The sequence below is a fragment of the Thiohalobacter thiocyanaticus genome (genome assembly GCF_003932505.1).
Classification (GTDB): domain Bacteria; phylum Pseudomonadota; class Gammaproteobacteria; order Thiohalobacterales; family Thiohalobacteraceae; genus Thiohalobacter; species Thiohalobacter thiocyanaticus.
The window spans coordinates 168,833-225,963 of the sequence record NZ_QZMU01000002.1 but is presented as its reverse complement, the minus strand read 5'-3'; the positions used below and the strand labels follow the sequence as shown (position 1 = coordinate 225,963).

Annotated in this window: 55 protein-coding genes, 1 tRNA gene and 1 pseudogene (2 of these 57 running past the window's edge); 37 read left to right on the top strand and 20 right to left on the bottom strand. The window is 64.3% G+C overall.

Translation table 11 applies throughout. The features are described from left to right. The 9 genes from pheT to D6C00_RS15230 all read left to right on the top strand — a co-directional run. Positions 1-1,556, top strand: the 3' portion of a protein-coding gene (gene pheT / locus D6C00_RS15275) for a phenylalanine--tRNA ligase subunit beta (RefSeq protein ID WP_125182674.1). 826 nt of this gene lie to the left of the window's left edge; 1,556 of the gene's 2,382 nt are visible here — the last part of the coding sequence; its start codon lies off the left edge, out of view; it ends in the stop codon at positions 1,554-1,556. Between the two features lie 4 nt (positions 1,557-1,560). Continuing rightward, the gene (ihfA, locus tag D6C00_RS15270; RefSeq protein ID WP_096366606.1) at positions 1,561-1,860 is read left to right on the top strand and encodes an integration host factor subunit alpha; all 300 of its coding nucleotides are present in this window, start codon (positions 1,561-1,563) and stop codon (positions 1,858-1,860) included. Then, the gene (locus D6C00_RS15265; protein ID WP_125182673.1) at positions 1,841-2,197 is read left to right on the top strand and encodes a MerR family transcriptional regulator; all 357 of its coding nucleotides are present in this window, start codon (positions 1,841-1,843) and stop codon (positions 2,195-2,197) included. The genes ihfA and D6C00_RS15265 overlap by 20 nt, the downstream gene beginning before the upstream one ends. A gap of 180 nt (positions 2,198-2,377) precedes the next feature. Further along, positions 2,378-2,454, top strand: a tRNA-Pro gene (locus tag D6C00_RS15260). Positions 2,455-2,989: 535 nt separating this feature from the next. Further along, entirely contained in the window at positions 2,990-3,661 is a 672-nt protein-coding gene (locus D6C00_RS15255) for an MlaA family lipoprotein (protein ID WP_206609624.1), read from the top strand. A 243-nt stretch (positions 3,662-3,904) separates the two neighbouring features. Then, positions 3,905-4,987: a 3-deoxy-7-phosphoheptulonate synthase AroG gene (aroG, locus tag D6C00_RS15250; protein ID WP_125182671.1), complete on the top strand. Its 1,083-nt coding sequence runs from the start codon at positions 3,905-3,907 to the stop codon at positions 4,985-4,987. A 36-nt stretch (positions 4,988-5,023) separates the two neighbouring features. Then, positions 5,024-6,122, top strand: a protein-coding gene (gene prfB / locus D6C00_RS15245) for a peptide chain release factor 2 (RefSeq protein WP_125182670.1) whose coding sequence is annotated in 2 segments (ribosomal slippage) — positions 5,024-5,098 and positions 5,100-6,122 — 1,098 coding nt in all. Because the reading frame shifts where the segments join, the coding sequence is not laid out codon by codon here. 139 nt (positions 6,123-6,261) lie between these two features. Further along, on the top strand, positions 6,262-7,788 hold the full coding sequence (gene lysS / locus D6C00_RS15240; RefSeq protein WP_125182669.1) for a lysine--tRNA ligase: 1,527 nt from the start codon (positions 6,262-6,264) through the stop codon (positions 7,786-7,788). 270 nt (positions 7,789-8,058) lie between these two features. Beyond that, a complete protein-coding gene (locus tag D6C00_RS15230) occupies positions 8,059-10,005 on the top strand; it encodes a putative bifunctional diguanylate cyclase/phosphodiesterase (RefSeq protein WP_125182668.1) in 1,947 nt (648 codons plus the stop codon). Between the two features lie 101 nt (positions 10,006-10,106). Here D6C00_RS15230 and ygfZ read toward each other — a convergent pair whose 3' ends face one another. Together ygfZ and D6C00_RS15220 are read right to left on the bottom strand one after the other, a co-directional pair. Next, positions 10,107-10,991, bottom strand: a complete 885-nt coding sequence (gene ygfZ, locus D6C00_RS15225; RefSeq protein WP_241546963.1) for a CAF17-like 4Fe-4S cluster assembly/insertion protein YgfZ — start codon at positions 10,989-10,991, stop codon at positions 10,107-10,109. Beyond that, positions 10,969-11,172, bottom strand: a complete 204-nt coding sequence (locus D6C00_RS15220) for a hypothetical protein (RefSeq protein WP_125182666.1) — start codon at positions 11,170-11,172, stop codon at positions 10,969-10,971. Before D6C00_RS15220 ends, ygfZ begins: the two co-directional genes overlap by 23 nt. A 193-nt stretch (positions 11,173-11,365) precedes the next feature. Between D6C00_RS15220 and sdhC the strand changes: the two genes are divergently transcribed. The 21 genes and pseudogenes from sdhC to D6C00_RS15125 all read left to right on the top strand — a co-directional run bounded on the left by sdhC (position 11,366) and on the right by D6C00_RS15125 (position 30,877). Continuing rightward, entirely contained in the window at positions 11,366-11,743 is a 378-nt protein-coding gene (gene sdhC, locus D6C00_RS15215) for a succinate dehydrogenase, cytochrome b556 subunit (RefSeq protein WP_125182665.1), read from the top strand. Further along, positions 11,740-12,081, top strand: a complete 342-nt coding sequence (gene sdhD, locus D6C00_RS15210; RefSeq protein ID WP_158675461.1) for a succinate dehydrogenase, hydrophobic membrane anchor protein — start codon at positions 11,740-11,742, stop codon at positions 12,079-12,081. Before sdhC ends, sdhD begins: the two co-directional genes overlap by 4 nt. Then, positions 12,033-12,776: pseudogene (locus D6C00_RS16240) on the top strand (FAD-binding protein); the annotation flags it as partial. The gene sdhD and the pseudogene D6C00_RS16240, both read left to right, overlap by 49 nt. Next, positions 12,751-13,071, top strand: coding sequence for an FAD-binding protein (locus D6C00_RS16235; RefSeq protein ID WP_317623024.1), 321 nt, complete (start codon positions 12,751-12,753; stop codon positions 13,069-13,071). The pseudogene D6C00_RS16240 and the gene D6C00_RS16235, both read left to right, overlap by 26 nt. Positions 13,072-13,593: 522 nt before the next feature. Next, the gene (locus D6C00_RS16230; protein ID WP_241546954.1) at positions 13,594-13,965 is read left to right on the top strand and encodes a hypothetical protein; all 372 of its coding nucleotides are present in this window, start codon (positions 13,594-13,596) and stop codon (positions 13,963-13,965) included. A 1,100-nt stretch (positions 13,966-15,065) separates the two neighbouring features. Beyond that, complete coding sequence (locus tag D6C00_RS15200) at positions 15,066-15,551, top strand: CYTH domain-containing protein (RefSeq protein WP_125182663.1); 486 nt, start codon at positions 15,066-15,068, stop codon at positions 15,549-15,551. Between the two features lie 1,514 nt (positions 15,552-17,065). Continuing rightward, positions 17,066-17,560, top strand: a complete 495-nt coding sequence (locus tag D6C00_RS15195; protein ID WP_177433233.1) for a L,D-transpeptidase — start codon at positions 17,066-17,068, stop codon at positions 17,558-17,560. 158 nt (positions 17,561-17,718) lie between these two features. Further along, positions 17,719-18,654, top strand: coding sequence for a nickel ABC transporter permease (nikB, locus tag D6C00_RS15190; protein ID WP_125182662.1), 936 nt, complete (start codon positions 17,719-17,721; stop codon positions 18,652-18,654). Beyond that, positions 18,644-19,435, top strand: a complete 792-nt coding sequence (locus tag D6C00_RS15185) for an ABC transporter permease (RefSeq protein ID WP_125182661.1) — start codon at positions 18,644-18,646, stop codon at positions 19,433-19,435. The genes nikB and D6C00_RS15185 overlap by 11 nt, the downstream gene beginning before the upstream one ends. Before the next feature lie 238 nt (positions 19,436-19,673). After that, positions 19,674-20,723, top strand: a complete 1,050-nt coding sequence (nagZ, locus tag D6C00_RS15180) for a beta-N-acetylhexosaminidase (RefSeq protein WP_125182660.1) — start codon at positions 19,674-19,676, stop codon at positions 20,721-20,723. A 136-nt stretch (positions 20,724-20,859) separates the two neighbouring features. Then, a complete protein-coding gene (locus D6C00_RS15175; protein ID WP_177433232.1) occupies positions 20,860-22,005 on the top strand; it encodes a mechanosensitive ion channel family protein in 1,146 nt (381 codons plus the stop codon). Continuing rightward, on the top strand, positions 22,002-22,946 hold the full coding sequence (rssA, locus tag D6C00_RS15170; protein WP_125182659.1) for a patatin-like phospholipase RssA: 945 nt from the start codon (positions 22,002-22,004) through the stop codon (positions 22,944-22,946). Before D6C00_RS15175 ends, rssA begins: the two co-directional genes overlap by 4 nt. Positions 22,947-23,071: 125 nt before the next feature. Continuing rightward, positions 23,072-23,626 (top strand): hypoxanthine-guanine phosphoribosyltransferase, encoded by a 555-nt coding sequence (locus D6C00_RS15165; protein ID WP_125182658.1) that lies wholly within the window; start codon positions 23,072-23,074, stop codon positions 23,624-23,626. 10 nt (positions 23,627-23,636) lie between these two features. Next, the gene (locus D6C00_RS15160) at positions 23,637-24,383 is read left to right on the top strand and encodes an S-methyl-5'-thioinosine phosphorylase (RefSeq protein ID WP_125182657.1); all 747 of its coding nucleotides are present in this window, start codon (positions 23,637-23,639) and stop codon (positions 24,381-24,383) included. A gap of 200 nt (positions 24,384-24,583) precedes the next feature. Then, a complete protein-coding gene (locus D6C00_RS15155) occupies positions 24,584-25,048 on the top strand; it encodes a peroxiredoxin (protein ID WP_125182656.1) in 465 nt (154 codons plus the stop codon). Positions 25,049-25,055: 7 nt separating this feature from the next. Next, positions 25,056-26,624, top strand: coding sequence for a bifunctional GNAT family N-acetyltransferase/carbon-nitrogen hydrolase family protein (locus D6C00_RS15150; RefSeq protein WP_125182655.1), 1,569 nt, complete (start codon positions 25,056-25,058; stop codon positions 26,622-26,624). 352 nt (positions 26,625-26,976) lie between these two features. Continuing rightward, complete coding sequence (locus tag D6C00_RS15145) at positions 26,977-27,411, top strand: hypothetical protein (protein ID WP_125182654.1); 435 nt, start codon at positions 26,977-26,979, stop codon at positions 27,409-27,411. Between the two features lie 658 nt (positions 27,412-28,069). After that, positions 28,070-28,321 carry a hypothetical protein gene (locus D6C00_RS15140; protein ID WP_125182653.1) on the top strand — a complete coding sequence of 84 codons (252 nt, stop codon included), beginning with the start codon at positions 28,070-28,072 and terminating at the stop codon, positions 28,319-28,321. Positions 28,322-28,759: 438 nt separating this feature from the next. After that, a complete protein-coding gene (locus tag D6C00_RS15135) occupies positions 28,760-29,359 on the top strand; it encodes a VPLPA-CTERM sorting domain-containing protein (protein ID WP_125182652.1) in 600 nt (199 codons plus the stop codon). A gap of 37 nt (positions 29,360-29,396) precedes the next feature. Then, positions 29,397-30,581 (top strand): WD40/YVTN/BNR-like repeat-containing protein, encoded by a 1,185-nt coding sequence (locus D6C00_RS15130; protein WP_125182651.1) that lies wholly within the window; start codon positions 29,397-29,399, stop codon positions 30,579-30,581. A gap of 17 nt (positions 30,582-30,598) precedes the next feature. After that, on the top strand, positions 30,599-30,877 hold the full coding sequence (locus tag D6C00_RS15125; protein ID WP_125182650.1) for a ubiquitin family protein: 279 nt from the start codon (positions 30,599-30,601) through the stop codon (positions 30,875-30,877). A gap of 25 nt (positions 30,878-30,902) precedes the next feature. Here the strand turns inward: D6C00_RS15125 and D6C00_RS15120 are convergent, their stop codons facing one another. From D6C00_RS15120 to D6C00_RS15100, 5 genes are all read right to left on the bottom strand, one after another. Next, the gene (locus D6C00_RS15120; RefSeq protein WP_125182649.1) at positions 30,903-31,646 is read right to left on the bottom strand and encodes a CsiV family protein; all 744 of its coding nucleotides are present in this window, start codon (positions 31,644-31,646) and stop codon (positions 30,903-30,905) included. An 8-nt stretch (positions 31,647-31,654) separates the two neighbouring features. Continuing rightward, complete coding sequence (mfd, locus tag D6C00_RS15115; protein WP_125182648.1) at positions 31,655-35,137, bottom strand: transcription-repair coupling factor; 3,483 nt, start codon at positions 35,135-35,137, stop codon at positions 31,655-31,657. A 243-nt stretch (positions 35,138-35,380) separates the two neighbouring features. After that, entirely contained in the window at positions 35,381-36,373 is a 993-nt protein-coding gene (cmoB, locus tag D6C00_RS15110; protein WP_125182647.1) for a tRNA 5-methoxyuridine(34)/uridine 5-oxyacetic acid(34) synthase CmoB, read from the bottom strand. 193 nt (positions 36,374-36,566) lie between these two features. Further along, positions 36,567-37,319 (bottom strand): carboxy-S-adenosyl-L-methionine synthase CmoA, encoded by a 753-nt coding sequence (gene cmoA, locus D6C00_RS15105; RefSeq protein WP_125182646.1) that lies wholly within the window; start codon positions 37,317-37,319, stop codon positions 36,567-36,569. Next, on the bottom strand, positions 37,316-37,813 hold the full coding sequence (locus D6C00_RS15100; RefSeq protein ID WP_125182645.1) for a YcgN family cysteine cluster protein: 498 nt from the start codon (positions 37,811-37,813) through the stop codon (positions 37,316-37,318). Before D6C00_RS15100 ends, cmoA begins: the two co-directional genes overlap by 4 nt. A gap of 164 nt (positions 37,814-37,977) precedes the next feature. Between D6C00_RS15100 and D6C00_RS15095 the strand changes: the two genes are divergently transcribed. Continuing rightward, positions 37,978-38,772, top strand: coding sequence for a DUF4197 domain-containing protein (locus D6C00_RS15095; RefSeq protein WP_125182644.1), 795 nt, complete (start codon positions 37,978-37,980; stop codon positions 38,770-38,772). 198 nt (positions 38,773-38,970) lie between these two features. On the opposite strand, the gene D6C00_RS15090 is transcribed toward D6C00_RS15095, so the two are convergent. The 7 genes from D6C00_RS15090 to D6C00_RS15060 all read right to left on the bottom strand — a co-directional run bounded on the left by D6C00_RS15090 (position 38,971) and on the right by D6C00_RS15060 (position 44,932). Then, positions 38,971-39,330 (bottom strand): sirohydrochlorin chelatase, encoded by a 360-nt coding sequence (locus D6C00_RS15090; RefSeq protein ID WP_125182643.1) that lies wholly within the window; start codon positions 39,328-39,330, stop codon positions 38,971-38,973. 234 nt (positions 39,331-39,564) lie between these two features. Beyond that, positions 39,565-40,830 carry a TRAP transporter large permease gene (locus D6C00_RS15085; RefSeq protein ID WP_125182642.1) on the bottom strand — a complete coding sequence of 422 codons (1,266 nt, stop codon included), beginning with the start codon at positions 40,828-40,830 and terminating at the stop codon, positions 39,565-39,567. Continuing rightward, positions 40,827-41,312: a TRAP transporter small permease gene (locus tag D6C00_RS15080; protein ID WP_125182641.1), complete on the bottom strand. Its 486-nt coding sequence runs from the start codon at positions 41,310-41,312 to the stop codon at positions 40,827-40,829. The genes D6C00_RS15085 and D6C00_RS15080 overlap by 4 nt, the downstream gene beginning before the upstream one ends. Continuing rightward, positions 41,305-42,468, bottom strand: coding sequence for a TRAP transporter substrate-binding protein (locus D6C00_RS15075; protein ID WP_158675460.1), 1,164 nt, complete (start codon positions 42,466-42,468; stop codon positions 41,305-41,307). Before D6C00_RS15075 ends, D6C00_RS15080 begins: the two co-directional genes overlap by 8 nt. A 59-nt stretch (positions 42,469-42,527) precedes the next feature. Continuing rightward, positions 42,528-43,436 (bottom strand): TRAP transporter TatT component family protein, encoded by a 909-nt coding sequence (locus D6C00_RS15070; protein ID WP_158675459.1) that lies wholly within the window; start codon positions 43,434-43,436, stop codon positions 42,528-42,530. Positions 43,437-43,454: 18 nt separating this feature from the next. After that, the gene (dapE, locus tag D6C00_RS15065) at positions 43,455-44,585 is read right to left on the bottom strand and encodes a succinyl-diaminopimelate desuccinylase (RefSeq protein ID WP_125182638.1); all 1,131 of its coding nucleotides are present in this window, start codon (positions 44,583-44,585) and stop codon (positions 43,455-43,457) included. Then, positions 44,582-44,932 carry an ArsC family reductase gene (locus D6C00_RS15060; protein ID WP_125182637.1) on the bottom strand — a complete coding sequence of 117 codons (351 nt, stop codon included), beginning with the start codon at positions 44,930-44,932 and terminating at the stop codon, positions 44,582-44,584. Before D6C00_RS15060 ends, dapE begins: the two co-directional genes overlap by 4 nt. 298 nt (positions 44,933-45,230) lie before the next feature. Here D6C00_RS15060 and D6C00_RS15055 point away from each other — a divergent pair, with 298 nt between their 5' ends. From D6C00_RS15055 to D6C00_RS15040, 4 genes are all read left to right on the top strand, one after another. After that, positions 45,231-47,345 (top strand): putative bifunctional diguanylate cyclase/phosphodiesterase, encoded by a 2,115-nt coding sequence (locus D6C00_RS15055; RefSeq protein ID WP_158675458.1) that lies wholly within the window; start codon positions 45,231-45,233, stop codon positions 47,343-47,345. A gap of 118 nt (positions 47,346-47,463) precedes the next feature. Next, the gene (locus D6C00_RS15050; RefSeq protein ID WP_125182635.1) at positions 47,464-47,976 is read left to right on the top strand and encodes a DsrE family protein; all 513 of its coding nucleotides are present in this window, start codon (positions 47,464-47,466) and stop codon (positions 47,974-47,976) included. A gap of 120 nt (positions 47,977-48,096) precedes the next feature. Further along, entirely contained in the window at positions 48,097-48,885 is a 789-nt protein-coding gene (locus D6C00_RS15045; RefSeq protein WP_158675457.1) for an alpha/beta hydrolase, read from the top strand. Positions 48,886-48,996: 111 nt separating this feature from the next. Beyond that, on the top strand, positions 48,997-49,977 hold the full coding sequence (locus D6C00_RS15040; protein ID WP_125182633.1) for a Vgb family protein: 981 nt from the start codon (positions 48,997-48,999) through the stop codon (positions 49,975-49,977). Positions 49,978-50,138: 161 nt separating this feature from the next. Here the strand turns inward: D6C00_RS15040 and D6C00_RS15035 are convergent, their stop codons facing one another. Both D6C00_RS15035 and chrA read right to left on the bottom strand, forming a co-directional pair. After that, the gene (locus D6C00_RS15035; protein ID WP_125182632.1) at positions 50,139-51,095 is read right to left on the bottom strand and encodes an MBL fold metallo-hydrolase; all 957 of its coding nucleotides are present in this window, start codon (positions 51,093-51,095) and stop codon (positions 50,139-50,141) included. Positions 51,096-51,129: 34 nt separating this feature from the next. Further along, complete coding sequence (gene chrA / locus D6C00_RS15030) at positions 51,130-52,476, bottom strand: chromate efflux transporter (RefSeq protein WP_125182631.1); 1,347 nt, start codon at positions 52,474-52,476, stop codon at positions 51,130-51,132. Positions 52,477-52,835: 359 nt separating this feature from the next. On the opposite strand from chrA, the gene D6C00_RS15025 reads away from it, so the two are divergent. Further along, positions 52,836-53,954: a PQQ-dependent sugar dehydrogenase gene (locus D6C00_RS15025; protein ID WP_125182630.1), complete on the top strand. Its 1,119-nt coding sequence runs from the start codon at positions 52,836-52,838 to the stop codon at positions 53,952-53,954. 110 nt (positions 53,955-54,064) lie between these two features. Next, entirely contained in the window at positions 54,065-54,499 is a 435-nt protein-coding gene (locus D6C00_RS15020) for a Crp/Fnr family transcriptional regulator (RefSeq protein WP_158675456.1), read from the top strand. Between the two features lie 127 nt (positions 54,500-54,626). Here D6C00_RS15020 and D6C00_RS15015 read toward each other — a convergent pair whose 3' ends face one another. The 4 genes in view from D6C00_RS15015 to D6C00_RS15000 are tightly spaced (at most 5 nt apart) and all read right to left on the bottom strand, a layout consistent with a single transcriptional unit that may run on beyond the window. Beyond that, positions 54,627-54,947, bottom strand: a complete 321-nt coding sequence (locus tag D6C00_RS15015; RefSeq protein ID WP_125182628.1) for a Na+/H+ antiporter subunit G — start codon at positions 54,945-54,947, stop codon at positions 54,627-54,629. 5 nt (positions 54,948-54,952) lie between these two features. Beyond that, positions 54,953-55,222, bottom strand: coding sequence for a K+/H+ antiporter subunit F (locus D6C00_RS15010; RefSeq protein ID WP_125182627.1), 270 nt, complete (start codon positions 55,220-55,222; stop codon positions 54,953-54,955). Then, on the bottom strand, positions 55,219-55,707 hold the full coding sequence (locus D6C00_RS15005) for a Na+/H+ antiporter subunit E (protein WP_399361420.1): 489 nt from the start codon (positions 55,705-55,707) through the stop codon (positions 55,219-55,221). The genes D6C00_RS15010 and D6C00_RS15005 overlap by 4 nt, the downstream gene beginning before the upstream one ends. Then, on the bottom strand, positions 55,707-57,131 hold the 3' portion of the coding sequence (locus D6C00_RS15000) for a monovalent cation/H+ antiporter subunit D (RefSeq protein WP_125182625.1). The gene runs 87 nt beyond the window's last position; the window shows 1,425 of its 1,512 coding nt (coding positions 88-1,512); its start codon lies beyond the right edge, outside the window — the gene reads right to left on this strand; it ends in the stop codon at positions 55,707-55,709. The genes D6C00_RS15005 and D6C00_RS15000 overlap by 1 nt, the downstream gene beginning before the upstream one ends.

Sequence of the window (57,131 nt, the reverse complement as noted above, 5' to 3'; positions counted from 1 at the left end):
GTATCCGGGTGCGCTTCGCCGCGCCGGGTGAGAAGCTCACCCTGCTGGACGGGCGCGAGGTGGCGCTGGCTGCCGACAGCCTGGTGATTGCCGATGCCCGCCAGCCTCTGGCCCTGGCCGGGGTGATGGGCGGGGAGGGCTCCGGCGTGAGTGACAGCACTCGCGACGTCTTTCTGGAATGTGCCTTTTTCGACCCCCTGCATATTGCCGGGCGGGCGCGGGCCTACGGTCTGCAGACCGATTCCTCCTACCGTTTCGAGCGCGGGGTGGACCCCGAACTCCAGATCCGGGCCCTGGACCGGGCCACACGGCTGCTGCTGGATATCTGCGGCGGCCGCCCCGGCCCGGTGATCGAGGTGAGCAGCGAGGCACACCTGCCCCGCCGGCCGGCCATCCGGTTGCGCTCCGCCCGCATCCGCCGTCTGCTCGGCTTCGAGCTGAAACCCGCCGAGGTGGTCGGGATTCTGGAGGGCCTGGGCTGCGCCGTGGACGCCGAACGGGAAGACTGGTCGGTCACCCCGCCCAGCCACCGCTTCGATCTCGCCATCGAGGCCGACCTGATCGAGGAACTGGGCCGGGTCCATGGCTACAACCGCCTGCCCAGCCGCGCCCCGGCAGGACGGCTGCAGATGACCCCGCAGCGTGAGGAGCAGATAGACGGCCGGCGGCTGCGCCTGGCCCTGGTCGAGCGGGGTTACCAGGAGGCCATCACCTACAGCTTTGTCGATGCCGGGCTGCAGGAACGGCTCGATCCCGAGCATCGGGCCATCCCCCTGGCCAATCCCATTTCGGCTGACCTGGCGGTGATGCGCAGCACGCTCTGGCCGGGGCTGCTGGGCGCGTTGGGCCACAATCTGCGCCGCCAGCAGGAGCGGGTACGCTTATTCGAGCAAGGCCTTAACTTTATATCTCAAGACAATGAAATAAAACAGGAATCTTACATCGCTGGCGTGCTCTGCGGCCGCCCGCTGCCGGAGCAGTGGGGCGTGGCCGGGGCCGGTGTGGATTTCTACGATGCCAAGGCGGATGTGGAGGCCCTGCTGCGCCTGGGCGGCTGCTTCGAGGCCTTCATGTTCGAGGCCGGCCAGCATCCGGCCCTGCATCCGGGGCGCTCGGCCCGTATCCTGCGCGACGGCCGGGCGGTGGGCTGGCTCGGCACCCTGCATCCGCGGCATGCCGAAGAACTCGAGCTTCCGGCCGATACCCAGTTGTTCGAGCTGGAAATTGCCGCCGTTGCGGCAGGCCGCAAGGCCGCCTTCGAGGCCATTTCCCGCTATCCCGCCATCCGCCGCGACCTGGCGCTGCTGGTCGATGAGGCGGTTCCGGCGGGTGCAATTGCGGCCCGGGTGCGCCAGGCCGGGGGTGCGCGGCTAAAGGAATTGCGTATTTTTGACGTTTACCAGGGCAAAGGCGTAGAAACGGGTCGAAAAAGCATCGCTTTAGGCTTGATTCTACAGGATTCTTCACGCACACTTACCGATCAGGATGTGCAGACCGTCGTGGATGAGGTAACAACGGCCCTGCAACAGGATCTGGGAGCTAGCTTGAGAGAGTAGACCGATGGCGTTGACGAAAGCGGATCTGGCAGAACGACTTTTCGAAGAACTGGGCCTGAACAAGCGCGAGGCCAAGGAACTGGTGGAGATGTTTTTCGAGGAGGTGCGCCTCGCGCTCGAGAGCGGCCATCAGGTCAAACTTTCGGGGTTCGGCAATTTCGACCTGCGTGACAAGAACCAGCGTCCCGGCCGTAACCCCAAGACAGGCGAAGAGATTCCCATCACCGCGCGACGCGTGGTGACCTTCCGGCCCGGCCAGAAACTCAAGTCGAGGGTGGAGGCCTATGCTGGAAGCGAGCAATAACGACGAGCTGCCCCCGATCCCCGGGAAGCGCTATTTCACCATCGGTGAGGTCAGCGAGCTGTGCGGTGTGAAGCCCCACGTGCTGCGTTACTGGGAGCAGGAATTCCCCCAGCTCAAGCCGGTCAAGCGCCGCGGCAACCGGCGCTATTACCAGCGCCATGACGTGATCATGATCCGTCAGATCCGCAGCCTGTTGTATGAACAGGGCTTTACCATCGGCGGCGCCCGTCAGCGGCTGTCCGGCGACGAGGCCAGGGACGACATCAACCAGAGCCAGCAGATCATCCGCCAGATGCGCATGGAGCTCGAGGATCTGCTGCATATCCTCAAGCGCTGAGGGTATTGCTGATCCCCGTCATTGCGAGGCGCGTAGCGCCGCGGCAATCTCCAACTGATTGATTCTTCATTACGGGATTGCCGCGCTGCGCTCGCAATGACAGAGAACCCAAAGAACGTTTCCTCCGGACCTGGAAATCGGTATCATGTGCCGCCTGCCCGCGGGCAGGCCGTTCTTTTTCGGGGCGTAGCGCAGTCTGGTAGCGCACCGCAATGGGGTTGCGGTGGTCGGAGGTTCGAATCCTCTCGCCCCGACCAAATCAAGGTATAGCAGCCTGTCGGCTGCGATTTTTTCTATGGGGCGTTCGGATTTCCGGCCCTGTCGGGCGTTCAGCCTGCTGCGTTCGTCCGCTGGACGAACGGTCAGGCTTCACCCTCTCGCCCCGACCAATCAAGGGTATAGCAGCCTTCGGCTGCCAACTGTTTTATCGGGGCGTTCGGATTTCCGGCCCTGCGGGCGTTCGCCGCGCTGCGTGCGTCCACCGGACGCACGGTCGCGTCTCACCCTCTCGCCCCGACCAATTCTCAGGGTCACCAATCTAAGCGAATCAAACGCAGAGCACGCTAAGGCGCAGAGACGCAAAGAGATAACAATAATATTGATTTTTGCACTTTGCGCCTTCGCGTCCTCTGCGTCATTACCAGCCTGCCCCAACTGTCTCCCGATCAAGAATTCTGCTAGTCTGCCGTTCAGTTGTGCGACGCAGGAACGTGGTACACCGGGGAGACAACAACAATGCAGGGAGCTTGCAGCTCTTTCCTCTTACGCCTTTTCCTTCCTCTGCTGGCGGCCGTGCTGGGCGCCGGCTGCGCCGTGGTGGCGCCGGAGGATGAGGTCAGCGACCCGCTGGAGCCCGTCAACCGGGCGGTCTACCAGTTCAACGAGCACTTCGATCGCTATCTGCTGAAACCGGTCGCGGAAGGCTACCAGGATTATGTCCCGGCGCCGGCCCGCAGGCATGTCAGCAACTTCTACTCCAATCTGGGCGAACCCCTGACCGCCACCAACGCGGTTCTGCAGGGCAAGTTCGAACAGGGCGCCGGTGACTCCACCCGCTTCATCTTCAACAGCACCTTCGGTGTGCTGGGGTTGTTCGATGTGGCCACGCCGATGGGCCTGCAGCGTCACGACGAGGACTTCGGGCAGACCTTCGCCAGATGGGGCTTCGGTGAAGGCTGGTATCTGGTCCTGCCTTTCCTGGGGCCGAGCACGGTGCGCGACACCGTCGGCATGGTGCCGGACGGCTATCTCAGTCCGCTGTACTATGTCGACGACGAAAGCTGGCAGTACGGCCTGGTCGCCCTGCGGGTGGTGGATACCCGGGCACGATTGCTCGGCGCCAGCCGCATGCGCGACACGGCGGCCCTGGACGGCTATCTGTTCACCCGCGAGGCCTATCGCCAGCACCGCTGGAACCGCATCCACGACGGCAGCCCGCCGCCGCCCGATTTCGACCTGGACTGATTTCCTCCACGTTCATCGCCCGGGTTGCTGGCGCACGGACCAACGGATTCCGCTACCTGCCACACCGTCATCCCGGCCTCTGCCGGGGTGACGGGAAAACAGTTAAGTTCAGGTTGGTTCCCAGAACGACAGCTATGGCACCACGGCTTGCTGCTTATGGCCTGACAGAACGCCGGATTTCTGGAATAATGCGAGGTTTACCGCAACCACTGCAGGCCCGTGCCAACGCCGGAAAGCACCCCGATGAACCAGCATTACCACACCGACGATCTGCGAATCCGCGAGATCCGGGAGGTCAGTCCGCCCGCCCAGGTCCACGAGGAGTATCCTCTCAGTGATGATGCCTCGCGGACGGTCTTTTCCACGCGCGAGGCGATCCACCGTATCCTGCAGGGCGAGGACGACAGGCTGCTGGTCATCGTCGGGCCCTGTTCGATCCACGACCCGGCGGCGGCGACCGAATACGCCCGCCGGCTCAAGGTCATGCGCGACACCCTCTCAAGTGATCTGCTGATCGTCATGCGGGTGTATTTCGAAAAGCCGCGCACCACGGTCGGCTGGAAGGGGCTGATCAACGATCCCGACCTGGACGGCAGCTTCCACATCAACAAGGGGCTGCGGGTGGCGCGCAAGCTGCTGTGCGATCTCAACGAGATGGGCGTGCCGGCGGCGACCGAGTTCCTCGACCTGGTCAGTCCCCAGTACGTGGCCGACCTGGTCAGCTGGGGTGCGATCGGCGCGCGGACCACCGAGAGTCAGGTCCACCGCGAGCTGGCCTCGGGTCTGTCCTGCCCGGTCGGATTCAAGAACGGCACCGACGGCACCCTGCGGGTGGCGGTCGATGCCATCCGCTCGGCCTCGCAGCCGCACAACTTCCTGTCCATGACCAAGCAGGGGCACTCGGCCATCTTCTCCACTCGCGGCAATGATGACTGCCACATCATCCTGCGCGGCGGCAAACAGCCCAATTACGACGCCGTGAGCATCGATCAGGCCAGCCAGGAGCTGGAAGCGGCCGGTCTGCCGCCGCGGTTGATGGTCGATTTCAGTCACGCCAACAGCCTCAAGCAGCACAAGCGTCAGTTGATCGTGGGCGGGGACGTGGCCGGCCAGATCGCCGCCGGTGACAACCGCATCGTGGGAGTCATGGCCGAGAGCCATCTCAAGGGCGGCCGCCAGGACGTGGTTCCCGACCGCGAGCTGGTGTTCGGCCAGAGCATCACCGATGCCTGCATCGGCTGGGACGAAACCGTGGGTCTGCTGGAACAGCTGGCCGCGGCCGTGCGCCAGCGGCGCGAGAATCCCAACAGCATCGCCGCCTCCTGAGTCGGGGCGACAGCGTATTCAAGGAATCGTCACACCATGCTGGAAGTCAATCCTGTTCTGAACCGCATCAAGGATCTGCAAGGGCGCTGTGAGTCCCTGAGGGGGTATCTTTGACTATGCCGGCAGGAAGGACCGGCTGGAAGAGGTTGAACGCGAACTCGAGGACCCGAACGTCTGGAACGATCCCGGGAAGGCCCAGCAGCTGGGCCAGGAGCGCGCCCGCCTGAGCGAGGTGGTGCATGCGCTGGACGAACTCGGCGAGCGTTTCGCCGATGCCGAGGAACTGATCACGCTGGCCGCCGAGGAGGATGACGCCGAGACCTTCGAGTCGGTGCAGGCCGATGTGGCCGAGCTGGAACAGCGGGTCGAGGCGATGGAATTCCGGCGCATGTTCTCGGGCGAGATGGACGAAAGCAACGCCTTCGTCGACATCCAGGCCGGGTCCGGCGGTACCGAGGCCCAGGACTGGGCCGAGATGCTGCTGCGCATGTACCTGCGCTGGGCCGAGCGGCACGGTTTCACCACCGAGATCATCGAGGCCTCCGAGGGCGAGGTCGCCGGCATCAAGAGCGCGACCGTGAAGGTCGAGGGGTCCTATGCCTTCGGCTGGCTGCGTACCGAGACCGGCGTGCACCGGCTGGTGCGCAAGTCGCCCTATGATTCGGGCAACCGCCGGCATACCTCATTCGCCTCGGTGTTCGTCTCGCCCGAGGTGGACGAGGATTTCGACATCGATATCAATCCGGCGGACCTCAGGGTCGACACCTACCGCGCCAGCGGCGCCGGCGGCCAGCATGTGAACCGAACCGAGTCCGCCATCCGCATCACCCACGAGCCCAGCGGCATCGTGGTGGCGTGCCAGAGCGACCGCTCCCAGCACAAGAACCGTGCCTCGGCCATGAAGCAGCTCAAGGCCAAGCTGTACGAAATGGAGATGCAGAAGCGCCGTGCCGAGCAGCAGAGCGTGGAGGAGAGCAAATCGGACATCGGCTGGGGCAGCCAGATCCGCTCCTACGTGCTGGACCAGTCGCGCATCAAGGACCTGCGTACCGGCGTTGAGGTGGGCAACACCCAGGGTGTGCTCGACGGCGACCTGGACCCCTTCATCGAGGCCAGCCTCAAATCCGGCTTGTAACCCGACTTGGGATCCTCCCCCTCTCCCCCACTGGGGGAGAGGGCCAGGGTGAGGGGGCAGGCAGCACAACATACCCTCACCCCAACCCCTCTCCCTGGGAGGGAGAGGGGCTTTTAACTAACCAGATACGACATTGACCATGACCGACGCCAACGACACCAACAACGCCACCGACACCCGCGAAGAGGAGCACCGTCTGATCGCCGAGCGCCGGCGCAAGCTGCAGACGCTGCGCGAGCAGGGTAATGCCTTCCCCAACGATTACCGCCGCAACGTGGTGGCCGGCGAGCTGCACGCCGAGTACGGCGACAAGGCGCCGGAGTTCTTCGACGACAACCCCATCCGGGTCAGCGTGGCCGGCCGCATGATGGCCAAGCGTGTCATGGGCAAGGCCAGCTTTGCCCAACTGCTGGACATGTCGGGCCGCATCCAGTTGTTCGTGCAGCGTGATGCCCTGCCGGAAGGCCGCTACCAGGAATTCAAGGGCTGGGACGTGGGCGACATCCTCGGCGCCGAGGGTATCCTGTTCAAGACGAAGACCGGCGAACTGAGCGTGAAGGTCGACAGCCTGCGGCTGCTGACCAAGTCGCTGCGCCCGCTGCCGGAGAAATATCACGGCCTGACCGACACCGAGGCGCGTTACCGCCAGCGTTATCTCGATCTCATCATGAACGAGGTGGCGCGCGAGGTGTTCCGAACGCGCACCCGCATCGTCCAGTACATCCGCGATTTCCTCAACGCGCGGGATTTTCTGGAGGTGGAGACCCCCATGATGCAGGCCATTCCCGGCGGGGCAGCGGCGCGGCCCTTCGTGACCCACCACAATGCCCTGGAGATGCAGCTGTTCCTGCGCATCGCCCCGGAGCTGTATCTCAAGCGTCTGGTGGTGGGCGGTTTCGAGAAGGTCTACGAGATCAACCGCAACTTCCGCAACGAGGGCCTCTCCACCCGGCACAATCCGGAATTCACCATGCTGGAGTTCTACCAGGCCTACGCCGACTATCATGACCTGATGGACCTGACCGAGACCCTGCTGCGCGACATGGCGCGCGATATCCTGGGCACCCAGCAGATCGAATACCAGGGCGAGACCTACGATTTCTCCAGGCCCTTCGCCCGCATGACGGTGAAGGAGTCCATCCTGCACTTCAACCCGGACATCGGCGAGGCCCGGATCACCAACCTGGAGGAGGCGAGAAAGGTCGCCGCGGGGCTGGGGATTCCCCTGAGGGACAGCTATGGCCTGGGCAAGGTGCAGATCGAGATCTTCGAGAAGACGGTCGAGCACCGCCTGAAGGATCCGACCTTCATTACCGCCTATCCCACCGAGGTCTCGCCCCTGGCCCGGCGCAGCGACGCCGACCCCTTTGTCACCGATCGGTTCGAGTTCTTCGTCGGTGGGCGCGAGATCGCCAACGGTTTCTCCGAGCTCAACGACGCCGAGGACCAGGCCGAGCGCTTCCGGCAGCAGGTCCAGGAAAAGGAGGCCGGCGACGAGGAGGCCATGCACTTCGACGCCGATTATGTCGCCGCTCTGGAGCACGGCATGCCGCCCACGGCCGGTGAGGGCATCGGCATCGACCGGCTGGTGATGCTGTTCACCGATTCCCCCTCCATCCGCGACGTGCTGCTGTTTCCGCATATGCGGAAAGTGGGGGAGACGTGAGACGTTAAGCGTGAAGCGTGAGCGAAACAGGCTTGACGGCCGTGGTCCGGGCCGCACACTTGCTCACGCCTCACGCCTCACGCCTCACGCCTCACGCCTCACGCCTCACGCCTCACGCCTCACGCCAAAACTTGACAGCTTTTGTCCGATCTGGCCTTATACGGGACAGGAGGGGTATTTTTAAAGGAATAATAAATAGATAGTATGCATTCGCTATAAAGCGGTTAAAGTCTTTCAGCCGATACAATTACAACGACAGGTGTCGCCTCCATGGGAAGCCCGACCCAGCGCCCGGATCCGGAAACCGAGGCGCTTCGCAACACCCTGCGGCAGCGTGAATACGAGCTTGAGCTGCTGAAAGAGACCGCCCTGGCCGTCGGCCGCGAGCGGGATCCGGCCGTGGTCCTGCAGCTGATCGCTGACCGCGCGCGCGAAATCATCCAGGCCGAGACCGTGCTGGTCCCGGTACTCAACCCTGAACGCACCCATTACACCTACGAGGCCGCATCCGGTGAATATGCCCAGGACACGGTCGGCGAGAGCCTGCCCATCGACCAGGGCATCTGCGGCTGGGTCTGGCGCAACAAGAAGCCCTGGTGGCGCGGCGTGCTCGACGAACTGGACACGAACGAACGTACCCGTTGGGAGGACCAGGCCGGCACCGTGCTGATGGTGCCGCTGGTGGGCAAGGGGGCCTTCCTCGGCGGCCTGGCCGGACTGCGCAAGCTCGACGGGGCGGACTTCACCCGGGCCGACCTCAACCTGCTCAGCCTGTTCGCCTCCCAGGTGGTGGTGGCGCTGGAAAACGCCCTGGCCTTCGAGAAGCTGGAACAGGCCCGCCAGGACGCCGAGCGCTACCAGCAGCAGCTGCAGCAGCTCAACGAGGCACTGGTCACGGCCAACCGCGAGCTGGAATACCTGTCCCTGTATGATGAGCTGACCGGTCTGCCCAACCGTACCCTGTTCCGCGACCGCATTCAGCAGGGGCTGACCGTGGCCGGTGTCATCGCCCAGCCGCTGGCCATCCTGCTGCTGGACCTGGACCAGTTCAAGGAGGTCAACGACACCTTCGGCCACGAGTTCGGCGATCGCCTGCTCAAGCTGGTCAGCGAGCGCTTCGGCGAGATCACCCGCTACTCCGACACGGTCGGGCGGCTGGGCGGCGATGAGTTCGGACTGCTGCTGCCCAATGCCGACGAAGCCAAGGCGGCGGAGCTGGCCGGCAACCTGCTGCGAACGCTCGATTCCAGCTTCGAACTGGACGGTCACAGCCTGTCCATGACCGCCAGCATCGGCATCGCCGTCTATCCCGACCACGGCACAGACCTCACCACCCTGCTTCGCCATGCCGACATGGCCATGTACCAGGCCAAGTCGAGCAAACAGAGTCTGGCCGTGTACGATGCCAGCGACGACACCTACAGCCCGCAGCAGCTGATCCTGCTCGGCGACCTGCGCCGGGCACTCAACGAGCAGCAGTTCCAGCTGCACTATCAGCCCAAGCTGGATATCCGCAGCGGCCGTCTGGTCGGGGTGGAGGCCCTGGCACGCTGGCCGCAGCCGGAGCGCGGCCTGATCCCCCCCACCGCCTTCGTGCATTCCCTGGAACAGTCACGGCTGATATCCAGTTTCAACCAATGGGTGCTCAATACCGCCGTGGAGCAGGCCGCGCGCTGGAGCGATCAGGGTTATGACTTCACGGTCTCGGCCAACCTGTCGGTGCACAGCCTGCTCAACCCGGCCTTCCCGGACGAGCTGGAGGCACTGTTGGATAAATGGGAACTGCGCGGACGGTTGATGCTGGAGATCACGGAGAATCTGTTCCTGAGCGACTATGGCCGGCTCAGCCAGACCCTGCTGCGGCTGCAGCGGCGGGGTGTGTATTTCTCCATCGACGATTTCGGCACCGGCCATTCCTCACTGAGCCGGCTCAAGCGACTGCCGGTGAGTGAACTCAAGATCGACCGCTCTTTCGTCATCGAGATGGAACACAACCCCGACGATCTGGTCATCGTCCACTCCACCATCGATCTGGCGCACAACCTGGGGCTGTCGGTGGTGGCCGAGGGGGTGGAGAACGCCCGGGTACTGAACCGGCTCAAGGCGCTGGGCTGCGACATCGCCCAGGGCTATTATTTCGGCCACGCCATGCCGGCGGACGAGCTGGAGACGAAGATCCGGGAATGCGGCTGGCTGCAGGAGGGCGGTGCCGGCTGAGCGGCGCTGCTTGCGCGGCACTCATGTAGGTCGGATTGGCCCGCAGGGCGTAATCCGACATCGTGGCCGCACCTTGTCGGGTTACGCTGCGCTAACCCGACCTACTTACTCACTTCTTCCGCCGCCTCAGGCAGTTCGTAGGGCAGTTCGGCCGGCTCGAACACCGGCCCATCGGCCGCGCCCAGATGGACCGTTCCGGCATTCATACTGCCGATCTGCACCACTGCCAGCGCCATGCAGCCGCCATCGGAGTGGGGGTAGGCCTCGACGATCCGGCCCACGGCCTGCTCGCCGCCGTCTGCAGCGTACAGCTCGGCACCGGGCTCGGGCGGTGGCTCGGCCGCGATCCGGCCCAGGTACATGCGTCGCTTGAGTTTGCCGAGATACTGCATGCGGGCGACCACCTCCTGACCCGGATAGCAGCCCTTCTTGAAGTTGACCCCGTTGATCAGCTCCATGTTGGCCATCTGCGGCACGAAGGCCTCGCTGGTACCGGGCTGGATCATGGGAACCCCGGCCATCACCCGCAGCAGGCCCCAGGCCGGCTGCCCCACCGGGGCGCCGCGTACATTGAGTACCTCCCAGAGTTTCTTCATGCACTCCAGCGTGCCATAGACCTCGAAGCGGGGATGGATACCGGGCGTGCGGATCAGGGTGCACTCGCCCAGGGTCAGCGCGTCGTCGACCGACCGCGGTACCTCGCCCAGTGCGGCCTCCAGCTCGGCCGGGACATCCGGGCCGGAGACGCCCAGATGAATGAAGTTCTCGCTCACGTCCTCGAGCGTGACATCGGACATGAGCACGAACATGCGCAGCCGCTGCAGGAAGGTCTCGCTGAGCGCGGCGGGCAGGGCGATGTAGATGCCGTCATCACGCGCGAACAGGCGGAAGTTGGCCAGCATACGGCCCTTGGGCGTACAGTAGGAGGACAGCTGGCTGCGCGAGGCGCTGACATTGGTGACATCATTGCTGAACTGGCCCTGCAGGAAGGACCTGACAATCCCTGCCGTGGGCGGCGATGACGGTGATGTCCGACAGGTCGGCGAAGACGTTGCCGGTCAGGGCCACGCTGAGTTCGCGCCGGGGGCTGCCGAAGCTGGTCACCACGCCGGTGGCGTCGAATTCGGCGCCGTTGTCCTCGAGAAAGGCCTTCCACTGCTGTTTCATGATTGCATCCGCTCCGCGGGTTGGTGTTCGAACTGCTGAGTATCACTTCCGGTGTGCCGCAGTCAATCTCAGGCAGGGATTGCAGGGAAATCCGGCATGAAACCTGCGGTCTGCCGCGCTGTGACGGATTAATGATACTCTTGTGGCAATTTCCAGGTTGCAATGCTATAAAATCCCCAAAAAGCCGCAATCCATGCCCCACGACTCACGCCCCAAATTTCTCAACCTGCTGGCGATCCGTCAGCCCATCGGCGCGGTGACCTCCATCCTGCACCGCCTGACCGGCGTTCTGCTGTTCCTGCTGCTGCCCGTGGCCGCCTGGCTGCTGGAGCTGTCGCTGCGCGACCCGGCCGGCTATGCGCGCGCCGCTGCCTGGCTCGAGGGCACGGCAGGGCGGGCGGCACTGCTGCTGCTGGCCTGGATCGTCTTTCACCACCTGTTCGCCGGCATCCGCTTTCTGTTGCTGGATCTGGACCTGGGCATGGAACTGACTGCGGCCCGGCGCATGGCCTGGGTGGCGACCCTGGCCGCCCCGCTGGCCGCGCTGCTGTTCGTCGGGGGGGTGCTGTGAGCCGCCAGGCGCACGGCCTGCGGGCCTGGCTGCTGCAGCGTTTCACAGCGGCCTATATCGCCCTCTATATCCTGGTGACCGGGGTCTGGTTCCTGTGGCAGCCGCTGCACAGCCACGCCCAGTGGCAGGCCTGGCTGGCTGCGCCGCTGCCCAACCTGGCCACGGCCCTGTTCATCGTCACCCTGCTGATCCACGCCTGGGTCGGGGTGCGCGACGTGATCATGGACTATGCGCGCCACACCGGCCTGCGGGTGAGCCTGATGGCGCTGGTGGCGGTGGTGCTGGGCGGATGCGGGCTGTGGTCGCTACGGGTGGTGTTTGCGGTGGTGGGACAATGAATCTTCCGGTGCGCAAATTCGATGCCCTGATCATCGGTGCCGGCGGCGGCGGGCTGCGGGCCGCGCTGCAGCTGTCGCGCGCCGAGGCCCGCGTGGCGGTGGTGTCCAAGGTGTTTCCCACCCGCTCGCACACGGTGGCCGCCCAGGGCGGGGTCAATGCCGCCCTGGCCAATGTGCTGCCGGACAACTGGCACTGGCACATGTTCGACACCGTCAAGGGCAGCGACTATCTGGGTGACCAGGATGCCATCGAGTACATGTGCCGCGCCGCGCCGCGGGTGGTCTACGAGCTGGATCACATGGGTGTGCCCTTCTCGCGCCTGGACAACGGCCGCATCTACCAGCGCGCCTTCGGCGGCCAGAGCCGCAATTTCGGCGGCGAGCAGGCCGCGCGCACCTGTGCCGCGGCCGACCGTACCGGGCACGCCATTCTGCACTCGCTGTACCAGCAGAACATCCGCGCCCGTACCCACTTCTTCGATGAGTACTTCGCCCTCGACCTGATCCAGGATGCGGAGGAGGGCGCCGTGCTGGGCGCGGCTTGGCGTGGATCTCGCCCCGGCGAGCCCTTCGTCATCGAGGCCAAGGGACCCAGCTGCTGGCCACCGGCGGGGCGGGGACAGCGGTTCCGCACCAGCCACACTGCCCTGATTTCACTACCGGCGCGGCATGGGCATGGCCCTGCGCGCCGGCATCACGCGCCGGCATTGGAGTTCTTCCAGTACCATCCCCACCGGCATCGCCGGCAAGGGCATGCTGATCACCGAGGGGGCGCGCGGCGAGGGTGGCTATCTGCTCAACGGCGACGGCGAGCGCTTCATGGAACGCTATGCGCCCCGGGCCAAGGATCTGGCCAGCCGCGACGTGGTCAGTCGCGCCATTGCCACCGAGGTGCGCGAGGGCCGCGGCTGTGGCCCGGATCGGGACCATGTGCTGCTCAAGCTGGATCCTATGGGTGAGGAGGTGGTGGCAAGCGCCTGCCCGGCATAGCGACACGGTGAAGAACCCTTCCTCACATCGACCGGCCGAGCGAGCCCATCCCCGTCTACTCCATGCCACTCACACCATGGGAGGATTCCGCCAACCGCACCGGCCAGGTGGTCGCCCCGAGCACAACGGGCCGGAGGAGCCGGTGGCCCAGGGGGGCTGTATGCGGCTGGCGGAATTGCGCCTGGTCTCAGTAAAGGCGCCCAACCGCTCGGCGGCCAAACTCGCTGCTGGACATCCTGGTGTTCGGGCCGCGCCGCGGCCAATTCTACATATCGATTCCTGGCCAGCCACCGTATCCACCGCCGTCAACTAGGAAAGCGGGACCCGGCGCTGGTGAAACGCCTGGCCCGCTGGGACAGTCCGGGCCGGGGCGAGCGGGTGGCGCGATCCGTGCGAGCCTGCAGACGGTGATGGGGATTACTTCGGTGTCTCCGCACCGAGGAGTTGCTGCGCGCGGGTGTGGACCGGGCGCTGGCTCCTGCAGGGCGGGCTGGCCTATGACGGCCCGAGGATCACAGCAAGGTGTTCAACACCGCCCGCATCGAGGCCCTGGAACTGGAGAATCTGATGGACGTGGCGCTGGCCACCGTCTGCTCGGCACTGGAGCGCCGCGAGAGCCGGGGTGCGCATTCGCGCATCGATTATCCCGAGCGGGACGACACTCAGTGGCTCAGGCATTCGCTGTTCTACAAGCAGGACCAGCGGGTGGATTTCAAGGGCCGGTGCGTCATCAAGCCGCGAGCGTGGACACCTTCACCGCCCACAGGAGCGAGTTATGATGAGATATTCCATTATCGACTACAATCAGGACATCGACCGCCGGCCTACATGCAGGACTTCGAGTGCAGGCCGGGACCTCGCCCGGATGTGCTGCTCGATGCGCTGCTGGCTTGAAGGCGCAGTACGAGACCTGAGCTTTGCGCTCTTGTCAGGAGGGGTGTGCGGCTCGGACGGCCATGACATCAAACGGTCGCAACGGTTGGCCTGCGTACCCCGCTCAAGGAATTGCAAGGACGCGGTCTACCCTGCGCCCGCTGCCTGGGCAGCCGGTGATACGCGACCTGATCGTGGACTGGAACTTATAACAGCAGTACCGCGAGGACAGGCCCTGTGTTGATCAACCGCGGACCCCGAGCCCGAGGTCGAGCGCCTGCCGAGCCGAGGAGCGCGAAAAAACGCCTGGACGGCCTGTACGGTGCATCCTGTGTGCCTGCACTCGACCTCCTGTCGTCCTTCTGTGGAACCCGGACAAGTCCTGGCCGGCCGCACTGCTGCCGTCCTGGCGATTCTGGCGACAGCCGCGACCGGCAACAGAGGACGCGCCTGGATGCCTATGTGAAGGTCCATTCAAGCTGTTCCGCTGCCACACCCATCACTGAACTGCTTCGAGGCCTGTCCAAGGGATTGAACCCCACCCGTGCCATCGGTCATATCAGGACCTCAGCTCAAACTGTGTTGTAGTCCTTTCGGGGACCGAATATTTGCACGCGCGCCCGGCTGCTGTGGCAGTGGCCGGGCCGCGGCATGCGTGAGCTTGGGCCTGATGCTTGCTGGCCTACGTCGAGGCGCACTATGCGGCTGGACCAAAAAAGCCGGCGGCCCGGCCCGGCTGGAACAGCTGCTGTGCAGTATCGGACCAGGTTCCTGCTGGACAATCCTCATGGTCCGTGAAGCCGCCGGCCGATTTCCGGCGCTGGCGAGACGAGCGTCGATCCGGCTCGGCGGCCGGTGAGTCATGGGTCATTGATAGCTGGGGACACAGGGCGCAGCGGACGCAGAATCAAATTATTACTCAGGTGTGAGGAGGCATATAGGCTAAGCCCCCGAAGCGCCGTCATCCCGCGCAAGGCGGGGATCCACTACCGCGGCGGTGTATGGATTCCCGCCCTGGCGGGAATGACGATGGTGAGTGTAAGCCTGCCCCCTGAGTAATAATAGATCGGTCTCTGCTTATGTCTCCTGGTAAGAAGCATATCGCTGAAAGCTGACTCACATTGCCAATCGAAATCGAACGCAAATTCCTGGTCACCTCCGACGCCTGGCGTGAACAGGCCGATGCCGGCGTGCGTTACCGCCAGGGCTATCTGACCCGGGTGATCGGCGAGACCGACGTCAAGGCCTCGGTGCGGGTGCGTACCGCGGGTGATAAGGCCTGGCTCAACATCAAGAGTGCCGAGCTGGGCATCCGGCGGCTGGAATACGAATACGCCATCCCGCTGACCGAGGCGGAGGAGATGCTGGACAGTCTCAGCCTGGGCCGGCTGGTGGAGAAGACCCGTTATCATGTCCCGGTGGCCGGGCATGTGTGGGAGGTGGACGTGTTCGAGGGCGACAACCGCGGGCTGGTGGTGGCCGAGATCGAGCTGCAGTCCGAGGACGAGGCCTTCACGCTGCCAGACTGGGCCGGGGCCGATGTCTCCGACGATCGCGTACTACCACGTTCTATCTGTAGGAGCACCCTGGCCCAACGCTGGAAGTGACGTACGGATGAGTCTCTGGAGGTACTGTTGTGGTGGCGGTGGCGTTGCTGTCCACGGCCTGTCAGTCGGCCGCTGAGGATGTCCTCCGGTAGCATTGCCGGGCGTCCCGCCAACCGGACTCCGCGCACGCCACCGGCCGCGGCGTCCGCGCGCGTTCCAACGGTGCGTACCGCTCCTGGTCGACCTTCGATGACCGCCCCGCAGCCGGTGCAGGAACTGGCGCGGCTGGGAGCGCCTGACAACGAACCCCATTGCCGCTTTATCTCGACCCTGCGCGCCACGTCCTTCCATGAAGTCGAGCCGCTGAGCCGCCGCCGACGTGGTGGCCACCTACCGGCAGGCTCGACCCGGCGGACGGCTGCCCAAACGCGGGCCTGCTCGCCGCTGAATCTGACGTGTCAGTGCCGGGATACCGATATGTCGCTTTTCATCTCAACCGTCCCGACCGCCTTGTTTTTTTTTTTTTCCGCGGCTACCTGGTCATCGGCATCGTGCCGGACCGCCTGCTGGCGACAGGATGGCATGACTTTCAGCGCGCCGCCCGTCGGCAGCGGGCCGCTGGAACGGTGCAGCGGGTCGCCCGACGGCCGTCTGGGCTGCGACGGCGTCGACGGAACAGCAGCTCAGCATCAGCCGGTGGAAGGATCCGACGGTGCGGGTGCTCACGCTGCAGCGCTGCGCGCTGGACCTCATCCAGACGACTGGCCGGCCGAGCTGATCGCACTGGAAGGCGCGCGGGGGCATCGGGTCGAACGTCCTCGCGGATCGAATTTCATTATATCGGAATTCATCTCGAGGATTCACTCACCGGCGAGCCGCGCCTGCGGCCGGGCCATCGCCCACGCAATCGACCGCCGGGCCATCCATCGACCACCTGCTGGCCTCGCGCGCGGCCCGGCCGGGAGCGCTGCTTGCCGCCGGACACGGGGCGGGTCAAATCCGAACTGGCCCGGGTATCGCACATGATCCGAGGCGGCCCGGCGGCTGCTGGCCGAGCTGGGCTACGGTCCGGAACGGCCGCTGGAACTTTCCTACAAGACCTCCAGCGACCCGCTGCGGCTGCGCATCGCCACCGTGTTCCAGATCAGCCTGGCCCGCGTCGGCAAAAATATCCGGCTGCGCCTGCTTGAGCGTACGACTGGGCCCTTCTACGAGTACGGAGCTACATCAAGGCCGGACGCTTCCGCTCTACAGGCCTGATGTGGGTCGTGGCATCAGGACACCCGACATCTTTCCGCCCGGTGTTCCACAAGCGCCTCGTCCGCCCGGCGGCGCCAACCGCGGCCGCTATACCGGGACGCGCAGACCGATGCCTGGATCGAGGCCGCCGAGGCGGCGCAGACACAGGCCGCACAGGTCACGTATTATCGGCGCATCCAGGCGCGGCTGCTGGACACACTTCCCTATGTGCCCCTGTGGTACGAGGATCACGTCTATGTCGCGCGCGAGGATATCCGGGGCTACCGCCTGAACCTGCACGGTAATTACGACGGCCTGCTCGAGGTGCAGCGCAGATGACAGAGACGATACCGCAGCGCTACCTGCTGATCAGACTGGCCGACCAGCGCCTGCAGCTGATCGAACAGGACGAGGTCCGGCTGGAATATCCGGTGTCGACCGGCGTGGCCGGACCCGGCGAGCGCGACGGCAGCGGCTGCACCCCGCGCGGCTGGCACCGTATCCGCATCCGCATCGGCGCCAGCTGCCCGCTCAACACCGTCTTCGTGGGCCGGCGGCCGACCGGCGAGATCTACAGCGCGGCACTGGCGGCGGGCGCACCGGGGCGGGACTGGATCCTGACCCGCATCCTGTGGCTGACCGGCCTGGAGTCCGGCCGCAACCGCGGCGGCGCGGTCGACACCCTGCGCCGCTACATCTACATCCACGGCTGTCCGGACAGCGAGCCCATGGGGGTGCCGGCCTCGCACGGCTGCATCCGCATGCGCAATGCCGATCTGATGGAACTGTTCGATCGGGTGGAGGCGGGCTTGCCGGTACTGATCCGGTAGGATGGGTGGAGCGAAGCGCAACCCATCTTCAGTGAGAGATTGCCGCGGCGCTGCGCCCCATAGAACCCCTTCGGGTTTCATTATGGGTACCCCACCCTTCGGGTCTGGGCATCGCAATGACGGATTATTCGGAAGTGCTATGAGGCACATGAACATACATGCTCGCTGAACTGACCCGCCGCCTGCTCAGCACCGCCATCGTGGTGCTGGGCGTGGTGGTGCTGGTATTCCTGCTGATCCATCTCATTCCCCGTGATCCGGTGGACGTGATGCTGGGCGAGTCGGCCTCGGCGGCCGACCGCGAGGCGCTGCGCCAGAACCTGGGGCTGGACCGGCCGCTGGGCGTGCAGCTGGGCGAGTACCTGGGCGGGCTGGCCAGGGGGGAACTGGGGCATTCGCTGCATCACCGGCGGCCGATCGTCGAGCTGCTGGCCGAACGCATCCCCGCCACCCTGGAACTGGCGCTGGCCGCGCTGGCCTTCACCCTGGTGCTGGCGCTGCCGCTCGGGCTGCTGGCGGCGGTGCGCCGCAATACCGGCTGGGACCGGGGTGCGATGGCCTTTTCGCTGCTGGGCGTGTCCATCCCGAATTTCTGGCTGGGGCCGCTGCTCATCCTGCTGTTCTCGGTCTGGCTGGGCTGGCTGCCGGTGAGCGGCCGCGAATCGCCCGGCGCGCTGATCCTGCCGGCGCTGACCCTGGGCATGTCACTGGCGGCGGTGCTCTCGCGCATGGTGCGCAGCAGTGTGCTGGAAGTGCTGGGCGAGGACTTCATCCGCAGCGCCTATGCCCGCGGCCTGTCCACACGCCAGGTGCTGACCCGCCACGCCCTGCCCAACGCGCTGCTGCCGGTGATCACGGTGCTGGGGCTGCAGCTCGGCACCCTGCTGGCCGGGGCGGTGATCACCGAGGTGGTGTTCGGCTGGCCCGGCCTGGGTTCATTGACCATCGAGGCCATCCAGAGCCGCGACTATCCGCTGGTGCAGGTCTGCGTCCTGCTCATCAGCCTGAGCTATGTGCTGGTCAACATGCTGACCGATCTGCTCTACGCCTGGATCGACCCACGCATCCGGCTGGGAGAGAGCGATGCGGGTTAAGCTGCCGGCGGCCATCCTGCTGCTGTGGGCGGCCGCGGCCGTGCTGGCCGGCGCGCTCGGGCTGGACCCCGACCGCATCCGGCTCGAGCTCATCCTGGCGCCGCCCTGGGAGGCCGGCTGGCTGGGTTACGATGACCTGGGACGACCGCTGCTGGACCGGGTGATTGCCGGGGCCCGGACCTCCTTCTGGGTGGCGCTGTGGGTGGTGAGCCTGTCGGCCGTGGCCGGCACCCTGATCGGCAGTATCAGCGGCTACCTGGGCGGCAAGGTCGACCGGGTGGTCGTCCATGTGATAGACATCTTCCTGGCCTTTCCCGGTATCCTGCTGGCCATCGCGCTTGCCGGTATACTGGGGCCCGGCATCGGCAATGTCGTCATCGCCCTGAGCCTGGTGGGATGGGTGGGCTTTGCCCGTCTGGCCCGGGCCCAGGTGCTGTCGCTCAAGCAGCGCGAGCATGTGGCCGCGGCCATCGCCCTGGGCAGCCGGCGGCGGCGGATCATTCTGCGGCACCTGATCCCCCTGCTCAGCGCACCCCTGATCGTGGAGGCGACCTTCGGTGTGGCCTCCATCGTCATCGCCGAGGCCGGGCTGTCGTTCCTGGGCCTGGGGGTGCAGCCGCCGGCGGCCTCCTGGGGCAGCATGATCCGCGACGGCACCCGCTACCTGCTGGTTGCCCCGCACATGGTGCTGGTGCCCGGCCTGGCCATGCTGCTGGTGGTCCTGGCGGTGAACCTGCTGGGGGACAGGCTGCGCGACCGCATGGATGTGCGGCTGCGTTGATATAATGGTCACGGAAATACACGGAATGACGCAGATTCAGCCAAGTGTTTGTGTAAGCATTAAGGAAACTCTGATTAAGCCAGCTATTCCTGTCATTGCGAGCGTAGCGTGGCAATCTCCTGATGCCAGATCAGTCTTGTAGGTCGGGTTAGCACAGCGTAACCCGACACTCACGGCGGGCACGTCGGGTTACGCCCTTCGGGCTAACCCGACCTGCGATGTTTAGAAGGAAAGCACCATGTCACTGGGACCGGTCATGCTGGACATCGAGGGCACGCAGCCGAGCGCGGCCGAGCGCGAGCTGCTGTGCCGGCCCGAGGTCGGCGGGGTGATCCTGTTCAGCCGCAATTACACCTCTCCGGCACAGTTGCATGCGCTGATCGACGAGCTGCACGGCCTGCGCGATCCGCGCCTGCTGATCGCCGTGGACCAGGAGGGCGGCCGGGTGCAGCGTTTCCGCGACGGCTTCACCCGCCTGCCGCCGGTAGCGGAACTGGGGCGAGTCTATGACGAGGAGCGCAATCGTGCCCTGGCTCTGGCCGAGACCACCGGCTGGCTGATGGCCAGCGAGCTGCGTGCCATGGGCGTGGATCTGAGCTTCGCGCCGGTGCTGGACATCGACCGCCGCCGCAGCTCGGTGATCGGCGACCGTGCCTTCCATCGCCGGCCGGAGGCGGTGGCCGAACTGGCCCATGCCTACCAGAAGGGCATGCAGAGTGCCGGCATGGCGGCGGTGGGCAAGCACTATCCCGGTCACGGCGGGGTGGAGGCCGATTCGCATCTGGCCCTGCCGGTGGACGAGCGCGAGCTGGCCGACCTGGAACTGGAGGATCTGCTGCCGTTCGAACGCTTGATTCATCAGGGCCTGGCCGGGATCATGGTCGCCCATGTGCTCTACCCCCGGATCGACGCCGACCTGGCCGGCTTCTCGGCCTTCTGGCTGCAGGACTACCTGCGTCGGCAGCTGCGCTTCGAGGGTGTGATCTTCAGCGACGACCTGAGCATGGCCGCAGCCGAACGCGCCGGCGATCCGGTGGCGCGCGCACAGAGCGCGCTCAATGCCGGCTGCGACATGATCCTGGTGTGCAACCGGCCGCAGGAGGCACGTGCCGTGGTCGAGGCACTGGAGGGCTACGAGAATCCGGCCTCGCAGGCCCGGCTGATCCGGCTGCACGGCCGCCAGGCGGTCACGCCTGAACAATTGAGGCAATCGCCGCGCTGGCGCGAGGCGGTGGCCGCGGTGCAGGGCTATGACAGCGAGCCACTGCTGGATATGGATCTGGAATAACGCAATTAATTTCTCGTCATTGCGAGCGAAGCGTGGCAATCTCCGGCCGCATGATCCTCTGTTCCGAGATTGCCGCGGCGCATTGCGCCTCGCAATGACGGGGTCATCTGAAACGCTGTGAGATAACATAATCCGCATGGATAACTTCATCGAATACATACGGCCGCTGTACGCCTGGAGCACCAAAAACACCTGGGTCTACCAGGTGTTCATCATCGTCTTCGTTTCGCTGCTGCTGAGCTACATCGCCGGTAAGCTGCTCGACCGCCTGTATGCGCGCTTTCAGAAGACCCGCAACACCTGGGACGACGCCCTGGCCGAGTCGGCACGCAAGCCGGTCCGGCTCCTGATCTGGGTGGTGGGCATCGCCTTCGCCGCCGAGATCATCCACGCCAAGACGGATTCGCCCATCTTCACTGCCGTGGATCCCATCCGCGACGTGGGCGTGATCGCGGTCATGGCCTGGTTCCTGCTGCGCCTGATCAACAATGTGCAGAATAACGTCCTGCAACAGCGCGCGATCGAAGACAAGCCCTATGATCGCACCACCCTGGATGCCATCGGCAAGCTGCTGCGTGCCACAGTTGTCATTACCTCCTTCCTGGTGGTGTTGCAGACACTGGGCTTCAGCATCTCCGGCGTGCTGGCCTTCGGCGGCATCGGTGGCATCGCGGTTGGTTTCGCCGCCCAGGGCATGCTGGCCAATTTCTTCGGCGCCATGATGGTCTATCTGGACCGGCCCTTCAATGTCGGGGACTGGATCCGCTCGCCGGACCGCGAGATCGAGGGCGTGGTGGAGGACATCGGCTGGCGCATCACCACCATCCGCACCTTCGACAAGCGGCCGCTGTACGTGCCCAACTCGGTCTTCACCAGCATCATCGTGGAGAATCCGCGGCGCATGAGCCACCGGCGTATCTTTGAAACCATCGGCATCCGCTATGACGACATGGACAAGATGCATGCCATTACCGACGAGGTGCGTGAGCTGCTGCAGTCCCACGAGGAGATAGATGAGACCCAGACCCTGATGGTGTACTTCAACGCCTTCAATGCCTCCTCGATCGACTTCATGGTCTACACCTTCACCCACACCACGGTCTGGACCGAGTTCCACCGCATCAAGCACGATATCCTGCTGAAGATCGCCGACATCATTGCCAATCACGGCGCCGAGATCGCCTACCCGACCCGCACCCTGCATGTGCCCGAACGGCTGCTGCTCGAGCGTGATGCACCCGGCGACGATGACCCGGCCCCGGTCCCGGCGGGCGGGCAGTGAGCGGACACCGGCCCCGCATCGGTCTGGCGCTGGGCGGCGGCGCGGCGCGCGGCTGGGCGCACATCGGCGTCATCCAGTATCTGAAGGACGAGGGCATCGATGTGGATGTCATCTGTGGTACCTCCATTGGCGCCATCGTCGGCGGCGCCGAGGCGGCCGGCCAGCTCGATACCCTGCGTGAATGGCTGGAGCAGCTTACCTGGCAGGATATCATCCGTTATCTGGACGTGACCTTCACCGGTGGTCTGCTCCAGGGTACCAAGCTGATGGATTTCTTCCGCGACCGGCTGCGGGACGCCGAGATCGACAGGCTTGACCGTCCCTTTGCTGCGGTGGCGACCGAGCTGGCCAACGGCCAGGAGGTATGGCTGAAGTCCGGCTCGCTGATGGACGCCATGCGCGCTTCCATCGCACTGCCGGGCCTGTTCACACCGGTGGAACGGGAAGGGCGCTGGCTGGTCGACGGTGGTCTGGTCAACCCGGTGCCGGTGTCCCTGTGCCGGGCGCTGGGCGCGGAGCGCATCATTGCGGTCGATCTCAACTCGGATATTCTGAGCCGACGCACATACCATCCCCCCGAGGTCCTGCCCACAGAGGATGACGAATCGGCGCAGAAGGCCTGGGCGCAACTGTTCAAACAGGGCGACTGGCAGGGTATGTTTCAGACCCTGTTTCATAAGCCCATGGAGCAGTGGAAGGGCTATTTCCAGCAGGCGGAAAACGCGCCGCCGTCGCTGGTCGACGTGCTGGCGCAAAGCGTTTACATTATGCAGGTGCGCATCACCCGTGCGCGTATGGCCGGTGACCCGCCGGACGTGCTGCTGACCCCGCGCCTGTCCCAGATCCGGCTGCTGGAGTTTCATCGCGCCACCGAGGCGATCGAGGAAGGGTATGATGTTGCAAAACGGGCCGGCGACCAGATCAAACGGCTCGTGGAATAAACAACCCGCAGGATGGGTGAAGCGAAGCGCAACCCATCGTGGTTCGATACTCGGTGGGTTACAGCGCCCGGCGCCTCTCCCATCCTTTCCGGCTTACAACCTGGAACCCAGAAAAAACCTTATCAATGACCGATATCACCCCCACCGAAGCCCGCCGCGTCCTGGAACAGGCTGAATGCGTACACAGTGCAGAGACCGTACAGCACAGCCTGGATGTCATGGCCACCGCCATCACCGAGCGGCTGGAGCATGCCAATCCGCTGGTAATCAGCGTCATGACCGGGGCCATCGTACTGGCCGGGCAGCTGTTGCCCCGGCTGCACTTTCCCCTGCAGCTGGATTATGTCCACGCCACCCGCTACCGTGGCCGCACCAAGGGCGGTGAGCTGTACTGGATCAACCGCCCCAACTTCCCGCTCAGGGATCGCACCGTGCTGATCCTGGACGATATCCTGGACGAGGGGCTGACTCTGGAAGCGATCAAGGACTTCTGCCTTCAGGAAGGGGCCGAGGCGGTCTACAGCGCGGTGCTGGTGCAGAAGCGCCATGACCGCTGTGTAGACGGGGTCGAGGCGGATTTCACCGGGCTGGAAGTCGAGGACCGCTACGTCTTCGGCTGTGGCATGGACTATCACGGCTATCACCGCAATCTGCCGGCGATCTACGCCGTGGACGAATAAAGGAACACTAATGGCAAAACTGGCGATCATCGGCGGCAGCGGGCTGGACAAGCTCAAGAACCTGGAGATCGAGCGCCGCGAGGTACTGCAGACGCCCTACGGCGAGCCGTCAGGGCCGTTGACCCACGGCCGCATCAGCGGCACCCAGGTGGTGTTCCTGCCGCGTCACGGCTCCGGCCACACCATTCCGCCGCACAAGGTCAATTACCGCGCCAACATCTGGGCCCTGCATCACATCGGCATCGAGGACATCATCGCGGTGGCCGCCGTGGGTGGAATCACCCGTGGTATGGTGCCGGCGACCCTGGCCTTCCCCGACCAGATCATTGACTACACCTGGGGCCGCGAGAACACCTTCTTCGACGACGATGACAGCGCCGTCACCCATATCGACTTCACCTATCCCTACTGTGTCGAGCTTCGGCGCAAGCTGATCGAGACCGCGCGCCGCGAAGGCATCACCGCCATCGAGCGCGGCATCTATGGTGCCACCCAGGGCCCGCGGCTGGAGACCGCCGCCGAGATCGACCGGCTTGAGCGCGACGGCTGCGACATGGTCGGCATGACCGGCATGCCCGAGGCTGCCCTGGCGGCGGAGAAGGGCATGTGCTATGCCTCCTGTGCCGTGGTGGCCAACTGGGCCGCCGGCCGCGGCGAGGGCGACGGTCACATCACCATGGAGGAGATCGAGGTGCATCTGAAAAACGCCATGACCAAGGTGCGCGGTCTGCTGGAGGCGGTGATTCCATCGCTGTAAGCGGATGTCTATCATGTAGGTCGGGTCAGCCGCGCCGTAACCCAACAGCCGGCGGCTACCGTCATCCCGGCGCAGGCCGGGAGCCAGAAACCGCAACGGGTAACGGCATGCCGCAGGAATATTTCACGGGCGGCCTGGAGTCGAGCTGACAGCCGTCACCAGTGTCCAATCCCGACCCGTTCACTGAAAGGAGATTATTCATGCTCAACCCCGGCGACACCGCCCCTGATTTCAGCCTGGAGGAAACCGACGGCGAACGGGTCCAGCTGTCCGGATACAAGGGAGAGAAGAATGTCGTGGTCTACTTCTATCCCAAGGACGACACCCCCGGCTGCACTGTCGAGGCGCAGGATTTTACCGAACTGCAGGATCAGTTCGACGCCGCCGACACCGTGGTGCTCGGCATCAGTCGCGATGACTGCGGCAGCCACGCGGCCTTCCGTGACAAGTACGGCCTGACCGTGAAGCTGCTGTCCGATCCCGACGCCAGCGTGTGCGAAAAATACGGCGTCTGGCAGGAAAAGGACAAGGGCGGCGAGAAGAAGATGGGCATCGTGCGCTCGACCTTCATCATCGACCAGGCCGGCACCGTGCGTCAGGCCCTGTACGGGGTCAGTGCCGAGGGCCATGCCCGGGACGTTCTGGAACAGGTGAGGGCGCTTTAGCATACCCATGACTCGCGAGCTTTCCGATCCCGCCAGTAAACTGGTGGTACGCAACGCCCGGCTCGGCGACGTGCCGGCCATCGCCGAGCTGTCCGAACGCGTCTATGCCGGCACCGGCCTGCACGGCTATGCCGAGGGCGCGGTACGCGGCCAGATCAACCATTTCCCCGAGGGCCAGTTCGTCATCCTGGTCGACGACCGGGTGGTCGGCTACTGCGCCACCTTCCGGGTCAAGGAGGCGGTCGGGCTCAAGCGCCACACCTGGGGCGAGATCACCGGCAACGGCCATGCCTCGCGCCACGACCCGCAGGGCGACTGGCTCTACGGCATGGAGGTCTGCGTCGATCCCGACTACCGTGGTTACCGGCTCGGCCAGCGCCTGTACAACGAGCGCAAGAAGCTGTGCCAGCGGCTGGGCCTGAAGGGCATCGTCTTCGCCGGCCGGCTGCCCACCCTGTCCAAACGCATCAAGAAGTTCGGCTCTGTCGAGGCCTATGTCGAGGCGATCCGGGAGCGCCAGGCACGTGACCCGGTGCTGTCCTTCCAGCTCCGGAACGGCTTCGAGGTCGTCGACATCATTTCGGGCTATCTGACCGCCGATCATCAGTCCATGGGCTACGGCATCCACCTCCGCTGGCAGAATCCGAAGGTGGCCACCAACGAGGAGGTCACCACCAGCAAGGACTACGGCGGCCGTCTGCCCGACAGCATCCGCGTGGGCACGGTGCAGTACATGCAGCGCCGGGTGCTGTCCTTCGACGAGTTCCTGAAGATGGTGGCCTATTTCGTTGACGTGGTAGCCGACTACTCCGGCGACTTCGTGGTTTTCCCCGAGATGTTCACCCTGCAGCTGCTGTCCATCGAGGACCAGCAGCTCTCGCCGGCCGAGTCCATCGAGGCGCTCACCAAGTACACGCCGCGCCTGATCGAGGCCCTGCGCGACATGGCGCTGCGCTACAACATCAATATCATCGGCGGTTCGCATCCCACCCGGGTCGAGTCCGGCCGGGTGGAGAACATCTCCTACGTGTTCCTGCGCGATGGCACCGTGCATGAGCAGCCCAAGATCCATCCCACCCCCAACGAGGTCTACTGGTGGAACATCGAGGGCGGCAGCACCCTGCACGCCATCGACACCGACTGCGGGCCCATCGGCGTGCTGATCTGCTACGACGCCGAGTTCCCGGAACTGGCGCGCTACCTCACCGACCAGGGCATCCGCATCCTGTTCGTGCCCTTCTGCACCGACGAGCGCCAGAGCTACCTGCGGGTGCGCTATTGCTGTCAGGCCCGCGCGGTGGAGAACCAACTCTACGTGGTCATGTCCGGCAATGTCGGCAACCTACCCAACGTCGCCAACATGGACATCCAGTACGCCCAGAGCTGCATCCTCACCCCCTGCGACTTCCCCTTCGCCCGCGACGGCATCGCCGCTGACACCACCCCCAACGTGGAAACAGTGGCGATCGCCGACATCCGCCCCGAGACTCTGACCATGGCCCGCAACAACGGCACGGTGAAGAACCTGCGTGACCGCCGGCACGACCTGTACCGGCTGCAGTGGCTGGGCAAATAGTGGTGGAAGTCAGGCGCGTAATACGACGTGCGACGGGTGCCGGGGGAGTGAGGCGAGAGGTCTGGAAACGGCACAAAGCGGAACTTTAGCGATATATAAATTAGTAAATACTGAATAACTATTGTCGGCCCACACTTACCATTTCTTTTGCCCGCGCGAATATCCGCCATTGCGGTGCAAACCGGTCGTTGTGCGGCCACGGTATGAGCGGGCGTTGGCGGCTTATCGTGCACAAAAAAACAGGGATAGCCGTAAAGGCTATCGACAAGGAAGAGAAGGGTCAGGTCTTGCAATACGACAAACGAATTTTTGATTGCTCTGGAAGAGAAGGGTCAAAGAGAAGGGTCAGGTCTTGCAATACGACAAACGAATTTTTGATTGCTCTGGAAGAGAAGGGTCAAAGAGAAGGGTCAGGTCTTGCAATACGACAAACGAATGTTTGATTGCAAGACCTGACCCCGTTTATGGGCAAGACGAGAAAGAAGGGCTTTACTATATGGAGCCTGACGATCGCGACGGTAAAGAAAGGCTTAGATATTTACTGCATATAGGCGGGATGCTTGATTGTGGTGAATATGGTAGTTCTGAGAAAGAGGCGCGTGTTCAAGTATTGAAAAGGCTTTACGAAGAAGCGAAGGGGTTGGTCGATGGAAGGGAATCTGAACGATTGCTGGAAACTTTCGTTTACGAAGCATCCGAGGTTCTGTCTCGTCCTATAGGTCCAGAACTATCGTTCGATGAACGGAATGAAACCATTGAGCGCGCAGCAGATAGGTATTTACCATGAAATATATCGTGCAGCTACTGCTGATCCCGCTCTTACGTCAGACATCGCAAGCCTACAGTGGCGGAAGGGCCAGGTCTTGCAATACGATAAACGAATGTTTGATTGCAAGAGTTGACCCTATTCACATGTAACGGACATGCAAGCCGACGTTGGACGAAATCGAGTCGATTGAAGCCGGCTCCGTCCTGGATGGGCTTGCGCAGTATTATTTAGTGAAAGAGATTAACAATGAAAGAATCGGGTGCTCGATCTACTTGATAAGAGGCGATAACGGAATCTGGTATATCGGTGAAATGTGATGAATTTAAACTGGATTAGATCAAGACTGAATTCAAGACGTGTCATTGTCATGATGCTGTTGATTGTCTTGATAGTTTTGGTTTGGCATTTTGCCTTGTCAAAAGTGACGGGTGGCCCAATTCATGGTGTCGTTATAGACGAGACCTCGGGTAAGCCGATAGCGGGCGCAATTGTGAGGGCCGCATGGCGAGGTTATAGCGGATATGTAATGGGTACGCCATACAGTTGCTACCACGTGGAAGTGGCGGTTACGGATAAGAATGGCCGATTCCTTATTCCTAGATGGAAGGGGGATAGTAGAAAATTTCAGATATTAGACAGATCCGTTACCACAATGGCATACAGGCCAGGCTATAGGATGGCAGATCGATGGGAAATAGACAAAATATTAATGACCCCATTCTCTGGTAAAAAAGAAGAACGGTTAGAATATTTTAGGCGTGTTCTGCTAGCGATTGGGTGCCATTCATCAGACGGCTCAGAAAAAAATATGGAAATAATTTATGAGGCGATGCTGGAAGAGACAATTAAACTAACGCAGCCTGATCATGGGCGAACTCTAGCGAATACATTAAAAAGAATATTGTCTCGCATGAATTCTAAAAAATAGGTAAGGCAATGAAAAGTTATATATTTAGGGTTACTGGGGTCAGGTCTTGCAGTACGATAAACGAATGTTCGATTGCAAGACCAGGGTTACTGGGGTCAGGTCTTGCAGTACGATAAACGAATGTTTGATTGCAAGACCTGGCCCTATTAACGCCCGTAAATATCTATTTAACGTGAGTAGCTAGGCCAGGTGAACCTACCCCGATATAATTGCTGGTGGAAAACATCTTTCGAACGGCCGCTTCTGGTCGTGACGTGACCTTGCGTGGGAAGGGGCAGTGTTTCCCAAGGCGCAGCCGAGTAGACGTAAGTGACAGGAGCCACTTACCGGAGTGTAGCTGGCATCCTGTTGATAAAAATCTACAATAGCCTGGTGTAAGTCCTGTGCTGAAAAGCGGTTTGTTGATTACGAAATAATAATATTCGGAGGAGCTGAATTATGGATTCCAAAAGGATTCTTTTGATTTCTATACTTTCGATGCTGCCCGGAATTTCTGCGGCATCAGTGTTTTCTCAGGTATACGTGCTTACCGATAATTCCTACTATTCATATAACTATGCAGACTGGGTTGATGGCGTCGGCGATGTCATGGTTACTGATAGAAGCACGCTTACAGGTTCTCTGTTTGTCGAAATCGATGCCAGCTATACAGTAACCATCGATTACAGCAATGTGCTTCTGGACGGAAGCCCGTTTCGTGCCAATGATACGCTGATTACTGATGCAGACGGGGTAAGCAGTATGACGCTTACATCCGGATTCACTGGCGAAGAGGACTATATAAGCTACGGTAATGCCTCTTTAACCCCGTTTCCCTCTATCTGTGTTGAATGCGGATATGAGATGACGCTGAACCTCGCGGCAAACCCGTCAACAGGAAACCCTCTGGTGCTCTCGTACCACGAGTCAAATCCGTATGATACCGGCGAAGCGCATTTTGAGCTTTATGTATCACAGGTACCACTACCAGCAGGTGTATGGTTGTTCGGCTCCGGGCTGCTCGGGTTGTTTAGTATGGCCAGGCGCGGAAAATCATAATCCAATCTGAGGCAGGATAAGCGATAGGGACGAATCAATGTCCGGCATGATCATGCTCGGTACTCGCAAGGGTGCTGTAATCTTTGATCGGATAAATTCCCGCTGGCGCCCGCGTTCCATCAGCCACGCTGGCATCCCGGTCTGTTATGCGGTACGTGATCCGCACAATGGTACCTTATGGGCATCTCTGGACCATGGCCACTGGGGTCCCAAGCTGTCACGTTCGCGTGACCGGGGCGCGACCTGGGAGGATGTGGGAGCCGTAAAATATCCTGAGGGCGCACGCTACATCGTCAAATACCTGCCCACCCCGGATTTCGATCCGGACTCACCCAGCGCTCAGCCTGAGTATGCCGCCGCATCCGTGTACAAGATCTGGAACATTGCCTTCGGCAATGCAGACCAGCCCGGCCGGCTGTACGCCGGTACGATCCCCGGGGGCCTGTTTGTCAGCGATGATGGCGGTGACAGTTGGGAGCTGAACCGGCCGTTGTGGAACCACGAAAGTCGTGGCGGCGATCTGTTTGCAGGGGATGCGAGGAGTGAGAACCGCTGGCATGGTACGCCGGCGAGCATTGATTATGGCGTGTTCGAGCCCGGCATCCATTCCATCATTGTCGATCCGCGCGATCAGGATCATATCCACGTTGCGGTTTCGACGGCCGGCGTACTCGAGACCACCGATGGCGGTCAGACCTGGGTGGGCCGTAATCGCGGCATGACGAACGATTATTCCCCGGACCCGGAGTCCGACTGGGTCCACGATCCGCACTTCGTGACCGGATGTCCCGGACAGCCGGAGCATCTCTGGCAGCAGAACCACTGCGGTGTTTTTTACAGTGACGATGGTGCGCGGAACTGGAAAAAGGTCAGCATGCCGGAAGTCGGCGTGCACTTTGGTTTCCCTGTCGCGGTTGATGCCAATGACGGGCGCACCGCATGGGTGGTGCCGGCACGCGCGGATTCAGAGCGTATGGCGATCGAGGGTGGCCTGTGCGTTGCGCGGACCACCGATGGCGGTCAGTCCTGGCAGGCTTTTCACGATGGCCTGCCGCAGAGTAACGCTTACGACATTGTCCTCCGGCATGGCCTGGATATAGCGGGTGACTGCCTGTGTTTCGGTAGTACGACCGGAAATGTCTACCTGTCGGAAGACCGCGGTGAAACATGGCAATGCCTCGGTAACAATCTGCCGCCGGTTTATTCGGTGCGTTTTGGCTGACAAGTTGGTTTTGCGGCATGCCTACCGTTGAAATGACACGACATCTTTACCGGTTCTTCCCGCAGTTGGAGAACCGGACGATCACGGTTCCCGCCGGCTCGGTTGCCGAGATATTGAATGCGGTCAACGAGATTGCCCCGGGCTTCACCGATTATGTGCTCGATGAACATGGGGCGCTGCGACGACACGTGAATCTCTGTATCAATGACACCATAGTGATTGACAGAAGAACGCTCACGGACCGTGTCCGGGAGGATGAAATCGTTTACATTTTTCAGGCCCTGAGCGGGGGATAGCGCAACAGGGTCTGGCTGCGGTCCCTCACTCCGTCGCCGGGGCGTCCACCTGGTCGGTTGCCTCAGCCTCTGCTTCGGGTTCCGCCTCAACCGGCGTGATCCGGGCAATAACACCCAGCCGGGGATGATCCAGGTAATGCAACTCCTCGCTGCGCATGCGGCGCGACTGCTGCATGCGAATCGGCTGGTAGACGATGCCGGCGTCCTCCCCATACGGGCTGCTGTCCGCTGACGGTCCCAGGCGCTCCTGGTAGATCAGGTCCACCATCAGGTGCAGGTAGCGCGAGCGGTGGACCGTGAGCGTTCCTTCCAGCAACTGCATCTCCCTCCTGAAGCCGGTTTCGGAAGCCGGGCCGGAAGGTGACATGACGGTTACGGATGAGCGCAGTGGATGGCTTTCCGGATAGACCGGCAGATCGGCGCCGAGGGGGATGTTGACGCGCACCGGCAGGGCGGCATCGCGTTCCCAGCCGGGCTGGCGCCAGGCGAAGTGCAGCAGAGGGCGATACTGGGCGGAACGTGCCATGGCGCCGGCGATGGCGTCGAGCCGGTAGGCCTTGCGCGGCAGCGGTTGCAGCGCCGGGGTATGGTCGAAGTACCAGGCCGAGGCGAGGTCGGGGCCGGATTCCAGCGCCGGCCAGTATTCCTCGCCCGTGTCCGGGTCCAGATGGGCATAGACGATGATTTCGACATCGTACTGGTCGGCGGCCGGTGCGACGGTGGTAATCAGCAGGATAAGGGTGGCCAGAAACAGGCGGTGCAGTGTCATGGTTTTCCTCAGGCGGCCTCGGGACTGATCTCGTCCAGCAGCCGGGCGACGGTCTCCAGCCGGGTCTCGGCATCGGGCATGTCCAGATTGAATCGCAGTTTCTCCACCCCGTCCAGGCGGTAGTTCTGCGGCGCGGCCTGCACCAGTTGCACGATGCGGGCGGCATCGACCTGCGGCTGTTCGGTGAACTCGAACCGGCCGGCGGTCTCGCCGGCGTCGATCTTGCGGATGCCAAGCGGCAGGGCCCTGAGCTTGAGCCGGGTGATGGCGAACAGGTTCTTCACCTGCGGCGGCAGCAGGCCGAATCGGTCGATCAGCTCCACTTGCAGCTCGCGCAGATCGTCTTCGGTACGGCAGTTGGCGATGCGCTTGTACAGGATCAGGCGGCCGTGTACGTCCGGGACATAGTCGTCCGGGATCAGGGCGGGGATGCGGAGGTCGATCTCCGCCCCATGCTCCAGCGGCCGTTCCAGCTGCGGTTCCTTGCCGGCCTTGAGGCTTTCCACGGCGCGTTCCAGCAGCTCGGTGTAGAGGCTGAAGCCGATCTCTTGGATCTGGCCGCTCTGCTCATCGCCCAGCAGCTCGCCGGCGCCGCGGATCTCCAGGTCGTGGGTGGAGAGCGAGAAGCCCGCGCCCAGTTCCTCCAGTGCCGAAATGGCCTCCAGGCGCTTGACCGCGTCGGCGGTCATGGATCGCGTCGGCGGCGTGACCAGGTAGGCATAGGCCCTGTGGTGCGAGCGGCCGACGCGCCCGCGCAGCTGGTGCAGCTGCGCCAGGCCCAGCTTGTCGGCCCGGTTGATGATGATGGTATTGGCGGTGGGCACGTCGATGCCGCTTTCGATGATGGTGGTGCACACCAGCAGGTTGAAGCGCCGGTGATAGAAATCCAGCATCACCTGCTCCAGGTCGCGTTCGCGCATCTGGCCGTGGCCGATGGCGATGCTGGCCTCGGGCACCAGTTCACTCAGTTCACGGGCAAGCTTGTCGATGGTATCCACCTGGTTGTGCAGAAAATACACCTGGCCGCCGCGCTTGATTTCGCGCAGGCAGGCCTCGCGCAGGGTCTGGTCGTTCCACTCGCCGACGAAGGTCTTCACCGCCAGTCGCTGGGCCGGCGGGGTGGCGATGATGGACAGATCGCGCAGCCCCGCCAGGGACATGTTCAGGGTGCGTGGAATCGGCGTGGCGGTCAGGGTGAGCATGTCCACCTCGGCGCGCAGCGCCTTGAGGCGTTCCTTCTGGCGCACGCCGAAGCGGTGTTCCTCGTCGACGATCACCAGCCCCAGCTGCTTGAACTTGACGTTCTCCTGCAGCAGCTTGTGGGTGCCGATGACGATATCGACCTTGCCGCTGTTGAGTTCCTTCAGGATGGTGTCCTGCTGTTTGCCGGAGCGGAAGCGCGACAGCGCCTCGATGCGGATGGGCCAGTCGGCCATGCGGTCGCGGAAGTTCTCGTAGTGCTGCTGGGCCAGCAGAGTGGTGGGTACCAGCAGAGCGACCTGCTTGCCACTGGTGGCGGCGACGAAGGCGGCGCGCATGGCGACCTCGGTCTTGCCGAAGCCGACGTCGCCGCACACCACCCGGTCCATCGGCTGCGGTGCGGCCATGTCGGCCAGCACCGCCTCGATGGCCTGCTCCTGATCGGGCGTTTCCTCGAACGGAAAGGCAGCGGCGAACTGGCGGTACTCGTCGCTGTGGATGTCGAAGCTGTGGCCCTGGCGGGCGGCGCGGCGGGCATAGATGTCGAGCAATTCGGCAGCCACGTCACGGGCCTTCTCGGCGGCCTTGCGCCTGGCCTTCGCCCACTGGTCGGTGCCCAGCTTGTGCAGGGGGGCGGCCTCGGGCGAGCTGCCGGTGTAGCGGCTGATCAGGTGCAGCGAGTTGACCGGCACATAGAGCTTGTCGCCGCCGGCGTATTCCAGGGTCAGGAACTCGTTCTCCAGGCCGCCGGCGGTGAGCTTCTGCAGACCCAGGTAGCGGCCCACGCCCAGATCCTCATGTACCACCGGCGCGCCGATGGCCAGATCGGTGAGGTCGCGGATGATGGCCTCGGGATCGCGCGCCGGCTTGCGCCGGCTGACCTGGCTGGCACGCCGGCCCAGCAGCTGGGTCTCGGTGAGCAGGGCGAGCGTACCGTCTTCCAGCCGCAGGCCCTGTTCCAGCGGAGCCACGCCGATGCCCAGTTCGATGTCGCTGTCGAGAAAGGCCTGCCAGCCCTCGACCGCCTGCGGGCGCAGGCCGTTGTCGCGCAGCATGTCGCTGAGGTTTTCACGCCGGCCGGCGGACTCGGCGGTGATCAGCACCCGGCCGGGATGCTGATCGAGAAAACGCGTGAGTTGTTCGGCCGGTTGCGCCGCGCGTGGTTTGAGCGAGACGTCCGGCAGGCCACAGGTGGCGAAGTTGACCGCCTCCGCCCCGCCTTCATCGAACCGCAGGACCTCCACCCGGCGACTGTCCGCCAAGTGCCGCTGCAGCTCATCCAGGCCGAGATAGAGCTGCTCCGGTTCCAGCACCGGGCGCTCGACGTCGTGGCGGTACTGCTCGTGGCGGGTCTGGAGCTGGTCCCAGAAGTCCTGTGCCGCCGCCTCGCAGCCGGGCAGCTGCAGGAACAGGCAGTCGTCGGGCAGGTAGTCCGGCAGGCTGGCGGTCTGTTCGAAGAACAGCGGCAGGTAGTACTCGATGCCGCTGGGGCTGATGCCCTGGCTGACATCGCGGTAGACGGCGCTACGCTGCGGGTCGCCCTCGAAGCGCGCGCGCCAGGCCTGGCGGAAGCGGCTGATGGCGTCGGGATCGAAGGGGAACTCGCGCGCCGGCAGCAGGTGGATGGCCTCGACCTTCTCGATCGAGCGCTGGCTGTCCGGGTCGAAGGTGCGGATGCTCTCGACCTCGTCGTCGAACAGGTCCAGCCGGAAGGGCAGTTCGCTGCCCATGGGATAGATGTCCAGCAGCGAACCGCGCACCGCGAACTCGCCGTGCTCCATGACCTGGGCGACACAGGTGTAGCCGGCCTGCTCGAAGCGCCCACGCATGGCCTCCACGTCCAGCCGTTCGCCGACCTTCACCGACAGGCCGCGGCCCTGGATGTAGCTCAACGGGGCGACCCGCTGCATCAGGGTGGAGACCGGCAGGATCAGTACCCCCTGGCGGAAAGCCGGCAGGCGGTACAGGGTCTCGATGCGCTGGGAGATGATGTCCTGGTGCGGGGAAAAGGCGTCGTAGGGCAGGGTCTCCCAGTCCGGGAAACTGAGCAGGTCCAGCGCACCGTCACTGAACCAGCCGAGCTGCGCCTGCAGCTGTTCCAGCAGCGGCATGTCGGGGGTGACCAGCACCACCGGACCGGCGTAGTCGCGCGCCGCGGCGGTAACCGCCAGCGCCAGGCTGTCGCCGAACAGCCGGCTCCAGCGCAGGCACGCGCCGGCCTCCGGCAGGGGCGGATGACGGGGGTCGTGCAGCTTGTCCGGCGTCGGGGCCGGGGCGGTGTTCCGATTCATGCGGGGCGAATTGTCCCATAAATGGGCGGGCGGGTCATGGTCGTTGAGATCAGGATCAAGAGCGCCACGGAATACACGGAAATCACGGAAAATATGATTGCGAAAGCCTTATATAGGCTTCGCCTGACTTATTGTCCGTCATTCCGGCGCAGGCCGGAATGACGGGAAAGTCTTTATGGGTTCTCAGGCTTACCCTCAATAACGTCCGTGCTTTCCGTGTATTCCGTGGCGCTCTTGATCTATTCAAGGCCGCCGGGCGATCAGCACCGCCCGGCGCGGTGCGGGATAGCCTTCGACGGTGCGGGTCGGGTCGGCCGGGTCCAGCGACCGGGCCAGGGACTCGAATTGCATCCAGTCGGTGCTGCGTTGCTCCTCCAGCGTGGTGGGGCTCTCGTCCACGCAGCGAATGTCGCGCAGGCCGCAGCGCGCCAGCCAGCGTTCCAGCTCCGCCACGGTGGGGATGAACCAGACATTGCGCATGCGCGCATAGCGGCCCTCCGGCACCAGGACCTGGCCGGTACCGCCGGGGATGACCAGGGTTTCCAGCACCAGCTCGCCGCCGGGGCGCAGGGCTTCGCGCAGCTGATAGAGGTGATCCAGCGGCGAGCGGCGGTGGTAGAGCACGCCCATGGAAAAGACGGTGTCGAAGGTTTCGCTGCGCTCGGGGAAGTCCTCGATACCCAGCGGCAGGACGCAGGCCCGGCCCGTGTCGTGGAAGCGGCGCAGGGCCTCGAACTGCATCAGGAACAGCCGCATGGGATCGATGGCCACCACCAGCGCTGCGCCGGCTCCGATCATGCGCAGGGCGAAGTAGCCGTTGCCGCTGCCCACGTCCAGCACCCGGCGTCCGGCCAGCGGCGCGAGGTGCCGGACGATGCGGTCCCACTTCCAGTCCGAGCGCCATTCGGTGTCGATGTGGATGCCGAAGACATCGAACGGCCCCTTGCGCCAGGGATGCAGTTGCCGCAATGCGGCTTCGATCTGCTCACGCGTGTCGGCGTTGATTTCGTCCGGCGCGCCGATGCGGATGCAGGGGGCGTTCAGATCGATCTGCCGGGCGCGGATGTGGGGGAGGGCATCGATGGCCGCCAGCCAGGCGGGCAGGTCACCGTGGCTGTCCGGTGCCAGGCGCAGGGCGAGCGTTTGCGGCAGGGCTTCGGCCCAGGCGGCCAGTGGGGTGTCCTGCAGGGCGCTGGTCAGAGGGGCGAGGTCGAGGTTGAATGTTGTCTGATTCATGGCCACGGAAAACACGGAAAGCACGGACATATTAAAGAACAAGATTTGTAGGTCGGGTTAGCCCGAAGGGCGTAACCCGACTTTGTTGCCTGTCATATCAAACGATGTTTAGTCTATCGCCTCCCGTCGGGTTACGCTGCGCTAACCCGACCTACATATTTCCGTGCTTTCCGTGTTTTCCGTGGCCATTGATTCACACAGGCAGATCCGGCCGCTGCCTGAAGGCCACCAGCGAAACGAAATTGAAACACTGAAACCAGGGCTCGACCCACTCGAACCCGGCCCAGCTCAGCCGTTCGCGGTGCTGTTCCAGGGTGTCGGGCACCAGCACCTGTTCCAGTGCGCTGCGCTTGCGGCTGATCTCCAGATCGGAATAGCCGTTGGCGCGCTTGAAGTCGAGATGCAGATCGGTATGGAAGGCCTGGCTGAGATCATTGGCGAAATCGAGCTTTTCCGACAGCACCAGCACGCCGTCATCGCGCAGGCCGGCATGGATGCGCTCCAGCAGCGGCAGGCGTTCCTCCGGCGGCAGGAACTGCAGGGTGAAGTTGAGCACCACCAGCGAGGCGTTGTCGATTGCCACTTCGCGGATGTCGGCGCAGCGTACCTCCACCGGGATCGTGCCGGGATCGGCCTCGACATGGGCGCGGCACTGGCCGGCCATGGCCTCGGCGTTGTCCACGCTGATGATACGGCAGTCGGCGTGCGGGATCTGCCGGCGCAGCGCCAGGGTGGTCGCGCCCAGCGAACAGCCGAGATCATAGATGTTGGAGCCGGGGGCGGTATAGCGCCGGCCCAGCAGACCGGTGAGAGTGACAATCTCGCTGTAGCCGGGGACCGAGCGGCGGATCATGTCGGGGAAGACGGCGGCGACCCGCTCATCGAAGGCGAAGTCGACGATCATGGACGCTTCGCCGGCGAACAGGCTGTCCTTGCCCTGGCTCATGCGCGGCCGGTCGAGGTGTCCGGCTGGTCCGGTGCGTCTTCCTCTTCCTCGGCGGTCATTTCGTCGAAGAAGGTCTGCCAGTCGTCGACGTGTACGTGCTCTTCGCTGATGCAGTTGTGACGGATGCCGATACCGGCCTCGTGCACAGTGTTCTGATCGCCCGAGACCAGCGGGTGCCACCAGGCCAGGTTCTCGCCGTCGCGCAGCAGGCGGTAGGCGCAGGTCTCGGGCAGCCAGGTCAGTTCGTGGATATTCTCCGGCGTCAGTGTCCAGCAGTCGGGCACCTTCCGTGAGCGCTCGTCATAGCACTGGCACAATGAGGTCTGGTCGTCGAAGTGGCGGCAGACGATGTTGGAATAGATCAACTCGCCGGTGTCGATATCCTCGAACTTGATCAGGCAGCACAGCCCGCAGCCGTCGCAGAGGGATTCCCATTCCGCGCGGGTCATCTCGTCCAGGGGCTTGCGTTGCCAGAAGGGGGTGTCGTCGGTCATGGGTCAGGTGCAGGCCTCGCCGTGAATATCCGGCGCGACCATTATACGCCAAAGTCCCTCTGCCCGCAGTCCGCCGGGGCGTCCTCCGGATACGCGCGACAGGGGCTATACTTGCGCCTGGCGCCAGGGAATTTCCAGGCTGTTCCGGCCGGGAGGGAAGAGAGATGAATCGATCGTTACTGTCCCACTGTCTCGCCGTTGTCATGGCCGCGGGCCTGCTCAGCGCACCGGCCCGGGCCGGCTGGCAGGACATGTTGAAGGGGGTGCTGGGCGGCGATGAAGACCAGGGGCAGGATGCTGCCCGGGACGCGCCGGCAGCCACGGCCACGGAGACGGCGGCCATGCCGGACGCTCAGACCATGACCCGGGGCGTGCTGGAGGCGCTGCAGGTCGGGGTGCAGCGGGCCATCGCCACGCTCGGGCAGGAGGGCGGCTATCTCCGGGACGAACAGGTGCGGATCCCGATGCCGCAGGAACTGCGCACGGCCGAGTCGGTGCTGCGGCGGCTGGGACAGGACCGCTATGCCGACGAGTTCATCCAGTCCATGAACCGTGCCGCCGAACAGGCAGTACCGCAGACCCGTGAGATCTTCATCGATACCATCAAGGGCCTGTCGGTCAGCGATGCCCGTGACATCGTCCAGGGGGAACCGGACGCCGCGACGCAGTATTTCCGTGAGCATTCCTCCGATCGGCTGAGCAGCGTCATCCGGCCGATCGTGGCCGAGAACATGGACCGGGTCGGTGTCACCTCCCGCTACAAGCAACTGGTTTCCCGGGCCGGGATCATGGATTCCTTCATGAACCGGGACAGCCTGGACCTGGACGCCTATGTCACCGACCGGACCCTGGATGGCCTGTTCCTGAAGCTGGCGGAGGAGGAACAGAAGATCCGGGAGCAGCCCGCGGCCCGGACCACGGAGCTGCTCAAGGGCGTGTTCGGCTATTTCGACCGGTAGGTTACTCGAGCCTGGACGGTATTGATCCGATCATTACATGAATTGCGACAGCCTACCCACTACCGTCATCCCCGCGAAGGCGGGGATCCAGATACCGCTGTGGTCACTGGATCCCGGCCTTCGCCGGGATGACGGCTCTGTTACGGAGGGTGATGGCGTCTCTACGTCCTCTGCGTCTACAGCTCCGGACCTGAGTATTCAGGACGCCAGCTGCAGCATCAGCTCGGGGATGGTCTCGGCCGAACCCAGATAGGGGACGATGTGGATGTTCACGTCGGGATATTCCTGCTGCTTGCCCTCCACCTCGCCGGGGATGTCGCTGATGACATGCCGGCCGGCGGACAGGAAATAGGGCAGCACCACCACCTCGTCGGCGCCGTTGCGCACACAGCACTCGATGCCGTCCGGGATGGAGGGTTCGGCCAGTTCCAGGAAGGCGCAGTCGACCTGCCCGAAGCGCTCACCCGCCAGGTTCCGTATGCGGGCGGTCAGTTCCCGGACTTCGTCATTGGAGGCGGCGCGGCGGCTGCCGTGGGCCACGATCAGCAGGGCTTTCATAGGCTCGATTCCCGATGGATTCCAGTCCTGAAGATACCTGAAGCCGGGGCGGGAAAAAACGGTCTGCGGCTGGGGATATCGGGGGGCGGGGTAAAATTACCGTGACATTCCATTGATGCCGCCTATTCGTGAAAATCGTAGGTCGGGTTAGCCCGGTAGGGCGTAACCCGGCGCGGTTCGCCGCCGTGTTGTCGGGTTACGCTGCCGCTAACCCGACCTACGCAGTGGTATTGATCACCCTTTCTGCCACCACAGCGACAGCACCGGGTTGTAGGTGATGATCAGCAGCCACACCAGCATGATGGCGAGAAAAGGCAGGGCCGCCCGGAACAGCAGCAAAATCGGCTTGCCGAAGCGCTGGCTGGCGATGAACAGGTTGATGCCCACCGGCGGCGTGCTGTAGCCGATCTCCAGGTTGGCCAGCATGATGATGCCCAGGTGCACCGGGTTGACGCCGAACTGGGCCGCCAGCGGCAGGATCAGAGGCGTGATCACGACGATGGCGGAGAAGATGTCCATCATCGCGCCCACGATCAGCAGGAACAGGTTCAGCAGCAGCAGGAACTCCAGCTGCGAATCCACGTGCGTTTTCACCCAGGCCAGCAGCTGCATCGGCACCTGGGCGTCGACCAGCAGGTTGGTCAGGCCCATGGCCGCGGCCAGGATGATCAGGATGCTGCCCACCAGCAGGCTGGTGTCGCGCAGCAGCGGCAGCAGCTGACGCGCCGGGTTGATGTTGCGGAAGATGAGTGACTCCAGGGCGAGCACATAGGCGGCGGTGCAGGCGGCGGCTTCGTTGACGGTGACATAGCCGCCGAAGATGCCGACCACGATGCCCACCGGCAGCAGGATGTCCCAGATGCCGGCGCGCACGGCGCGTAGCAGTTCGGGGATGGAAAAGCTCTGGCGCGGCACGCTGCACTTGCAGCCCATGAAGACGCTGTAGAGCAGCAGCATGACCAGCAGCAGGGTGCCGGGCACAATCCCGGCCAGGAACAGCTCGTCGATGTTCACGCCGGCGACGATGCCGTAGAGCAGGATGGCCAGGCTGGGCGGGAACAGCAGGCCCAGCGAGCCGGAGGAGGTCAGCAGCCCCAGGCAGAAGCGCTCGCGGTAGCCCTGGCAGCTGAGCATGGGATAGAGCAGCCCGCCCAGCGCCAGGATGGTCACGCCGGAGGCGCCGGAGAAGGCGGTGAAGAAGGCGCAGGCCGTGAGCGCGACCGCGGCCAGACCGCCGGGCAGCCAGCCGAACAGGGAATTGAACAGCCGGATCAGGCGCTGCGGCGCGCCGCCGGCGGCCAGCACCACGCCGGCGAAGGTGAACATGGGGATGGCGGTGAGATTGGGCGAACTGGCCAGCCGGTTCAGCTCGACGATGAGCACGATCGGATCCAGTTCCATCTGCCCGGTGGCATAGAGGCCACCGGCGCCGAGCACCACGAACAGCGGCAGCCCCAGCGCGGCCAGCAGGATCAGTGCCAGCACCACGGCAGCGGTCACGGCTGGGCCTCCGTCCGCTGTGGTCCCAGCAGCAGGCCGATCAGAAAATGCAGGCACAGCAGGCCGAAGCCGACCGGGATGACCAGGTTGAGCAGCGCCTGCCAGCGCTCATGATCGGCGGCGTAGTGCCATTCGTCACGCCAGAAGCGCAGCGCGGCCTGGAACAGCAGCAGGCAGATCAGCGCCCCGAGCGCCTGCAGGGGGCGGAACAGGTGCGCACGCCAGGGGCTGGACAGCCAGGCGCAGACGACATCGATCTTGATGTGGCGGTCGCCGTCGGCGGCCAGCGCCGCGCCGAAGAAGGTGACGTACAGGACCAGGTAGCGGGTCAGGCTGTCGGCCAGCGGCAGACCGGTGTCGAAGAAGTTACGGGCGACGATCTGACCCAGGCTCAGCAGAATCAGCAGCAGCAGACTGAGGCTGGCCATGCCTGTCTCGAGCCGGACGAGCAGGCGGCGCAGCCGCTGCAGGCTGTCAGTCATGCTTGCCGTTGTCGGTGACCGCCGGGTCGTCGTCCTGGACGCGATATTCGGTCAGCAGTTCGCGGGTTCGTTCGTACAGTGAGCGCGGGATATAGCTGTCCTCGGTCAACCGGGCCGCGGCCTGGTCGCGCAGCGCCAGCAGCGCGTCCCGGTCCAGCGACTCCGGCGGCATGACGAACTCCATGCCTTCCTCGCGCAGCACGTCCAGGCTGGTGGCGTTGTCCTCGCGGGTGGCGCGGATCAGTTCGCGGCTCGCCTGTGCACCGGTTTCACGCAGCAGCTGCCGCAGGTCGGGGGGGAGCTGGTCGAAGAAGCGGCTGGCGACCACCAGGGCACCGATGCCGTTGGCCATGGGCAGCTGGCTCATGTAATCGAGCCGGGTGTGCCACTGCAGGGCAATGGCTGCGAGCGGCGTGCAGTAGACGGTGTCGATCAGGCCGGTGGACAGGCTGGTGTACACATCGGTGATGGACAGCGGCACCGGGGCCAGGTCGCCGGCGCGGAACATGGCCTGGCCCAGCGGGTCGCCCTGCCACAGCCAGATGCGGCGCTCCTGCAGATCCTCGAAGCTGTCGATCCGGTGCTGGGAGAAGAAATAGACGAAGCCGACCTCCATCCAGCCCAGCAGCTCATAGCCGCCGGCGCGGAAGCCTTCCTCGATCTCCGGCATCAGCTCGGCGCGGACATGATCGATTTCCTCGTGGCTGTCGAACAGGAAGGGAAACTCCAGCACCCGCGCCGGGGAATGGATGCTGCCGATGCCGTAGCCGGTCAGCGCCGCCCCGTCGAGCTGGCGGTAGCGGATCTTGCGCAGCACGTCCGGCTCGTCGCCCTGCACACCGCCGGGATAGAACTTCAGCTCCAGCCGCCCCCCGCTGCGCTGTTCCACCTCCCGGCCCCAGTCCTCCAGCAGGTTCATCCAGGTCGATCCGGGCGGGGCCAGGGTGGCGAATTTCAGGGTGTGGTCGGCGGCCTGAACGGCACTGCCGACAGTCATTGCCAGGAACAGCAGAACCATTCCCGTCATGAGCCTCATCAGCAGGCCGTCATCCCGGCGCAGGCCGGGATCCAGGATCCCGCCATCGCTGAACAACCCACTGGATCCCGGTACCGGATCGAGTCCGGCACAGGCGCTGCGCCGGGGTGACGGGTACAAGGAAGCCTTCTGTGAATACATCGGCGGTACCTTTGTTGGCGGGTTTCGTTTCCAGGGCATCAGAACCATTCGTCTTCGTGCGTCAGTAGCCAGCGGGCGCGTTCGCGGGCAACCTGATTGATGAAGGCCAGCTGCGAGGGGCCGTCCGCGACCGCTGTGTCCAGCACCCCGGTCAGGCGTTCATGGAAAGCATCGCGGTCCATGAGCTGACGGTCGAGGAACTCGGCCTGCAGCACATTGGCCAGCAGCAGGCGGTCGTCGCTGCTGGCGCGGGCCGCTTCGAAATGTTCCCGGGAACGTTCCGGGTCGCCGCCCAGCATGGGCGGCCGGCTGCCGTAGTAGACGCCGAAGAACAGGTGCGGGCCACCGTGATAGTAGTCCGGGTCCAGTTCCAGCACCCGCTGCATCAGGGCTGCGGCACGGCCCAGGCGGGCGATGCTGCGCGGGTCGTCGCGGTTGAGGTCGATATGCTTGGCCCAGCAGGAAGCGGTCCAGAACAGGGCCGGGACCTGGCCTGAGTCGGTCTGCTGCAGGGCCTGCTCGAGTTCGCGCAGCGGTGTGCCGGTCAGGTCGTGATCGAACCCCGTCCGTGCCAGCGCCGCGGCGCCGTAGTCGCGGCAACGCGCGTAGAGGCCGGCGGCGCGTTCCGGATCATCCGGCTCGACAAAGGCGAAGCTGTAGCCGTAATAGCCCTCGGCGGCATGGACCCGCAGCCGGGCATTGCCGGGATCGGCCTCGATCATGCCTTCCAGCATCTTCAGGTTGGCCGGCATGGCCGCGCGGGCCAGTTCCAGATCGGTCTCGCGGTGCATGGCCCGGATGCTTTCCTCCATCAGGCCCATGGAGGAGCGGACCACCAGCTGATTCATGGAACAGCCGCCGGACATCAGCACGAACAGCGCAAGTAACGCGGGCAGTGATCGCAGCCGGTTGCCGCTCAAATCCGACAGGCTCCCAGGGTTTCCCATTGTCGCCTCCATCCCGCCTCAGGCGAACAGCCTGATCAGGATCGTTTCGTAGAGTTCTGACAGCCGCTCCAGATCGTCGCAGCGCACGCATTCGTTGACCTTATGGATGGTCGCATTGACCGGCCCCAGTTCCAAGACCTGGGCCCCGGTCGGGGCGATGAAGCGGCCGTCCGAAGTCCCGCCGCTGGTGGACAGCTGCGGTTCGAAGCCGCAGCGTTCGCGTACCGCCGCGCGCGCCGCCTCGACCAGCTCGCCGGCCGGGGTGAGGAAGGGCGCGCCGGAGTGGGTCCAGTCCAGCTCGTATTCAAGCCCGTGCCGGTCCAGCAGTTCCCGGACCCGCCGCGTCAGGCCGTCGGCGTCGGATTCGGTGGAATAGCGGAAGTTGAACAGCACCGTCAGCTCGCCGGGGATGACATTGGTCGCCCCGGTGCCGGCATGGATGTTGGATATCTGAAAGGTGGTGGGCGGAAAGTGGTCATTGCCCGCGTCCCATTCGGTGGTGCACAGCTCGGTCAGTGCCGGCGCGGCCTGGTGCACCGGGTTGCGGGCCAGGTGCGGATAGGCGACATGGCCCTGGATGCCCTTGACCCGCAGCTCGCCCGACAGTGAACCGCGGCGGCCGTTCTTCATTACGTCACCCACCTGCTCGCTGCTGGAGGGTTCGCCCACGAGGCACCAGTCGATCCGTGTTCCCTGCGCCTGCAGCCAATCGACCACCCTGACCGTGCCGTCGATCGAGGGGCCTTCCTCGTCGCTGGTGATGAGAAAGGCGATGGAGCCGGCCGGTTCGGGATGTGCGGCCAGGAAACGGTCCACTGCCGTGAGCATGGCGGCCAGACTGCCCTTCATGTCGGCCGCGCCGCGGCCGTAGAGCCAGCCGTCGCGCTCCGTGGGTTCGAAGGGCGGACTGTTCCAGGCCGCGAGCGGGCCGGTCGGCACCACGTCGGTGTGGCCGGCGAACACGAACAACGGTCCGGTGTCACCGCGCCGGGCCCACAGATTGCTGACCTCGCCGAAGGGCAGGGGGGTGATGTCGAAACCGCGCGCGGCCAGGTAGTCCGCCATCAGGGCCTGACAGCCGGCGTCCTCCGGTGTGACCGAGGTGCGACTGATCAGGTCGCGGGCCAGGTCCAGGGTGGTCGCGCTCATGAGCCCAGCAATGTCTGGTAGCGTTCGGGGCTGAAGCCCACCTCGATGCGGTGGCCGAGCTCCAGCACCGGGCGCTTGATCAGGGTCGGGTTGTCCAGCACCAGGGCTTTCACCGCGGCCGGGCTGAGATCGGCGCGCTGGGCCTCGGTCAGCTGGCGCCAGCTGGTGCTGCGGCGGTTGAGCAGGGCTTCGGGCTCGAGTTGACGCAGCCAGTCATCGACCCGGGCCGGGCTCAGGCCATCGGCGCGGAAATCGTGGAAACGGTACTCGATCCCGTGCTCGTCCAGGTACCGGCGCGCCTTACGCACCGTGTCGCAGGATTTGATTCCATATAATGTTGTTTTCATGAATGCCGGCTAAGTTTATGAGAAATATGTCCATTGTCTCTCAAATCCGCCGGAGGGAAAAGTCTCCGGGATGACCAGGGATGACCAGGGTAAATTCCCTGTAAAGGTTTTCGAGAATAAGTCGACAAATTGACGGAAGAGGGCCGGTCAGCGGAAGCAGACTGCAGGCGGCCCGGCACCGGCAGCATAAAACGCGGCGGGGCGGTCCTGACCGACCCCGTTCCAAGAATAACGGACAGGGACCAGTGTCCGGCCAGCTCACAGCTTCGGGTCCGAAATAATGCCAGATTCCAGCCAGATGCCTGACACGGTCGCAGCGGATTTTTCCCAGCTCGATACCTTACTACAGGCCTCTCCCGCTGTCCTCTACAGCGGCAGCCACGATCCCCGCTCGCGTGCCCTGTGTGTGGACTGGGTCAGCACCAATCTCTGGGCCCTGATGGGGTTCCGGCCGGAGGAGGCCTGCGATCCCGCCTGGTGGACCGAACATATCCATCCCGATGACCTGGAACGGGTACAGGTCAGCTTCGCCCGCCTGGGCAAGCGCAGGGAGATCTACACCGAATACCGCTTCCGTTTCCGCAACACCGGCTACCGCTGGATCCGGGATCACCGCCGGTTGTGTGATCCGCAGGTCGACGGGGACTGCCAGGTCAAGGGTGCCTGGCTGGACGTGACCGAACGGCGCGAGATCCAGACCCGGCTGCATGAACGCGAACAGTTGCTGCGCCGTCTGGTCGAGACCGACATGGAAGGCGTGCTGGTGGTGGATGCCGAGGGCCGCATCATCGAGATCAATCCGGCCGGTCTGGGCCTGCTGAGCTGCCGCGATGCCAACGAGGTGATCGGCAACAGTCTCATGCATTATGTCGCCCCGCATCACCAGAAGCGTTTCGTATTGCTGGCGCGCCGGGCCATCAGCGGCGAGCCGGTCAATTACGAGTTCGACATCCGCGATACCCGGGGTGAACGCCTGCGGGTGGAGACGCGCTGCTCCCCGCTGTTCGATGCCCACGGTCAGATCCGCTCGGTGCTGATCGTCGCCCGCGACAGCAACCGCCGCTCCGATGCCGCCTACCAGGCCCAGTACCTGGCCCATTACGACATGCTCACCGGCCTGCCCAACCGGGCCCTGTTCCGCGACCGGCTGCTGCAGTCCATGGCCCAGGCGCGCCGTTCCGAGACCCTGATCGCAGTGATGTTCCTGGACATGGACAACTTCAAGGACGTCAACGACACCCTCGGTCACGCCGTGGGGGATCGCCTGCTCAAGGAGGTTTCCGCCCGCATCGTGGCCTGCACCCGCGAGACCGACACCGTGGCCCGCTTCGGCGGCGACGAGTTCGGCGTGATCCAGACCAGCATGCATTCGGTGGAGGATGCCGCCGAACTGGCCGAGCGGATCGTGGATACCGTCAGCCAGCCGATCATCATCGACAACCACGAGATTCATTCGGCCATCAGCATCGGCTTGACCCTGTATCCCTTCGACGATCACCACAACGCCGACGAGTTACTGAAGAATGCCGACCTGGCCATGTACAAGGCCAAGCGCGAGGGCCGCAACCGGTTCCAGTTCTATGTCGCCGAACTCAACCGCATCGTCCAGCGCCGGGCGACCATCGAGCGCGACCTGCGCCTGGCGCTGCAGCGCAACGAATTCACCCTGCATTTCCAGCCCCAGCTGTCGATCGATTCCGGCCAGGTGATCGGGGTCGAGGCGCTGCTGCGCTGGAACCAGCGCGAGCGCGGCGCCATCTCACCGGCCGAGTTCATCCCGGTGGCTGAGAGCACCGGTCTGATCATGGAGATCGGCCAGTGGGTACTGTTCGAGGCCTGCCGCCAGGTCACCGAGTGGCAGGCGGCCGGGCTGCCACCGGTGCGGGTGGCGGTGAACATCTCGCCGGTGCAGTTCCGTCATCGCCACCTGCTGGATTCGATCATGCACGCGCTGCACTCCAGCGGCGTGGATCCGCAGCTGCTGGAGATCGAGCTGACCGAAAGCCTGATCATGCGTGATGCCGACACCACCATCTCCACCCTGCGCCGGCTGCGCGAGCTGGGGGTGGAGGTGTCGGTGGACGATTTCGGCACCGGCTATTCCTCGCTGAGCTACCTCACCCGCTTCCCGATCAACAAGATCAAGCTGGACCAGTCCTTCGTGCGCGACATCCACAAGCCCGACGGCGCGGCCATCGCCCGCACCGTCATCACCCTGGGCCAGACCCTGGACATGCGGGTCATGGCCGAGGGCGTGGAAACCTACGAGCAGCTGGCCTTCCTGCGTGAACACGGCTGTCACGAGGCGCAGGGCTTTCTGTTCAGCCGCCCCATGCCCGGCGGGGCCATCCAGCGCCTGCTCACCGACTCGCGCGAGGACCTGCGCCTGCGCATGCTCGAACCGGCTTTCTGAGTCTTCCCTTCCCCCCTCTCCTTTCTGTTCCTGATCCCGTGGACAACGTGGGCCGCAATGCAGGCCCGGATGGCACTGCTACACTGAATCTGAAGTGTTCCGATTCAGGAGGTGTGCCATGTCCGTAGCAGGAAGGTTTACCGGCCGGGTTTCCGCAGCCCTGTGGATGGCTGCGGCCCTGCTCGTCGCCGCCGGCTGGCTGGCGCCGGTGGCCCCGGCGCAGGCCGAGGCGAAGGTGGTCTATCACGCCGATTATTCCGACCCCCGCCGCTTCAGCGCCATGCTGACCAGCATCAACAACATGATCACCACCTACAAGAGCGACCTGCGCGACTACGATGTCCGGATCGTCTTCGTCGCCCACGGTATCCGTTTCCTGACCGACGACGCACTGGCCGACACGCCCTTCGCGGCGGATGCCGCGCTGCGTGAGCGCCGCGACAACCTGAAGGGCCGACTGCGCAGTCTGGCCGACGTGCATGGCGTGAAGCTGGAACTGTGCAATATCACCCGCTCCGAGATCGGCCTTGCGGAGGACGATCTCTATGCCGGCGTGGAAATGGTCCAGTCGGGCGTGGTGCGGATCGCCGAACTGCAGCAGGAGGGCTTCGCCTATATCAAGATCGAGTGAGGTCCCCGGGATTGAATGTGCCCGGCCGGTGGTTGGGACGGATCGACCGGCATGCGTGCATGTAACAGCCGCGTCCTCGCTGTCCTCATGCCCGGGGCAGGGATCTGTCTGGGACTGCTCATGGTATTGGCTGCCTGTCAGCGCAACCTGATCTACTATCCGGTGCGGGAGGATCTGTCCCACCTGCTGCGGCAGGCGCAGAGCCAGGGCGCCGAGCCCTGGTACGACCGGCGTGGGGCGCTGATCGGGTGGACCCTGCGCGGCGAAGGCCGGCCCACCGCAGAGGGCAGGGGGCGCCATCTCGTCGTATTCCACGGCAATGCCGGCCATGCCCTGGACCGTACCTACTATGCCGAGGCCCTGTTCTCCCTCGCCGGATCCCCGTGGCAGACGGTTTCCCTGTTCGAATATCCGGGCTATGGCGCGCGGGACGGGCAGCCGGGCGAGAAGCAGATCCTCGCGGCGGCCGATGCCGCTGTCGGGGAACTCGTCGCGAACGGCGAGGAGCGGATCTTTCTGCTCGGCGAGTCGCTCGGTGGCGGCGTTGCCGCTGCCCTGGCGGGCAGGTATCCGAAGCGTATTGCGGGCCTGATCCTGATCACCCCCTTCACCCGGCTGGCCGACGTCGGCCGCGTGCATTTCCCCTACCTGCCGGTGCGTTGGCTGCTGCGCGAGCGCTACGACACGGTGGCGGCGCTGCGTGGTTACCACGGCCCGGTCGCCGTCCTGCTTGCGGGCCGGGACGAGATCGTCCCGGCCCGGCTCGGGCGAGAACTGTACCAGGCCTATGAGGGCCCGAAGCGGCGCTGGGTTCAGGCCCGGGCCACCCACAACGGGCTGGATCTGTCTCCGGGTGCCGGCTTCTGGAACCAGGCCACGGATTTTCTGCTCGGGCACGCGCAGCCCTGATCTGAGGCTCGGCCTGACCCGCCGACGGCGGCAGGAACCTGGAACCCTCTGTGCGGTCACAATATGCTGTAAAACCTGTTCCTGAACCTGAAACGGCGGGGAGAAGAACCGATGTCCCGATTCCTGTTGAGTCTGCTGCTGATGTTTGCGCTCAGCCCGGCGGGGGCACAGGAAGCCTCGGTCGAAATCGAGCAATGGCGGGTCGAGTGGCCCGATACCCGGCCGCGGGACCCGGCGGTGGCCGCCGACGGCCGCGTCTGGTTCGTCGGCCAGACCGGCGACTATGCGGCGGTGTTCGACCCGGAGACTGAAGCCTTCAAGCGTTACGATCTCCCACAGGGTGCCGGCCCGCATACCGTCTATATCACCCGTGACCGGCAGATCTGGTACACGGGTAACCGGGACGCCCACCTGGGCCGGATCGATCCCGGCAGCGGCGCCATCGAGCGCATCGACATGCCGGAGGGCGAGCTCAAGGACCCGCATACCCTGTACGAGGATTCCCGGGGCCGGCTCTGGTTCACCGCCCAGTGGGCCAACCAGATCGGCCGCTATGATCGCGCCAGCGGTGATGTTGGTCATGTGGATGTGCCCACGCCCAGGGCCCGGCCCTACGGCATCGCCATCGATGACCGGGATACCGTCTGGGTCGTACTGCTCGGAACCCACAAGCTGGCGCGGATCACCCCGGACATGGAACTGACCGAGATCGAGCTGCCACGCGAGGACGCCCGGCCGCGCCGCATCGCCATCACCGACCGCGGCATCTGGTACGTGGACTACGCCGAGGGTTACCTGGGCCTGTACGACCCGGAGACCGGTGAGTTCGAGGAGTGGCGCCACAGCCCGGCACGGGAGGCCGGTCCCTACGCCATGGCCGCCGATGCCGCAGGGCGCATCTGGTTCGTCGAGACCCATCCCGATCCCAACCGCCTGGTCGGCTTCGACCCCGAAACCGGGGAATTCTTCAGCAGCACCGACATTCCCGGCGGCGCGGGCAGTGTGCGGCACATGGTCTACGATAAACAGCGCAATGCCCTCTGGTTCGGCACCGACACCAACAATCTGGGCCGCGCCGACCTGCCGGAGTGAGCATGGCCCGATGCGATCCGGCAGGTCAGGGAGTCTCTGATTAATTCCCTTTTCGTCATCCCGGTACCGGCCTGCGCCGGCATAGGCTCCGGCCGGGATCCAGTGGGATCAGACACATGGATGCCGGCCTCCGCCGGCATGACGGATTGATCAGAGCTTCCTTAGAAGTCGGAACCTTCGAACTCCAGATAGGCCTGATGCGCGTTGCGCCCGGCCAGCGCTTCGAAGTCCGCCAGCTCCCGCCAGTCGGATTGATCCAGGCCGTCGATGGCCTCATCCAGGCCGATCCATTCCTGCGCCGCTGCCGCCATGTGATCGCGCAGGGTGGTGAGATAGGCGTAGGTGGGCTGTTCGAAGGCCGCCAGCGGACCGGGCTCCCCATGCCCCGGCACGAACAGGGTAGCCTGCGGATAGTCACGCAGCATGTCATAGCTGGTAATCCAGCCCTCCAGCCGGCTGACCGGCAGCAGCGCCAGCAACCGGCCGCGGTACAGCACGTCACCGGCAAACACCACCCCGTCGGGCCTCACTTCCACGATGCTGCTGCCCGCCGTGTGCGCGTGACCGACCGGCCTGACCGTGACTTGTACCTGATCACCGAGATCGATCGTCCGGGATTCCGATAGGAGTTCATCCGGCACCCGGGGAATCGGGATGTCCGCCGGATCGCGCTCCAGCACCCGGGCAACGGTCGCGGCGAACTGCTGCCCGCTGTCCCGCATGCGGGCGACGGCCGCCTCGGCCGCCAGGATGCGCGCCCCCTGGCGGCGGAACACCGGGTTGCCCATGATGCGGTGGGGCTGCGAATTGGTATTGATGACGTAACGCACAGGCCGGTCGGTGATCCGCCGGATGTGTTGCAGCATCGCCTCTGCCATCGCCGGGCCATAGCCACTGTCGATCACGGCCACGGCCTGTTCCCCGACCACGAAGCCCAGGTTCATCCGGAAGCCCTGGTTGTCGCGCGTCGGCGGGCCGTAGGGGCCGACCCAGGCATAGCTGTGGGGGCCGACGCGTTCCGGCGGCGGCAGGATGTCGCCGGCATGTGCCGCGCCGTAAGACAGCAGCAGTGCCAGCAGCAACAGGCCGGTGAGGGTCGGCGAAGCTTGTCTGTACATGAGATTCTCCAGGTAGCCGGTTATGCTGATCTTGTCAGCCCACCAGCAGTCGGTAGGCCATCCCCAGCAGGGTGATGCTGAACAGGGTGCGCAGCATGGGCCAGCGCAGCCGGAACAGGGCGATGACCGCGAGCATGCTCAGCGCCAGCGCCGCCGGGTCGAGCGTCGCCCACTCGGGCAGGGCCAGATGCAGATAGCCGAGCTGTTTGTCCTGCACATTGGCGAACAGGGTATGCAGCCCGAACCACAGGGCCAGATTCAGGATCACACCCACCACGGCGGCAGTGATGCCGGACAGAGCGGTGGACAGCGCCTGGTTGCCGCGCAGTGCCTCGACATAGGGCGCGCCGAGAAAGATCCACAGAAAGCAGGGGACAAAGGTCACCCAGGTGACCAGAAACGATGCCAGTATCCCGGCGGTCATCGGATCCAGTGCCCCGGCATGGCGGTAGGCGCCCATGAAACCGACGAACTGCACCACCTGGATCAGCGGTCCGGGCGTGGTCTCGGCCATGCCCAGGCCGTCGAGCATCTCACCGGGCTTTAGCCAGCCGTAGACATCCACTGCCTGCTGGGCGATGTAGGCGAGCACCGCGTAGGCGCCGCCGAAGGTGACCACCGCCGCCTTGCTGAAGAAGACGCCTTCCTGCACATAGACGCTGTCGGGGCCGAGCAAGCCGGCGAGGATGATCAACGGCACGAACCACAGGCTCAGAAAGATCACACTGACCTTGACGGCGCGGCCCAGCGAGGGCCGGGTGTGGGCCGCGGGCTCGGGCTCGTCGACCTCCGGGCCCCGGATGACATGGAACAGATCGGGACGCAGGCGGCCCCCCAGATAACCCACCAGGGCGGCGCTCACGATGATGGCCGGGAAGGGCACGTTGAAGAAGAAGATGGCCACGAAGGCGAGCCCGGCCAGGGCGTACATCGCCCGGTTCCTGAGCGCGCGTCCGGCAACCCGGAACAGCGCCTGCAGCACGATGGCGAGCACCGCGGGTTTCAGCCCGAAGAACAGCGCCTCCACCCAGCCCACACCGCTGAAGCCGGAATAAAGGACGCTCAGCGCCAGGATGGCGATAAAGCCGGGCAGTACGAACAGGATGCCCGCCATCAATCCGCCCAGGGTGCGGTGCAGCAGCCAGCCGATGTAGGTGGCCAGCTGCTGGGCCTCGGGGCCGGGCAGCAGCATGCAGTAGTTCAGGGCATGCAGGAAGCGGTTTTCGCTGATCCATTGCTTTTCGTCCACCAGGATGCGATGCATAACAGATATCTGAGCCGCAGGACCGCCGAAGCTGTACAGCGCCACCCGCAGCCAGGTACGGAAGGCCTCACGGAGTGCGATGTCTTGAGATGAATGCTGTCCTGACGGGCTGTCCATGGATGCGGGCGTCGTTCTTCTCTGCACAGGGCCGAAGTCGAACAATAGTGCACTTGAGTAAGATCGGCTGCAACAACCATGAGAAATCACTCAGCGCTTGGAAGCGTTGGCTACACCGTCATTCCCGCGGAGGCGGGAATCCAGTGACCGCAGCGGTGTCTGGATACCGGCCGGAGCCTGCGCCGGCGCAGGCCGGTACAGGGATGACGGAATATGTGGTGATTTTCGTGTAGCCTCATGTCCTGACTCCTGGGTATACAGGTTCCGATACGGGCTTACTTCCGCTGCCATCCCGTTGAATGCTATTCTCGCTAACAGGAAACCTGTCTGCCGACAACCCTGGCCTGGGGAGTATACGCATGCTGCCTGATTCCGTCCGTCCTATCCGTCTTCTGCTGCTGATCCTGAGTGGCTGGCTGCTGGCCGCCGCCCACCTGAACGCTGCCACCGACAGCGACTGGCGCCTGGAACAGGTCGCTGAAGGCCTGGGCGTACCCTGGGGCATGGTCTTTCAGGATGCCGACACCCTGCTCTTTACCGAGCGCGCGGGCCGGGTCGGCCGACTCGACTTGGACAGCGGCGAGGTACGCTATGTCGACGGCGTGCCCGAGGTCTATGCCGAGGGGCAGGGCGGACTGCTGGACATTGCGCTGCCGCCGGACCATGCCGAGACCGGGTGGATCTATTTCACCTACGCCAAGCCGGTCGAGGACCAGGGCGCGACCACCCTGGCGCGGGCGCGCCTGGACGGCGAGCGCCTGGAGGACTGGCAGGAGCTGATCGTTACCCAGTCGCGCAGCGACACCACCCGCCACTTCGGCAGCCGCATCGCCTTCGATGGCAAGGGCCATCTGTTCTTCGGCATCGGCGACCGCGGCGTACGGCCCAACGGTCAGGACCGCACCACCCACGCCGGCAGCGTGCTGCGCCTCAAACTCGACGGCGCTGTGCCAGAGGACAATCCCTTCATCGGCCGCGAGGACGTCCTGCCGGAGATCTGGAGTTACGGCCACCGCAATCCGCAGGGCCTGGTCTATGACACCGAACATGAACGCCTGTGGATGATCGAGCACGGCCCGCGCGGCGGCGACGAGATCAACCTGATCAAACGCGGCGGCAACTACGGCTGGCCGGTGGTCTCCCACGGCAAGGAATACTGGGGCCCGGTCGATGTCGGCGAGGCGACATCGAAGCCCGGCATGGAGGATCCGGTCAAGGTCTACATCCCCTCCATCGCCCCCGGCAGTCTGCTGCTGTATTCCGGCCGCGCCTTCCCGGACTGGCAGGGTGACCTGTTCTCCGGTGCCCTGAAGCTGCGCCACCTCAATCGGGTAATGCTGGACGCCGATGGCAATGCCGTCGCTGAGGCGCGGCTGCTGGAGGACCTTGACGAGCGCATCCGCAGCCTGGCCGAAAGTCGCGAGGGCTGGATCTATCTCGCCACCGACAGCGGCCGGATCTACCGACTCCGGCCCTGATCCCAGCAACTCCAATGCTCTCCCGGCGCAGGTCTTCAGAAACGCCGCCCCGCGGCCGCTATAACCGTTGATCGCTCAGAGGCCGACTGATTCACAAGGAGGGTACCGCCGTGGATGGCACCGAACACACGCCACTGTTCCGGGCGCTCGACGATGACGATCTGAAGAAGATCGATTCCTATATCGGCACCATCGAACTGGATGCCGGGGATGTCCTGTTTGCCGAAGGCGACCAGAGTGACTTCGCCGCCTTCGTCACGGACGGTCAGCTCGAGGCGGTCAAGAAGGATTTCAACAATAACGAGAAGATCGTTTCGCGTTTCAGTGCGGGTACTGCCATCGGCGAAATGGCGCTGCTCGACGGCCTGCCGCGTTCCGCCACCATCCGGGCAAAATCGGCCGCATCGGTCACGGTGCTGGACCGCCAGGGCCTGGATGCCATCATCGCGGCCGAACCGCATGTCGGCGTGAAGATCCTGCGCCACCTGGCCAGGACCGTCAGCTACAACCTGCGCCGGACCTCCAATCAGCTCTCCGACCTGTAGATCAGGTTTCTCTCTTTATCCAATCATTGCATGAACTGGAGGTAGGTTGGGTCCGGTGCATTGCACCGTAACCCAACATGCCATGGGTGTCGGGTTACGCTACGCTGACCCGACCTGCGGGGCTGTTTCAGTCCCGCTCGCGGGGCTCCGGTCGTTCTGCCAACGAAGCCAGCTTCAGATGCAGCGCAGCCTTGGCCATCAGGTGGGCGCTGACCGGCGCGGTGATGAACAGGAACAGGGTGATCAGGATCTCGTGGAAACTGGCAGCCTCACCCCGACTGAAATACACCGCCGAGGCGATCAGCACGCAGCCCACGCCCAGGGTGGTGGCCTTGGTCGGGCCGTGCAGGCGGCTGTAGAAATCCCGCAGCCGTGCCAGGCCCAGCGAGCCGATAAAGGTGAAGGCGCCGCCGGCGATGATCAGGAATGCAAGCAGGTATTCCAGCATAAGATTCACTCGATGATGTCGCCGCGCAGCAGGTACTTGCACAACGCGACCGTTCCCACGAAGCCCATCAGGGCGATCAGCAGCGCCGCCTCGAAATAGAGGTTGCTGTCGATCTGGATCCCGAACAGCACCAGCAGGGCGATGGTGTTCACGTACAGGGTGTCCAGGGCCAGGATCCGGTCCGGCGCGTCCGGGCCGCGCAGCAGGCGCCAGAAGCTCAGCGCCACGGCCAGCCCGACCAGGGTGAAGGCGATGGTGAGCGCGGTATCGATCATTCCTCGAAGACCTCCTTCAGCGGTGCCTCATAGCGCGATTTGATGGTCGCCACCAGGGCCTCGGTATCGGTGACGTGCAGGGCGTGGACCAGCAGCCGGTCGCGCTCCGGTGACAGCTCGGCCGAGACCGTCCCGGGTGTGAGCGAGATGGTGTTCGCCAGCAGGCTGATGGCCAGGTCCGAGCGCACCGCCAGGGGTATTTCCACGAAGGCCGGCTGCAGGCGGCGGGGACGGCTGACGATCAGCTTCGCAACGGCCAGGTTGGCGATGAGGATATCGAACAACACCACGACGATGAAACGCAGCAGGGTCAGCGGCCGATGGATGCGGGTCGGCTCCGGCCAGAAACGCAGGGTGAAGACCGGAATGGCCCAGCCCAGCACCAGCCCCAGCACCGCGTGACCGGCGCTGAACTCGTTGGCCAGCAGCATCCAGACCAGGGCCAGGATCGGGGTGAGCAGGGGATGCGGCAGCAGGCGCTGGATCACGGTTTCATCTCCCGATCCAGGACGGCGTCGATGTAGCGCTGAGGCTGATACAGCTGCTCGGCCGTGTTCAGGGTGAACTCGTGTACCGGCCCGGCCCAGACCGCCAGCCCCAGGCACAGCAGCAGCAGGGCGGTGGTCGGCGCCAGTTCCGGCAACAGACGTTCACCGGCGGGTGCGGCGACCACGCGGGCGCGGTAGAACAGTATGCTGCCGCTGCGGGCCAGGGCGATCACCGCCAGCAGGCTGGTCACCAGCACCACCGCCATCACCCAGGCCAGATCCGGATGCGGCAGGGCCGCGCGCAGAATGAGGAACTTGGCCAGAAAGCCCGACAGCGGCGGCAGGCCGGCGATCAGCACGGCGGTGATGAAGAACAGGGTGCCCAGCAGACGCGGATGGCTCATCGCCCCGTCCGGCTGGAAGCGGTCGGTGAGCTCGCCACGGCGGTAGGCGATGCCGTCGGTCAGCAGGAACAGGGCGCCGGCGGCGAAGGTGGTGTGCGGCAGATAATAGAGTCCGGCGGCCAGGCCCCCGGCCGTGCCCAGTCCGGCGGCGGTGAGCAGGGTGCCGACCGAGGCGATGACCAGATAGGCGGTCTGGCGGCGCAGGCCGGTGCTGGCCACGACGCCGGCCATGCCGAGGGCGAGCGTGATCAGGGCCAGCGGCAGCAGCCAGTCGCCCAGCAGGTGGGCGCTGTCACCGGCCAGCCCTCCGAAGATCAGGGTATCCAGGCGCAGGATGCTGTAGACCCCGACCTTGGTCATGACGGCGAACAGGGCCGCGACCGGCGCGCTGGTGCCGGCATAGGCGGCGGGCAGCCACAGATACAGGGGCACCAGTGCGGCCTTGAGCGCGAACACCCCGAACAGCAGCAGCCCGGCGGCCTGCACCAGGCCCAGCTCGGCGGGGCCGACCTGCGCCATGCGCCGGGCCAGATCGGCCATGTTGAGCGTGCCGAGCACGCCGTAGAGGGTACCGACGGCGAACAGGAACAGGGTGGAGCCGGCCAGGTTGATGACCACGAAGTGCAGCCCGGCGCGGGTGCGTGCCGCGCCGCCGCCATGCAGCAGCAGACCGTAGGAGGCCAGCAGCAGGATCTCGAAGAAGACGAACAGGTTGAACAGGTCGCCGGTGAGGAAGGCCCCGTTCAGGCCGAACAGCTGCAGCTGGAACAGTACATGGAAATGCCGGCCCTCCAGGTCGGTGCCCCGAGCCGCGTAGAGCAGGGCGAACAGGGCCAGCAGGGCGGTGATCAGCAGCATGCCCGCAGCCAGCCGGTCGGCCACCAGTACGATGCCGTAGGGCGCGGGCCAGTCGCCCAGGGCATAGGTGAAGATGCCGCCGTCAGCGACACGCGTGAACAGCAGCAGCGCCAGCCCGACCTGGGCCAGTACCGCGAGAATACTCAGCACCCGACGCCA

Bases quoted from the DNA above. Each gene is read 5' to 3' on its own strand.
- mfd (WP_125182648.1), bottom strand. From the start codon at position 35,137: ATGAATCGGAACACCGCCCCGGCCCCGACGCCGGACAAGCTGCACGAC.
- D6C00_RS15140 (WP_125182653.1), top strand. From the start codon at position 28,070: ATGGCAGATCGATGGGAAATAGACAAAATATTAATGACCCCATTCTCT.
- D6C00_RS15035 (WP_125182632.1), bottom strand. From the start codon at position 51,095: ATGTACAGACAAGCTTCGCCGACCCTCACCGGCCTGTTGCTGCTGGCA.
- nagZ (WP_125182660.1), top strand. From the start codon at position 19,674: ATGTCACTGGGACCGGTCATGCTGGACATCGAGGGCACGCAGCCGAGC.
- D6C00_RS15015 (WP_125182628.1), bottom strand. From the start codon at position 54,947: ATGCTGGAATACCTGCTTGCATTCCTGATCATCGCCGGCGGCGCCTTC.
- D6C00_RS15010 (WP_125182627.1), bottom strand. From the start codon at position 55,222: ATGATCGATACCGCGCTCACCATCGCCTTCACCCTGGTCGGGCTGGCC.
- nikB (WP_125182662.1), top strand. From the start codon at position 17,719: ATGCTCGCTGAACTGACCCGCCGCCTGCTCAGCACCGCCATCGTGGTG.
- D6C00_RS15050 (WP_125182635.1), top strand. From the start codon at position 47,464: ATGTCCGTAGCAGGAAGGTTTACCGGCCGGGTTTCCGCAGCCCTGTGG.
- cmoB (WP_125182647.1), bottom strand. From the start codon at position 36,373: ATGAATCAGACAACATTCAACCTCGACCTCGCCCCTCTGACCAGCGCC.
- D6C00_RS15090 (WP_125182643.1), bottom strand. From the start codon at position 39,330: ATGAAAGCCCTGCTGATCGTGGCCCACGGCAGCCGCCGCGCCGCCTCC.
- D6C00_RS15125 (WP_125182650.1), top strand. From the start codon at position 30,599: ATGCCTACCGTTGAAATGACACGACATCTTTACCGGTTCTTCCCGCAG.
- D6C00_RS15175 (WP_177433232.1), top strand. From the start codon at position 20,860: ATGGATAACTTCATCGAATACATACGGCCGCTGTACGCCTGGAGCACC.
- lysS (WP_125182669.1), top strand. From the start codon at position 6,262: ATGACCGACGCCAACGACACCAACAACGCCACCGACACCCGCGAAGAG.
- aroG (WP_125182671.1), top strand. From the start codon at position 3,905: ATGAACCAGCATTACCACACCGACGATCTGCGAATCCGCGAGATCCGG.
- D6C00_RS15095 (WP_125182644.1), top strand. From the start codon at position 37,978: ATGAATCGATCGTTACTGTCCCACTGTCTCGCCGTTGTCATGGCCGCG.
- D6C00_RS15195 (WP_177433233.1), top strand. From the start codon at position 17,066: ATGACAGAGACGATACCGCAGCGCTACCTGCTGATCAGACTGGCCGAC.
- cmoA (WP_125182646.1), bottom strand. From the start codon at position 37,319: ATGAGCCAGGGCAAGGACAGCCTGTTCGCCGGCGAAGCGTCCATGATC.
- D6C00_RS15265 (WP_125182673.1), top strand. From the start codon at position 1,841: ATGCTGGAAGCGAGCAATAACGACGAGCTGCCCCCGATCCCCGGGAAG.
- D6C00_RS16235 (WP_317623024.1), top strand. From the start codon at position 12,751: ATGGGCATGGCCCTGCGCGCCGGCATCACGCGCCGGCATTGGAGTTCT.
- D6C00_RS15025 (WP_125182630.1), top strand. From the start codon at position 52,836: ATGCTGCCTGATTCCGTCCGTCCTATCCGTCTTCTGCTGCTGATCCTG.
- D6C00_RS15165 (WP_125182658.1), top strand. From the start codon at position 23,072: ATGACCGATATCACCCCCACCGAAGCCCGCCGCGTCCTGGAACAGGCT.
- D6C00_RS15080 (WP_125182641.1), bottom strand. From the start codon at position 41,312: ATGACTGACAGCCTGCAGCGGCTGCGCCGCCTGCTCGTCCGGCTCGAG.
- dapE (WP_125182638.1), bottom strand. From the start codon at position 44,585: ATGAGCGCGACCACCCTGGACCTGGCCCGCGACCTGATCAGTCGCACC.
- sdhC (WP_125182665.1), top strand. From the start codon at position 11,366: ATGCCCCACGACTCACGCCCCAAATTTCTCAACCTGCTGGCGATCCGT.
- D6C00_RS15040 (WP_125182633.1), top strand. From the start codon at position 48,997: ATGTCCCGATTCCTGTTGAGTCTGCTGCTGATGTTTGCGCTCAGCCCG.
- chrA (WP_125182631.1), bottom strand. From the start codon at position 52,476: ATGGACAGCCCGTCAGGACAGCATTCATCTCAAGACATCGCACTCCGT.
- D6C00_RS15160 (WP_125182657.1), top strand. From the start codon at position 23,637: ATGGCAAAACTGGCGATCATCGGCGGCAGCGGGCTGGACAAGCTCAAG.
- D6C00_RS15070 (WP_158675459.1), bottom strand. From the start codon at position 43,436: ATGGGAAACCCTGGGAGCCTGTCGGATTTGAGCGGCAACCGGCTGCGA.
- D6C00_RS15230 (WP_125182668.1), top strand. From the start codon at position 8,059: ATGGGAAGCCCGACCCAGCGCCCGGATCCGGAAACCGAGGCGCTTCGC.
- D6C00_RS15135 (WP_125182652.1), top strand. From the start codon at position 28,760: ATGGATTCCAAAAGGATTCTTTTGATTTCTATACTTTCGATGCTGCCC.
- D6C00_RS15220 (WP_125182666.1), bottom strand. From the start codon at position 11,172: ATGAAACAGCAGTGGAAGGCCTTTCTCGAGGACAACGGCGCCGAATTC.
- D6C00_RS15045 (WP_158675457.1), top strand. From the start codon at position 48,097: ATGGTATTGGCTGCCTGTCAGCGCAACCTGATCTACTATCCGGTGCGG.
- D6C00_RS15185 (WP_125182661.1), top strand. From the start codon at position 18,644: ATGCGGGTTAAGCTGCCGGCGGCCATCCTGCTGCTGTGGGCGGCCGCG.
- D6C00_RS15155 (WP_125182656.1), top strand. From the start codon at position 24,584: ATGCTCAACCCCGGCGACACCGCCCCTGATTTCAGCCTGGAGGAAACC.
- ihfA (WP_096366606.1), top strand. From the start codon at position 1,561: ATGGCGTTGACGAAAGCGGATCTGGCAGAACGACTTTTCGAAGAACTG.
- D6C00_RS15120 (WP_125182649.1), bottom strand. From the start codon at position 31,646: ATGACACTGCACCGCCTGTTTCTGGCCACCCTTATCCTGCTGATTACC.
- D6C00_RS15130 (WP_125182651.1), top strand. From the start codon at position 29,397: ATGTCCGGCATGATCATGCTCGGTACTCGCAAGGGTGCTGTAATCTTT.
- D6C00_RS15055 (WP_158675458.1), top strand. From the start codon at position 45,231: ATGCCTGACACGGTCGCAGCGGATTTTTCCCAGCTCGATACCTTACTA.
- D6C00_RS15060 (WP_125182637.1), bottom strand. From the start codon at position 44,932: ATGAAAACAACATTATATGGAATCAAATCCTGCGACACGGTGCGTAAG.
- D6C00_RS15150 (WP_125182655.1), top strand. From the start codon at position 25,056: ATGACTCGCGAGCTTTCCGATCCCGCCAGTAAACTGGTGGTACGCAAC.
- D6C00_RS15100 (WP_125182645.1), bottom strand. From the start codon at position 37,813: ATGACCGACGACACCCCCTTCTGGCAACGCAAGCCCCTGGACGAGATG.